This is a genomic window from Reinekea sp. (assembly GCF_046710285.1).
Taxonomy (GTDB): domain Bacteria; phylum Pseudomonadota; class Gammaproteobacteria; order Pseudomonadales; family Natronospirillaceae; genus Reinekea.
Genome location: NZ_JBKEGY010000006.1, coordinates 1 through 57671 on the forward strand (window position 1 = coordinate 1; position 57671 = coordinate 57671).

The window sequence follows — 57671 nt, forward strand, 5'->3', positions numbered from 1 at the left end:
AATCACGACCATGGAGCTTTGGTTAAAATCATAAGGAATGAATTTTGGCATAAACAAACTCCGTTTGAGTTACGCCATTTTAAACCAATTAATAAAGGTTTTGGAGGTTTTTATACAGCCTGAACGTTCGCATTTGCGGTTGACTTGGAGCGCAGCGGAAAACCAATCCGACAACATGCGCTTGTTAAGACTTACTTCGGCATTGCTGTAAATTTATCCCAATACCAAGTCTGCTAATTTTAGTGCCATTTCGTCTAATTTCGGTAGATTTATTGTTTCAACGTTGCTAAGAACAATGACTTTCAAATCGTCACTCGTAAAGTTTTGAATAATAGAAGAGAAATTTCCAATTCCACCTTTATGGCCAATAACTGGCCTATTTCTAAATAGCCCTATTTCTAGACCACTGCCATACTCAGAAAAAACCGACGTAGGCGTCATCATTTTTTGGAGGCTTGCATCAGAAACAACTTTTCCTGAAAAAAATGCTTTGCTCCAACAATGGAGATCTTCAACAGTGGAATATAGATTACCAGCTGCAAAAGCAAAACTCATGTCAAAGCCGTCCTCATTTTCAATACTGCCCGCAATGACTTCATATCCATAAGCTCGATGTGGCAATAGCCGACTACTGGGAAGAACGCCTGTATCATTTAGGGCCAACCTATCAAAAATGTTTTTTTGAAGAAATTCAGAATACGATACACCGGAAACTGCCTCGATAAGCATGCCTAACAACAGATAGCCTGTTCCACAGTAGCTGAACTTTGAGCCAGGACTAAAATCCAATGCTTTTTCGCTTACCAACCCTACTATTTCAAGTGGGCTATGTAGGTACTTTCCTGTGGAGCGCCAATCCACAAAGCCCACATAATCAGGTATACCTGAAGTATGCGATAACAGCTGATTGATTATTACCGGTCTCCAAGTTGCAGGCAAATTTGGAAGATAATCAGCTATTGTGTCATCTGATTTAAGATGCCCTTTTTCAATAAGTATATAAATCGCTGCCGCAGTAAATTGCTTTGAAATAGATGCTATACAGAATTTTGATTTAGGAGTATTTCTAACTAAATGCTCATAGTTTGCATAACCATAGCCGTTAACAGAAATAATTTCTCCACAAAGAGATATCAATGCTGCGCCACTAAAACCATTTTCTTGCTCTAACGTTCTTAAGTAGCTCTCTACCAATTTCATTTTAACGACCAAATCTAAGGCATATTTCTATACGGGATTAAGACTTAACGTCTTTCGGTTACGGTGAGGTCACGAGTCCGCAACCCGTGTTTGTTAGAATTCATGGAGGGGTGCATACAATTCACCATCAATGCGCTCAAGTAAAACTTCACCACCTTGCGTCAAAATTTTATTTGGTAAGTGTTGCGTGTGATCTCTATCCTTTATGTAACCCGGAGCCTCTTTAATAGTGTCGTCAAGCATCAAGCTAAATCTCTCAAAATCATCTTGAATTAACAGGATCAATTTACTAATATGTTCGCCATCACACTTACGATCGACTGGACTGATAAAGCTTAAGATAAAATCAGAAATATTATCTTGCGATTTATATTTTTCTAACTTTGAAAAAAAAGTGTCAATATCTTTATCCAATATGAAGTCTTTAAAAACTCTATAATCAGCTCTATATCTACAATTGGCTCTTTCATTGGAAAATATTCCTATATGCACTCCTTTCGGTACTTCTTTAATCCAAGACAGGTACTCGTTTTTTGAAGCGGAAACGCTATCATAGTATTGAAAGTAAGTTCGATCAGTGGTGCCACCGAGAAACCACCCCCATCCATCAAAGTCATGCACTATGATCCAATGTGCAAGAACGGGATCTAATTCAACTAATAAATCGCTAACTTGTTTTGCAACGTTCTCGTCGTCTAGGAATAGCTCAAATTTATAGAATGCAGAATTTCCGTTTTCATAAGCGGAAAGAGGTTGCAAAAACAATGAAGGTATTTTTCTATGATCTTGGAAAGCCTGATCTATTGGAAGAATGAATTCCTCTAATGATATACTTGCTTGAGACCACAAATTTTCTACTCTTCTCTGAACATCAACATCACTTATTTCAATTAGTAGTTCAGCCAAACAATCCAAAATTCAATTCTCCTATTCTAACGCAAAGCTAAGCGGCGTGCGTTAGCACGTCCTTGCTTGAGCGCCTTGTTAAATGGCTTTTTCAATCGTTTCACCACTCCTGTTTATATATTGGATGCCACTATAGGTTCTAGTGGTGCCCGACCATTTTGCTGTTGCTAGTACTGGAAGTTCTAAACCATTGCATTCAATAAACAATTTAAACCTATCAAGATCTTCTTGTGATGGCTCAGCTACACCGTACCAAAAAGAATACCATTCATCACCCGAAATTATGTTGAATGCTTCTGAACCGTCATAGAATCCGAATACAACTTTGCTATTTGAAAACTCAAACACTGACAGCTCTATTTCCACAATATGCTCTGAAAATTCAGGGTGATTATCAGGAATAATATATTCAAATGCATCGATACCCTCATCGTCGTTTTGGTAGAAACACCAACGATGAGCTTTTAAGTCATCGACACTAATATCTTCTATAGCCTTAGGTTTGCACATTTCCTTTGCCGTTTAACGCCGCCTTAAGCGGACAAAAATAGTTGGCTATACTTGTAAGCCAACTGTTTTTGTTCCGTTTAAAGGCCTTGTTATGTCTTCAATGCAGGTTACCTAGCCATCTATTTCAATACCAAACTTCTTGACTCGTCGTTTGTTAATATCACTTTCACTTGCGATTTTTTTTAAGGCCGAAACTGAATTAGTTAATAGAGAGCTGGGTTCTCCGTCTTTAGACGCATAATTCCCCAGTTTCAAACAGCTCTCCACATAGAGAGACAAATCAATCCCTTTAGTTTCTTTAAATATTTCATAAAAACCTTCAACTGACGTACTCGCTAGAATCGTTATATCCTTGTCATTCCAGCCATTTTGCTTCGAAACTCTAGCTAAAACAGATTTTGCAGATTCATCAATAACAATTTCTTTAAATTTATCAGCAAATTTTTCTTTAATTTCTGAATCAGTTACATCTCCAGCAAATGGATTACTCATAAAGTCATTGAGATTAAATAAATTTGGTGTTTCTTTTCTACTTTCAATGTATTTATCAATAGCATCGCTTGCTTTTTCATCTTCACCAAGCTCCCTAAAAAGGGTAACAGTACCATTTAAATTCATTGGTGAGATATGCTTAGCATTTACGATTAAGCTTTCATAGAGAGCTTTAACTACTTCATCCTGATTATTGTCGAAATTATGATGGTATAACTCCCAAGCCTTGGTAAATGAATTTTCAGATTTAGACGCCAAAACTTGCGAGTTTTTTATTTCAGCCTTTTCTCTAAGGTTGTTTTCTACTATGTAACCTGTTTCTACAGCCTTGGCTAAAACAAGATCTAATTCATCAGTAATTCCATATCCATATTCATGCAGCAGGACTTTCCACTTTTTGCTCTTCTCATCTTCATCCTTCTTGCCCCCGATACCGTATGAGCTATATGAAGTTCTTGTTACGAGGTCAAAACTCGGTATTTCATCGTTACCTTCGGAACAGTAATAAGCCCATGAAAATAGAACCAAAGTATGTATAACTTGGTGAGTCACCTCAACTTCGAGTCCGTTAAGAACAGGAGTAGCTAAAGATACTAGTCTTTCTATTTTTTTTAATACTCGAATATTCTTAATATTTAACTTTTCTGAAAAATCTCTTAAATGCTCAACTTCATAACTGTCTCCTTCAAAAGCAATCTCAGCACACTCTCGTGGTGAAGGAGAAAACTCAAGCTCTAAATCAATTACCTTTTCTCGGTATTTAAAATAATCATCTAAGCCATCTTCACCATCATTCAACAAAATGACAATTTTGCATCTTTTTTGTTCTTTAAGTAATGAGATTAAACCTAGTAAATCTTTAATATCTAATCCTTTGCCTTTTCTCTCTAGGTCATCGATGCATATTAGGGTTTCAGTAATAGATAAGAATGAAAGCGACTCAATTGTTGAGCTAAAGTTTTTAATGAAAGGGGCTTCTTTAAAGAAGTTAAATGATTTTCGAGTGAAGGAATCCGCTATTCCTGCAGTATTCTCCTTAAAGGTATCAATACTAGCTTCAGTGCCGACCAAGTCCCTTTTTACAGTGTTTTCAAAAATTGCATATTTAAATGAATCTAGAGAATTTATACCAAACAGAGAAACATACGAGTACTTAGGTAAAGCTATTACATTTTCAGATTTATACTCAGATAAATATTTTTTCCAACTATAAGTTTTGCCAACTCCCCATGCCCCTTTTATACCCATGACTTCAGGAGTTGGTGAACTAACAAAAAGTTTAATCTGATGTTGAACTATTTCTATAGACATACACTCATTCCATGAAGAAGACATAACATTTTATTAAACGTCTCAGCGACGTATATACCCGAAAGACGCTTTATACGAAGCCTCTTTCCTCAATTATTTCTAAAACCCAAACATACTGTAGCCTTCCGCTTACATTGTCAATTTAGTAACCCGACTAAAGCGCCGCTGCGACGCTATTTCCTTGGATATATATCTCGCTAAGTTATTGATTTTAAAAAGATGTATATATATTGACCGAACAGAAATAATTTGGATTTTTTGCAAAAGGGTCGCGGCGACCTAGTTACCCAGTAAATGCGTCGCGGCGACTTATAATCCATCAATATTCGGTGTTATACGTCTCAAGCTATTACTTTATTAATGCAAGCTTCCATCTATGTGAAGGCGATTATAATTCATTGGATCAATGATCTAATCACTGTAATTTGGAAAATTTATGTGTGGGTCGGTTAAGTCGCAATAGCCTTATGCCGTGGTAATGCGATAGACAGCAGTGCAGCTAAGGCCACAAAGCCGGTCGAAAACCACAAGCAAGCGGTTAAACCGTAATTTTGATATAACCAACCGGAAAGTACGGTACCAATAAGCCGGCCCATGGCGTTGGCCATGTAGTAAAAGCCAACATCTAATGAAACGCCATCTTCACCGGAATAGCTGACAATTAAAAAGCTGTGCAATGAGGAGTTTACGGCGAATATGCCGCCAAATATAAGCAGGCCGATAATAAGCGATGCTTTGTCGTGCCATTCAAACACTAACGACATGGCAATAAGCGCTGGTATTGCACTCAACAATAGCGCCCACATAAGCGCGTGTTTGCCATCGGGGGTTTGCCCTTGGGCAGTGCCTGTTATTTTCGGGGCAATGCCTTGTATAAAACCGTAGCCGATCACCCAAATGGCTAAGAAGCCACCTACGTAAAAGTGGCTCCAACCAAATGTGGCACTTAGGTAAACGGGTAAAGCAACTACAAACCAAACATCACGTGCGCCAAACAAAAATAACCGTGCGGCGGATAACACATTGATGGCTTTGCTCTTTGAGAATATCTCGATGAACTTAGGCTTAGCTTTCGATTTACCAATATCTTTTTTCAATTTAACCAAGCTTACTAGCCAAACCAAACTTAATAGAACGGCCATTATAAGTATGGCATTCCTAAAGCCGAATAAGGCTAACAGTGCGCCGCCCATAAAAAAGCCAATGCCTTTGAGTGCATTTTTAGAGCCGGTTAAAATGGCGATCCATTTATAAAGCTGGCTTTGGGCATCACCTGGCACCAACATTTTAATGGAGCTTTTAGCGCTCATTTTATTCAGATCTTTGGCTATACCCGATATGGCTTGCGCAGCCATCACCCAGGGCACAACGAGTAAGTCTGCCGGAACCAATAGCATGGCGAGCGAGGCTATTTGCAAAAACAAACCAATGTTCATGGTTTTGTTTAGCCCCAATCGCGCACCGAGCCAACCACCAACTAAGTTGGTGACCACACCAAAAATTTCGTAAAAAACGAACAGCATGGCAATATCAAACGGGCTGTAGCCTAGGCCGTAAAAATACAGCACCACCAGCATTCTTAACGCACCGTCTGTTAGGGTAAAGGCCCAATAGTTTCCGGTGATTAGTAAATATTGGCGCAGTTTCGGTGACAAATTCGCAAGCCAAGTCATTTGCTGTTAGTCCTTATCGGCTAAGCCAATTTTACGCATCAGTTCGGCAACGCGGTTTGAATAACCCCATTCATTATCGTACCAGGCATAAATTTTAACCTGAGTATCGTTGACCACCATGGTCGATAACGCATCAACAATGCTTGAACGTGGGTCGGTTTTATAATCGATAGACACTAAAGGCCGCTCTTCGTAACCCAAAATACCCTTCAACTCACCTTCTGCGGCGTCTTTTAATAATTGGTTTACTTCTTCTGCGGTGACGGCTCGGTTTACTTCAAATACGCAATCGGTTAACGAGGCATTGGTAAGTGGCACTCGAACCGCATGGCCATTTAATTTACCTTTTAACTCTGGGAATATATGCGTAATTGCAGTGGCTGAACCTGTGGTAGTGGGTATTAAACTGGTGCCACAAGAACGCGCTCGGCGTAAATCTTTATGGGGTGCATCTATAATAGTTTGCGTGTTAGTTATGTTGTGGATCGTGGTCATTGAACCGTGCTTTATGCCAATTTTTTCTTGAATCACTTTAACCACGGGCGCTAAGCAGTTGGTGGTACAAGAGGCGGCGGTCACAATGCAGTGTTGAGTTTTATCGTACAAATCATCATTCACACCCATGACCACATTCAGCACACCCTCTTCTTTTACCGGCGCGGTCACTAAGACGCGCTTTACACCTTGGTCTAGGTAGGCTTGTAGCAGCGCTTTGGTTTTCATTTTGCCGCTGGCGTCAATGACCACATCGCAGCCTGACCAATCTGTTTCGTCGATGGTTTTATTTTGGCTACAGCGAATTTGGCTTCCATTGATAAGCATCGAGTCACCTTGTGCCACCGCGTCGTGGTGCCAACGACCATGTACAGAATCGAAGGTTAATAAGTGCGCCAAGGTTTCGGCATTGGCGGCGGGGTCATTCACCTGAATAAATTCAACATCATCCCAATCCATGGCCGCTCGTAGTGCCAATCGACCCATACGACCGAACCCGTTTATCCCTACTTTTATCGTCATATCAACCTCAAAGTTTGTAATGTGTTTTTAAATATTCAACATGTGGCGTTAAGGTCAATGCTTTAGGGCGAACGCTCTGAATACTGGCCTTAACATCGGGCCACGTCTGGTTTCTTTCTAACAACAATATAGCGGCCATTAAACCTGTCCGCCCTGTGCCGCCGCGGCAATGAATCGCCAGAGTCTCACCTGCGTCCATGTGTGCCATTAAAGCCTTTTTATGGTGATCAAATGCTTCAAAAAATGCTGTTTCCGGTGCGCAATCATCTTCAACGGGCAGTTGATACCAGCTTAAATTCAAAGCCTTACAGGCTTCGCCAAAACTTGGCACCTGTAAAAACTCAAGCTCTTCATCCGATAGCATCGAAACAACACCAACGGCACCGGCGGCTTTAATTTGCGCCAAGGAGTCCGATAAAGGTTCACCTTTGGTGCCCGGGCAAGGCATAAAAATAAAGTCACTCGGTCCAGGCATGGGCGCTAAGTCAAATGGATGTGCCATAACTATGCTAACCACTCTTTAATTTGTGAGCTGGTCGGCATAGAGCCGGAATGCACGAGCTTGCCATCTAAAACTATCGCCGGTGTACTCATAACCCCGTAAGACATAATAACTTCTGGGTTGGTTTCTTTTGAAACTTCGGCGTCTGCCCCTTGCGCCTTGGATAATTTTTCAATGAGCTCTGCGGTTTTCACGCATTTACTACAACCACTGCCTAAAACAATAAAATTTTTCATAATAAGCCTCACAAATAAATGGAAAAGAAATTAAACAACCAACCAACCGTGGTAAAAGAGACCAAAAGTAACCCGAATAGGGTTGCCAGTAATCGCCACTGCATTACCTGTTTTAATAAAATAAATTCTGGGAAACTTGCCGCAACGGTACTCATGCAAAAAGCTAAGGTGGTTCCTAAGGGTAAGCCATTAACAATCAAGCTCTCCATCACCGGTATCACACCCGTCGCGTTGGAATATAATGGAATACCTAATAACACGGCTGCCGGTACGCTCCACCATTGTCCATCACCTAAGTGTTGCTCTATCCAACCATCGGGCACAAAACCATGTAATGCCGCGCCTAAACCAACACCAATAATGACCCATTTCCAAACCCGTGCGAATATTTCAAAAGACTCCGTTTTGGCAAATTGATGCCGTTCCGATAAAGCCATACCAGCAGAGGCGCCAGCCCCGGCGGTCGTTGGTGTTTTTTGTTTACCTTGCTCAAGCGCCTTGGCAGCGAACGATTGCAACCAGCGCTCAGCTTTGATGGCATCTAAGAAAAAACCACCTAAAATACCAACCGCCATACCGATAACAACGTACAGCACAGTGAATTTCCAACCCAACAAGCTCATCAACAATAAAACGGCAACTTCGTTAATCAGCGGAGAGGTCAGTAAGAAAGACATGGTGATGCCTACTGGAATACCCGCTGAGGTAAACCCCAAAAACACCGGAATACTGGAACAAGAACAAAATGGCGTTATGGCACCAAAACCAGAACCTAATACATAACCAATGCCTCGGTTTTTTCCGGCTAAGTAATCTCGAACTTGCTCTACGTTTAATGAAGCACGTAATAAGGCAATGACATAAATCATCACAATTAATAAGGCGTAAATTTTAGTGACGTCTTCAATAAAAAAATGGACGGCATCACCTAACTTTGTTGCCGGTGACAAACCTAAGATTGTATAGGTTAGCCAATCAGCAAATTGTGTAAATATGGCAAACATAGTGCCTCCTTAGAACCAATGGCGCGTTCTATTAACAAACCAAACCAAGCTCAACATCACAGGCACTTCTACCAACACGCCAACCACTGTCGCCAGCGCGGCACCAGAGTGCAAACCAAACAAAGAAATAGCGACCGCTACCGCTAACTCGAAAAAATTAGAGGTTCCAATCATGCTCGCGGGGGCAGCCACGTTATGGGGGAGTTTCATCGTTTTAGCGATCATGTAAGTAATGGCAAAAATACTGTAGGTTTGAATCAATAAAGGAATAGCAATGAGAACGATAGCCAGTGGGTTAGCTAAAATGGTCGTGGCTTGAAAACCAAACAATAAAACCACTGTGGCTAATAAGCCAATAACAGACCATGGTTTAAATCGATTTAGAAAAGCATTTACCGCTTGCTCACCCTGTCGGTTCTGTAAATAGAGTCGAGTTAGTACACCTGCAATCAGCGGCAACAAAACGTATAAACCTACGGATATAATCAACGTTTGCCAAGGAATCACGACATCACTCACACCCAGCAATAACGCGGTTAAAGGTGCAAAGGCAAAGATCATAACCACATCATTAACTGAGACCTGGACCAAGGTGTATGCGGGATCACCCTTCGTCATTTGACTCCAAACAAAAACCATGGCGGTACAGGGTGCAACACCGAGTAAAATCATTCCGGCGATATACTCGCTTGCAGTCTCAACAGGAACCCATGGTGCAAAAACAACACGAAAGAATAACCAGCCTAAAGCTGCCATGGTGAAAGGCTTAATAAGCCAATTGATAACCAGCGTTAACATTAATCCTTTAGGGTTATCTGCTATTTTTTTTATTGAACTGAAATCAACCTGGACCATCATTGGGAAAATCATCACCCAAATTAAAATAGCCACAAATAGATTCACGTGTGCAAATTCAACACTGGCGAGTAACTGGATGAACTCGGGAAATAGCAAACCAACAATAACGCCAATAACAATGGCCGATGCAACCCAAACCGATAGAAATCGCTCGAATAGTCCCACTGAATACACTCCTACTATAAGGTTTTAAAAGTATTCAAATACAAAACAAAAAAACCCTTTAACGCTTACACTAAACACACTAGGCGCAGCAAAGATTGGCTCGTGTGGGTCGGTCTCCCATGTTTAAAATACGCTCTCGATAGGGCGAAAGGTTTATCACACTGCGACGTTTTGCTTCTTTTATGATGGTGTAAGCCCAATCGGGTAAGGTTGGATCTATTTGGTAAAAGACCCACTGCCCTTGCCGACGGTCAGCCAACACACCAAACTCTCTTAACTGGGCCAAATGACGGGATATTTTAGGCTGAGACAATTCTAAGGCAGCCGTTAACTCACAAACGCAAAGCTCACCCTCATCAAGTATCAATAACAAGCTCAGTAAGCGTGTTTCTTCGGCTAAACATTTGAATAACTGTAAGGGATTGATGGGTTCTCTGGATTTTTCTTTGCTAAGCACCAGGTTAAACATTTTGAAGCGTTCGTTTATTTCGCTCAGTGTTAGCTCAAAAGGTTTCAGAGATTTTCGTGCTTTAGGATCGGGAAAGTCCCACGCCATGTGTCGCCCACCAAAATTTCGTGCTTGGCACTCATTTTGCGCTTTATCACATAGGGTAATTGTATAATCAAAATGCTGGCCCTCAAACTCAGAAACAGGCTTTGAACGCAATGCCGTGCCATCTAGGCCAAATTGCTCTATCGCCTGTAACGCCCGTTCATCAACTTGAGAAGGCTCTGTTCCGGCAGAAACAGCCAAGTATTGATCACTGTAGAGTGAATTAACCAAGGCCTCAGCCATTTGCGAGCGAGCTGAGTTTTCAGAACATAAGAATAGGATTCGCTTCAACATATCAACACCTTTCAAAACATACGAAATATCATATATATGTTTTTCCAGATATTAAAGTGATATTTTGAATATGCCCCAAATAAATTGCCATTGGCTACACTGGGCTATTTATTATGTGAGTATGTTTCGTGGGTTTCGCAAGAATGTGCCATTTGCCCGAGTCACAACTCAGAGCTGTACTTAGGAATTGGCACTATGTTCTTTGGCGAGGGCTATTTTTTGTTTTTCTTTAACATCGGACCACTTTTGACCGGATTCAATACCGGAGATTCTTTCTTCATATTTACGACAAGCTCTCGCTAAAACGGCTTTGGTATCAACACCCACTTCTTTTTCTAACGCAGTTAAAATATTCAGGTAATCCCAAAGGATGTCTCCTAATTCATCTTCCAAATAACATGGCCGAGATTTAGGTATTTCTTCAATAACTTCGTCGACTTCATTTTTAATTTCAGCAAGATACGTTTCAGAACCGTTTGACCAAGAGCCACCCTGGTCAAAGTTCGCTTTACGTTGTGCTATTGCCAATAATGCATCGAACTCTTTCATGATCCAAACAATCCATTTTATATATGAGTAATTGCCTTGAATATTGCAACAAATCGGCCATTTAGCAACCATATAATCGAAGTTTAACGACCATACGGCGAGCAGCTATACTTCTGTTCTGTTAAGTCTAAGCTAAGAAATAATTATCATTTGATAAATCACTCCATTCTGGCAGTATTGACTTGAAGGTAACTATCGAGAAAAGAGCTGGCAACAGAATCTACTTAATATAAGCCCCCGTTACTCCGCTCTTCAGCTAAAACACTAATCATGGAAACCAAATCAATGAAGCTTGAGTCAATTGCACTGCATGAAGGATATAAATCCGAAGACACCACTAAAGCCGCGGCTGTTCCTATTTATCAAACAACCTCTTATACATTTGATGACACGCAACACGGCGCTGATTTATTTGACCTTAAAGTGCCAGGAAACATCTATACCCGCATCATGAACCCAACCACCGATGTATTGGAGCAACGCGTTGCTGCAATGGAAGGCGGTATCGCGGCTGTTTGTGTCTCTTCAGGTATGGCGGCTATTACTTACGCGATTCAATGCATTTGTGAGGCGGGTGACAATATTTTAAGCACTAGCCAACTTTATGGCGGCACGTATAATTTATTTGCTCATGCCTTTCCTAGGCAAGGCATTGAAACACGCATGCTTTCCCATGATGACTTCGAAGGTTTTGAAAAAGCTATTGATGAAAAAACAAAAGCTATTTTTTGTGAGTCTATCGGTAACCCTGCTGGGAACATTGTTGATATTGTCCGCTTGGCAGAAATTGCTAAAAAGCACGGCATCCCTCTAATTGTAGATAACACGGTTGCAACACCTTATTTGTGTCGCCCTTTTGAGCTAGGCGCTGATATTGTTGTGCACTCGTTAACTAAGTACATTGGTGGCCACGGTACCTCTATTGGCGGTGCCATTGTAGACTCGGGCAAATTTGACTGGGCCAAACACAAAGCACGTTTCCCTGTTTTAAACGAGCCAGACCCTGCTTACCACGGAGTTGTTTATACTGAAGCCTTAGGCGCCGCTGCTTATATTGGCCGCTGCCGTGTTGGCCCACTGCGTAACACTGGCGCGGCTATTTCTCCAATGAACTCATTCCAAATTCTACAAGGCTTAGAAACCCTTGGTTTACGAATGGATCGTCATTGTGAAAACGCAGAGAAACTGGCTGACTACCTACAAAAACATAAAAAAGTTGAGTGGGTAAATTACGCAGCCTTACCAGATAGCCCATACAATGCCGCTTGCCAAAAAATCACCTCAGGTAAAGCCTCAGGCGTTTTAAGCTTTGGTATTAAAGGTGGTATTGAAGCCGGTACTAAGTTCATTGATGCTTTACAGATGATCTTACGCCTAGTGAACATTGGTGATGCTAAATCATTAGCCTGCCACCCTGCTTCGACCACCCACCGACAGTTAAACGAAGAAGAACTTGCCGCTGCGGGTGTAAGTTCAGACTTAATCCGTATCTCTGTAGGCATAGAGCACATAGATGACATCATTGCAGATGTCAGCCAAGCGTTAGAGAAAGCTTAAATATTTACACCCTGGTGTGTTAAGTTAGCGTTTCTATAAATAGTTAAACTGAGTAATATCGGTTTAGCTATTTTTTTGAATAAAAAATACTTATAGAACCTGCAAGAACACTAAGGAGAGTGCGTGATATTCCCCACCCCACTAATGCCTGGCGACACCATTGGCTTCTTTACGCCGTCTTCACCGGCAACCGTATTTGCACCTAATCGTTTTCAAAGAGCTAAGAACTACTTAACCAACAAGGGGTTTAAGCTAGTTGAAGGGAGCTTAACGGGCAAGTCTGACTTCTATCGCTCTGGTTCAATTCAAGAGCGGGCCGAAGAGCTTAACAAACTAATTCGTGATCCTGATGTGCGTTGTATTATGTCAACAATCGGTGGCAGTAACAGCAATAGTACAGGGCAAACATGAACTCTTCGATGATACAGGTTCAAACCGCACACCTATCGATGTGCTTTTAGAGGTACTCAACGGGCAAATGATCCCCATTTTAGATGGCTTTGACAGCTGTCATACTCACCCAATGTTAGTGACACCGTTAGGCGTGCAATGCACGATAGATTTTGATGAAGGCAATATTAAATTAGTGAGCCCTTGGCTTACCCCATAGACATAAAGCTTTTAACTTTTAAGCAGTACTGACAATTAACACCCGGATTGGTTTTCTTTCTTTTTATTAAAGAAAAATAGTTGCTATATTTCTATCACATTATTGTTAACCGCATTGAGTTAAAATTGAACCCTAACCTAGAGAACATCTGTAAAGGTTAATTCTAATCAGTTAGAATTAACCTTTATCAATTTGAGCTACCCTAAATGAAATATTTAATCTTAACAATTACGCTACTCACTGCTTTCCATGCTCTGGGTTCAACCACTGATAATTACATAAATGTTTGTAACAGAGGCGTAATTGGTAAAGAAATTACTTATGAGACTCAATCTGAAAGTTGTGAAAAGGTCCTTAAGTATAGGCTTGCAAAAATCACTACTATTTGGGCCTCGAATGTAAACTTAAGTCAGTTAGATTACGATACCTGGCAAGGCTTAACTGGCTTAAAAAATTTGACTCTTGCAAACCCTAAGTCAGAATTTTCAAGCAATTTAGATTCGGGTATCAGGAGAGGCAGTAACTCTACTACCGCTACATCGCCAATGCGCCCAACAGAAGCATTCGTTGGTTTAGAAAATCTTGAGTCTCTAGAAATAAGCGATGCAAGCTTTACTCGCTTAGAGGGCGGTGTTTTTGAGCCATTGAAGAGCTTAAAAAGATTATCAATTGGAAATGAACGAATAGAGTCACTACCTATCGATTTATTTGACTATCAACAGCAACTAACAGAACTATCACTTGAACTTAGGTCATTAGATAATTTGCCTATTGGGCTATTTAGGCCACTTGAAAGCCTAACGACTTTAGAAATGTTTCGTTTAAAGATAGAGAAATTTCCAACCGGCCTATTTTTAGGACTCAATAGCTTGGAGTATCTTTCACTTGAAAATGGAAGTTTAACATCCATAGCACCTCATGCATTTGAAGGGGCGGAAACATTGCTGAGCTTGAATTTGGAAGGAAACCAGCTTAATTTCAGTTCCAGTTCACCAAAAGATATTTTTTCTGGGCTAGTTAAACTAAAAGAACTAAATTTAAATCAAAATAATATCACAGGCGTTCCATATGGATTGTTTGATGATCTCTCAGAATTGAAGGTTATCGGCCTTGAATACAATAGTATTTCAGACCTACCAACTGACATATTTGTCCATAATTCTAAACTTGAAGAAGTTCATTTCCAAGGTAATAACTTATCGGAAACCTCGTATCAATTGCTAGGCATGAACGAATCAAGCAGAATTTCATCAGTAAATAATAGTGATATAGTCGTTAAATATATTGATATGTGTACAAGAGGCTATGCGGGCCACGTGTTAACCAGCCTTTTGTGGGCAAACGACTGCTCTCATGTAAGCGATCAATACCTAAAGGACACCATTGAGTTAGATATGGGTGACACCTATATAAATTCATTTCCTAATACGACATTTGGCGGTTTTGTAAACCTAAAAACTCTAGTACTAAATGTTTCAGACAGTACAGAATTCTCTGATCAAAGGTTGATCGGCCTTGAGAATGTAGAGAGTTTAACGTTAACAGGTGGCAGCTTAACTCATTTGAATAGACAATTAATTAGTAGCTTAGATAACCTTGTGTCCTTGGACCTCTCCGACAATGAGTTTACGACACTAGATATCGACACGATGAAACTACTTCCAAAACTAGAGATTTTAGTGCTCAGTGAAAACAATATAGAAAGCTTAAACAGCCGTATACTAAACCAACTACCGAGCTTGAAAATACTCGATCTTTCAAACAACAAAATTTCGTCATTGGATAGTGGTTTTTTGTATAGCAATAGTCTAAAAGAACTCAATTTATCTGATAATGATATTTTACGCTTAACTCCTAAAGTGTTTTCCACGTTACCCAACCTAACTACTCTTAATTTGGAATCGGTTGGTATACAACAAATCGCGAAAGATAGTTTTGTTGGTATAGAAAAACTTGAACATCTAAATTTAAGGCACAACCCGTCAGATTCAACAAAGTTGTTAAAATCTATTGCGCACCTGAAAAAGTTAATTACATTAGATTTAAGCCAAGGCTCTGGACTTAAGTTAGCTAGTGAAGACCTAGCATTTGGTAACCTGACCCACCTAAATATATCTCAAAGTAGTATAAGATCTCTAAATGGTGCTCTATTTGTTAATACTCCTAATTTAATTGAACTGGATCTAAGTGGCAGCATTTTAGCTAACATTGGCAAAGGCAGTTTTTCAAATCTAACTTTCTTAACTAGGCTTAACTTAAGAAATAGTTATGTAACCTCAATAAACAACGAAGCCTTTACTGGTTTAATTAACTTAAAGCACCTTCAATTAGGTAATAACAAAATCGAAACGATTGAGCCTGAAACCTTTGCGGGTCTCAACTCTTTAGAAAGCATAGAGTTAGTAGGCAATCCAGTGAAAACACTCTCAGCGGAGCAGATAGGTTTGAACACCAGACACTTTTCGGTATCGGGCGTTGATCTTAAGTATTGAAAACATAATGCTATAACGAAAATGGCGTTCTTATTCGAAATGGGACTGAATAAAAGTCAACGTTTCGAACGTGGTGCAATGATGGATACTGGTAATACCCATACTTTGAGCGGTCACCACATTCGCCAAAGTATCATCTATATAGATGGTATTATCGACAGGCTGATGAATGATGCTCAAGGTTTTCTTAAAAAATCCTGAATTTGGCTTAGTTTCTTTTATATCAGACGAATTGATTACATAATCGAAAGCACTTTTAAGCTTTGCCTTTACCAAGTCAAAAGGAAGGCGACTGGTCGCATTGGTTACGAGTACTAAGCTAGCTTCTGGCGCTCTGGATTTAATTTCACCCAAAAAGTCATGATCAATTTTAAATTTCAAAGAGCGCCAACACGTTATTAACTGCTCGGCAATTTCAGGATTATGCATCACCGTTAACTTTGCAGCTACGTTAGTAAGCCATTGTTCATGACTTATCTTTCCTGTGATAGCAGGGACCAAATAGTCACGTTTAAACGCGACTGAATACAAGGTTCCTGCGTCCAATCCTAGGTTCGACTCAACGGATTCAAGCTCGTCATTAGACCAATGACGAATCACGCCGTCAAAATCAATCAAAATAGTATTTTTCGCCATTACGATTGATACCTAAACTTATAGCCATCGTCGCCAAAGTCTTGCTTTAATTGATGCAAAACTTCGTCTTGCAAATGTATACGATAATTTGGACCCAATTTAATGAGACCATTTGCGGTTTCATTTTGGTAGTTAACCCAAACTGCGCAGCCTTGATCTTCTGCTAAGTCACTCTTCACTAACGTTTTAATTTTCTTCATAAATTCGCTAGCATTTTGTGTATCGGTTTTAAACTCAACACCTTTGATTAAAGCTTGCCGAGCATCAACTAATGTATAAACGCGCTGCGCTCGAATACGGGGTCTGTCATTATAATCGTCCCAGCCGAGCTCAGCTTCTACCACCACCACTGTGTCGGGTACTAGCACGTCTTTAAATTGCGCATAAAGCTCACCGAATAGAGTCATTTCGACTCGACCGGTGCGATCATCTAAAGTGACAATACCCATGGTATCGCCCTTTTGTGTTTGCCTTGTACGCACCCCCATCACTAACCCTGCAATGGTTTTGATGTTACCGCGCCTTGCTCGCTTTAAATCTTCCGCCGAGCCATCTAGTTCACCTAAACGCAGCGATACAACTTGACGTACTTCATTTTCAAACTCATCAATGGGGTGGCCAGTTAAGTACAAGCCGAGTGTTTCTTTCTCGCCTGCTAGTCTTACTTTTAAGGGTGCATCATGAACACCTAAGTAGGGTTCATAAACATCTTTTTCAACTTCGGTTTCTATTTCACCAAATAAATCCATCATACCGGCTTCGGCATTGGCGGCGGATTGATCGGCAGTTTTCATGGCGTCATTCATCGCTGCAAGCATGACTGAACGGTTAGGGCCAATATTGTCTAATGCACCTGCTTTGATCAGCGCCTCGATGGAACGCTTGTTAACTTTTTTACTGTCGATACGCTGGCAGAAATCAAATATATCTGTAAAGGCAGCACCACTGTTGCGTGCCTTAACAATGGCCTCAACTGGACCTTCGCCGACACCTTTAATGGCACCTAAGCCATAGATTATTTGATCGTTTTCATTAACGGTAAAGTAATAAGCACCTGCGTTGACATCTGGCGGTAACACATCAATATTCATGCCTCGGCAATCTTCAATGAAGATCACTACTTTTTCGGTGTTTTGCAATTCCGATGACATAGTGGCCGCTAAAAAAGCAGCGGGGTAATGCGTTTTCAGCCAAAGCGTTTGGTACGCCACTAATGCATAGGCGGCTGAGTGAGATTTGTTAAAACCGTAACCGGCAAACTTTTCCACCAAGTCGAAAATTTTCATTGCTAGATCACCGTCGACTCCGGTGTTAATAGCACCCTGCTTGAAAATTTCGCGCTGTTTTTCCATCTCTTCGGGTTTTTTCTTACCCATCGCACGGCGCAGCATGTCAGCGCCACCGAGTGTATAACCGGCAAGTACCTGAGCAATCTGCATCACCTGTTCCTGATACAAAATAATACCGTAGGTGGGTGTCAAAATTTCTTTCAATGAATCATGTTGGTATTGCGCATCTGGGTAAGAGACTTCTTCACGACCGTGCTTTCGATTAATAAAGTTATCAACCATGCCCGATTGAAGTGGACCTGGTCGGAATAAGGCCACTAAGGCGATCATGTCTTCTAAGCAATCTGGCTGTAACCGTGCGATAAGATCTTTCATACCGCGTGATTCCAACTGGAAGACTGCGGTGGTCTTAACATCCATTAATAACTTAAAGGAAGCCTCATCCGTTAACGGTATTTTGGCTATATCAATGGCTTCTTTACCGGCAGCTTCTAAACGCGGGTTTATAATTTTTAAAGCCCAATCGATAATGGTTAGGGTTCGCAGACCCAAAAAGTCAAACTTAACCAACCCTGCTGATTCAACATCGTTTTTATCGAATTGGGTGACTAAGCCACTGCCGTCTTCATCACATAACAAAGGTGAAAAATCGGTTAACTTTGTTGGCGCAATAACAACACCGCCGGCGTGCTTACCTGTTTGCCGAGTAATACCTTCGAGTTTAAGTGCCATTTCCCAAATCTCACTGGCTTCTTCATCATCGGCGATAAACTCTTTCAGTTCGCTTACTTCACCAATCGCTTTGGCTAGCGTCATACCCGGGTCTGGTGGAATTAGCTTTGATAATCTATCGGCTAAGCCATAAGATTTGCCCTGTACACGCGCAACGTCTCGTACTACGGCTTTTGCTGCCAAGGTACCAAAGGTGACAATTTGCGATACGGCTTGGCGTCCATAGGTTTCAGCCACGTATTGAATTACACGATCACGCCCATCCATACAGAAGTCGACGTCGAAATCGGGCATGGAGACACGTTCTGGGTTAAGGAATCGCTCAAAGAGCAAATCATATTCCAGCGGGTCTAGGTCTGTAATATCCAGTACATAAGCCACCAAAGAACCGGCACCCGAACCACGGCCAGGGCCGACAGGTACACCGTTTTCTTTACCCCAGCGAATAAAGTCCATTACGATTAGGAAGTAACCTGGGAAGCCCATTTGAATAATGATATCGAGTTCGAACTCTAAGCGATCAATATAAACTTGGTATTGAGCTTTGTAATCTTCGGCTGTTTTATCGAGAATATGTTCGAGACGACGATCTAGCCCTTCAAAGCTCACCTTACGAAAGTAATCATCCATAGTGGTGCCTTCAGGCACTGGAAAGTCAGGTAAGAAATATTCTCCTAAACTAATAGTTGCGTTACAGCGGGTTGCAATGTGTAAACTATTTTTTATGGCTTCAGGAATATCGGCGAATAGTTCATTCATCTCTTCAGTAGTTTTCAAATACTGTTCTTCAGAGTAGCGTCGAGTTCGCTTAGGGTCGTCAATGACAACACCTTCGTTAATACAGACTCGTGCTTCATGTGCGTCGAAGTCATCTTTGGTTAAAAACATAACATCGTTAGTCGCTACTACAGGAATGGCCAGCTTTTTAGCCAAAATGACGCTAGCTTTTACCACTAATTCATCTTGATCACGGTTGGTTCGTTGCAACTCTAAATAGTAACGATCACCAAATACACTTTGCCATTTTTTAGCTAGCTCTTCCGCTAGCTCTGGGTTGCCTCGACGAAATGCTTGGCCTACATCACCTGAACGCGCACCCGATAAAACAATGAGACCTTCGTTTTTTTCCATCAGCCATTCTGGCTTAACAACCGCTTTATCATGATGTTGATTCTGTTGGTAAGCCGCGGAAATAATTTCGGTTAGGTGGCGATAACCTTTATCGTTAGAAGCTAAGATCGGCATTAAAAACGGTTGTTTAGGGTCAGTCGGGTTCTCTATCCATAAGTCAGCACCCAGTATTGGCTTAACTCCTGACCCAATGGCCGCGTTATAAAACTTAACTAACCCAAAAAAGTTGGTGATATCGGTCATGGCGATAGCAGGCATTTCTGTTTTTGCCACTTCGCCAATCAATGGTTTTACTCTGACAATGCCATCAACTAAAGAATATTCTGTGTGAACGCGTAAATGCACAAATTGATTCATAGTAGTTTACTTTTAACTCGTTAAATTTAGTTGGTTTCGGACCGGAGCAAAACTTCTTCTGTGCTCATCGATCACGCCATATTTTTTAATGGCCGCTAGATGTTTCGCGGTGCCATAGCCTTTGTGCTGGTTGAAGCCATAATTTGGGTGACGCTCATGCAGCTCGATCATTTCCTGATCGCGTGCAACTTTTGCAATAATAGAAGCGGCTGATATTTCTGCTATTTTTCCATCACCTTTAACAATTGCTTCCGCGGGGCAAGGCAAGCCTTTGGGTATTTTATTGCCGTCTATTTGGCAAAAATTTGGCTGTACGCTCAACCCTTGCACAGCGCGTGTCATTGCTAACAGAGTGGCTTGCAATATATTGAGCGTATCGATCTCTTCAACACTTGCGCGTGCAATAAAAAAGCACAGTGCTTTTTCTTTTATTTCTTCTGCTAGGGCGGCCCTGTTTTTTGCAGATAACTTTTTAGAATCATTCAGCCCAATTATTGGCTTGTTTGAATCTAAGATGACTGCGGCTGTTACGACATCACCCGCGAGTGGACCCCGCCCTACTTCATCTACCCCGGCAATAATGCGGGCAGCGCTGGCAAAATCTAATCCTGCCTGGTTCATAGTTCAATTAGACTCAACACTGCCTTGGCGGCTTGCTCATCTGCATTTAACGCTAGCTGCTCGTGCCAATAACAGGCTTTGGTTAAGAACTCCGTCATTTTATGTTCATCAGTTAAGGCTGCGAGCACATCAACTTTTAACTGCGCCACCGTTGCATCATCTTGTAATCGTTCAGGTATCCAATCGGCTTGCTCTAAAATATTAGGCAAAGAGACCCATTTTGTTTTTGCTAAACGAGAGATAATGGCAAAGCTCATCGCACTCATTTTGTAGGCAACGACCATAGGTTTTTTTAGTAGCATAGTTTGGAGGGTTGCAGTACCGGATGCGACTAAAACCGCATCGGATCGTGTTAGCGCTTCGTCACTGCCCTTTTCTAATATCTCGACGTTTAGCTTATAATCATGGGTATTCAGCATGGCTTGAACTTGTTCTGTCCGCGCTCGATTCGGGGTTGGAATGACAACATTTAACTCGCCTAACTGAGCTTTAACTTCAGCGGCGACTTGTAAGAACAGCGCGCCTAGTTTTTCAACTTCACTGCTGCGCGATCCGGGCAACAAGGCCAATGTTTTGGTTTTATTAGTTTTTGCGTCTTGCTCTACAAGCAGCTCTGTCAATGATTTTTGTGGCAGTTTGTCTGCCAAGGTATGACCTATAAACGAAACAGGTACCTGATGCTGTCGGTAAAACTCAGCTTCGAACGGTAAAAAAGTCAGCATGTGATTCACCGCATTCTTAATTTTCTTAATTCGACCTTGACGCCATGCCCAAACCGAAGGCGAGACATAATGCACTGTGGTAATTCCGGCCTGTTTCAATGCCAGCTCTAAATCTAAATTGAAATCGGGTGCATCAATGCCAATAAAGACATCGGGCTGCCAATCGATAACCCAATTCCGAAGAGTTTTGCGAATTTTAAGCAGTTCAAATAACCGGCCTATAACTTCAGAAAAGCCCATCACCGAAAGCCGTTCCATTGGGTAACGAGATTGAAAGCCTTGAGCGATCATATTCTCTCCGCCAATACCGGCAAACTCGATATTGGGGTATTGATCTTTTAACGCAATCATTAACCCAGCACCCAAATTGTCGCCACTGACTTCACCCGCAACGATGGCGATGCGTAACTTGCGTGTCATTATCTGGCAATGCCTCGCTTGGAATTACGTACTGAATCTAAGAATACTTCAACCTCTGGCAGTACTGGATCCATTGCTTCAAGCTCTGCCATAGCTTCTTTAAGGGTGTTACCTTCACGATAAACCACTTTATAGGCATGACGCAGTGCCTTCATGGCTTCGCGGGAGAAGCCGCGGCGTTTCAAGCCTTCCATGTTCATGCCATGTGGGCTTGCTGGGAAACCTTGAACCGTGACATAAGCGGGTATATCTTTTAATACGGTTGAACCGGTGCCTACAAATGCATGAGCGCCGATTTGACAAAACTGATGGATACCGGAATTACCACCCAAAATTGCGTAGTTACCAATAACGCAATGACCTGCGACCTGTGTACCGTTGGCAAGAATACAGTGATCGCCAACGATGCAATCGTGAGCCACATGGGTATAAGCCATAAATAAATTATGGTTGCCAATGCGTGTTTCTTCCGAATCTTGAATGGTGCCGCGATGCAAGGTGGTGAATTCACGAATGGTGTTGTCGTCACCAATAATTAACTTCGTTTTCTCACCTTTGTACTTTAAATCTTGGCACTCTTCGCCAACACTGGCGAACTGAAAAATGCGGTTACGTTTACCAATAATTGTCGGACCATTGATAACAACATGCGGGCTAATATGACAATCATCACCAATTTCAACCCCGGCACCAATAATGGTATAGGGACCAATAGTAACGTTCGCGCCTATTTTCGCACTGGGATCAATTATGGCAGTGGCATGTATCATGAATTAAACCTTACGTTCAGCACATAGAATGTCGGCACTGGCGACAACGTTACCATCAACAGTTGCTTTGCCTGTTACCTTAACCATTCCTCGACGTGCAGATACAAATGTAATTTCCATTTCAAGCTTATCGCCCGGCGTTACCGGTCGCTTAAATTTCACATTATCTAACCCGGCAAATAAATATAAATAACCGTCGGCGGGTCTATTCCCTGAAGATAAAAAACCGTATACAGCCGTCAGCTGAGCCATCGCTTCACAAATTAAAACGCCTGGGAAAATTGCATTTTCTGGGAAATGCCCCTGAAATAGTTGCTCATTTGCCGAGACATTCTTATAGCCTTTAATGCTTTCACCTTCGACATATTCGGTGACACGATCCAACAATAAAAATGGATAACGATGTGGTAGCAACTCTTTAATTGCTTCAATATTTAACGGTAGCTCTATGCTCATAACAGGTTCCTATTTATTTTGCTTTTCGAGTGCATCGACTCGTTCAAACAAGGCGTCTAGTTTGCGAATTCTAGCAACCATTTTGCGCCAGATGCCGCTCGGTTGGGCAGGTAGTCCCGATGAGTATAGTCCAGCTTCTGTTGTGCCTTTCGTCACCATCGCCTGACCCGTGAAATGGCTGTTGTCTGCAATGGTGATGTGCCCTGTAAAACCGCTTTGACCACCCGCACTGCAATTAGCACCGATGGTTGTGCTGCCCGCAATACCGATTTGCCCAGCTAAAGCACTCGCCCGCCCGATAACCACGTTATGGGCTAGGTGGACTAAGTTATCAATAATAACTTGGTCATTAATTATGGTGTCTTCGATGGCACCACGGTCAATTGTACAATTAGCACCAATTTCAACATGATCACCGATTACAACTCGACCATTTTGGGCGATAGGCTGCCAGCCTGCTCCATTTGATAAAGGAGCATAACCAAAGCCGTTCGAACCTATTACAGTTCCACTTTGAATTAAACAGTGCGCGCCAACAACAACCCGATGCAAAAGGCTCACATTAGGCTGTAAGCGAGTGTGCGCGCCTATAACAACGGCTTCACCCACCACACAATGTGCACCAATATGGGCATCCTTTGCTATGACGGCACCAGCTTCAATAACGGCGTATGCATCGATACTAACGTTCTCTGCAATTGTCGCCGTAGGGTGAACTACCGCGGTTGGGTGTATGTTTTGGCTGCCTTTTGGAGCTTTATCAAACTGGTGCGATAAATAGGCGTAGGCCAAATACGGGTCATCAACAACAATAGCGACTACCCCGTTGGGACAGTTTTCAAGCTCTTTTTCAGTGAGTAAAACGGCACTGGCTTGGCAGTTTTCGAGTTGACGTCGATACTTAGCAGATGCCAAAAAGCTAATACTGCCAACTGTTGCTTGATCAAGCGGGGCAAAAGCTTCAATTTCTATGGTTTCCGCACCCTCTGGCAACGATACCGACGTGGGTAACGCTTGCAATACTTGCTCTAAATGCACAGTTTGCCCCTTTACTTTATTCTAATTTTTTAACCCAATTCGTTTATGGTTCAATAACAGTACGGGTTTCGTTGTATTGGTTATCGAATGCGACTAAAACGTCATCGGTAATATTAGCCATTCCGTCCATATAAACAACTGTTGAAAGATCTATGACAAGGTTAAATCCGCGCGCTTTAGATAAAGTAGCAACCACTTCTTGAACCTGTTCTTGATAAGCCGCAACAAACTCATTTCTAGAATTGTTCTGCTTTTGCTGACCAAACTGAATTGTCTTGGCTCGTTCGTTCACTAATTGCTGTATTTCATTTTGCTTTGCAAGTAAATCAGCTTCTGTCAGAGTTTCTGCGTCTATCTCTAGTGCATTCTGCAAGGCATTGATACGTGTTTCAATTTCGCCAATTCGCTGTTTAACCGCTGAAATTTCAGGCTGCAATGCTTGGGTTGCATCTTGCGCAGCTACAGATTGAAACAATACTCGCTGAAAGTCGATCACGGCAATCTCTGTCTCTGCACTTACAAAGGCTGCGCTTAAGGTGAAAATACTGCCTATAACTAACTGCTTAAAATTCATGCTAACTCCTTACTAAGATTAATATGAAATACCGATATTAAAGTTGAAATTGGTGATGTAATCGTCCGGTTGGTTATTCAACGGCCAAGCATAACTAAAGCTTAACGGTGCTATTGGCGTTATCCAAGTAAAGTCGATGCCTGCAGAATAACGTATTTCGTTCAAATCGATGCCAGATTCACAACGTGTATTCGCCTCAAAACATTGATCAGTAAAGACGTTACCGGCATCAATAAATACAGATGTTCGATAGGCATCTTGATTGGTTACAAATGGCGTTGGCACGATAAAATCGACACCATACTCTAGCTTAATATTGCCACCAATTGGGCTTGCTGTGGTAAGTTCTGTGCCCAAACCATCGGTTTGTGGCGTCCCTACAGGCCCTAAGCCGCCTTGCTGATAACCTCTTACAGAGCGAGAGCCACCGGAATAAAAGTTTTTATAAAAAGGTAAGACACCATTTTCACCAAAGCCTCCGCCATAGCCCATGTCAGTATGGAAACGCAGAGCTAGGTTTTGGTCAAAGTTTACAAATTGTTGGGCGTTGAGTGTTGATCGGAAATATTTCAGATCGCCTGGTGGGGCGGCTACTTCGATATTTGCCGAAGCAAAACGGCCTTTATCGGCTTTAATGGAACCGTTCAAGGTATTGTATGACCAACCGAATTTTGCCGTAACGTTACTGTAATTACTGCCGTAAGCATCTCTAAACTGAAGCATTTCTTGGGTGGCAAGCGTATCACTTAAAAACAACTCTTCATTCGCCAAGCCTAAGCCATAAGACACTCGTTGGTTCTCAGATAAAGGATAACCCAAGGTAACTCGACCCCCAGCGGCGTTAGTCGCGTAGGTACCGAAGGTAGTTTTACTGTAATCAGACTTTCGGTAGTACAGATCGGCTCCTAAGCTAACGCCATCAAGCGTAAAGTAAGGGTTGTCGACCGATAAAGAATAATTTTGTGTCGTTTTATTGGCATTTAAGGTCGCAGAAAAGTCGACGCCTCGGCCCATAAAGTTAGTTTGTTTCAATGAAAACTCACCATAAAAACCAGAGCCGCCAGCGTAACCACCGGCAATGTTAACTTGTGAATCTTTCGCTTCCGCAACGCGCACAACAATATCGACTAAGTCACTGCGCCCGCCTATTCTTTGTGTTTGAATGGAAACATTAGTGAAATAACCCAGTCGCTCTAAACGAGCTCTAGACGCACGAATGTTATCATTAATAACTAAGGCACCTTCTAACTGACGCAATTCACGTCGAATGACTTCATCGTTTGTCGATTTGTTGCCTTGAATAATAATGCGGTTCACATAGACTAAATCGTTCGGGGCTACGTTTATAGATACCTTAACGGTATTATCGGTTTCGTCTAGTTCAAAGCCATCTCTCACACTGGCGAACGCATAGCCTTGCTCACTTAACATTTCGGTAACATCACGAACCACAAGTGAAACTTCTTTACGGGAATACACAACACCTGTTTTTAATGAAACGGCATCGTTTATTTGTTCTTCTAAATGCAGTAAATCACCTACCAGCTCGATATCTGAAATAGTATAAACAGGCCCTTCAGTAATATTATAGGCCAGTGCAATATCGGCCTTATTTACCGATATTGACACTTGGTTTGAATCAAGCTGATAACTTAAATGACCACGGTCAAAATAAAAGTCTTCTAGGCGCTGCTTATCACCTGAAAGTGATGCACTTGAATACTGATTCCGCTTATTCACAAAATGCCAAAAATTGGTGCCACTGCGTTGCAATCTCAGGGCATTACCTAACTCTTCGTCGCTGTATTTTTCATTGCCTAAGAAATGGATATATTCAATTTTAGCAACAGGGCCTTCTTCGATGTTGAGATCTATTTTTACGCGGTTTCGTGTTAAAGGCGTAATTTCTGATTCAACCAATGCATTGTATCGGCCTTGAACGCCATACTGTTTTTCAAGTTCAAGTTGAATGTTTTCAAGCAATGCAGGGTTGAAAATTTCACCTTCAGTTAAACCAACATCAGTAAGTACCGCTTCAAAGTTAACTTTTGGAATACTCTTAAGGCCATCAAAGGACACGCTTTCTATGGCAGGACGTTCGGTCACCTCGAATATTAGGCTATCACCTTCTCGGTTAAGCTCGACATTAAAAAAGTAGCCTGTTTTATATACTTCACGTAACCAACGGTTCGCATCGGCATCGTCAACTAGGTCTCCTTCTCGGACCGAGAGCGCTGACAACACAGAGCCTAAGGAAACACGCTGCAAGCCGGCAATTTCGATACCATCAACCACAAAGGTCGCTGCGGCAACTACAGACTGGACTGACACCAATAACGCTACTGCACAAATTCGCTTAACACTGAAAACCAACTTAACCACCCTATTTATAAACTATCGTGATGCCAAAATTCTGAACGCGCTATTTTTACTCGAAACTGCGCGTTGAAACAGACTTTTTACATTAAACGTCCAATATCATTGAAAAAAGCTAACGCCATTAGAGAAATTAAAAACATTAGACCTATTTGCACACTGATCATTTGCGCTCGTTCTGAAAGCTCTTTTTTACGCACAGCTTCCAGCGCATGCATAACCACGTGACCGCCATCTAAAATAGGCACCGGTAATAAGTTCATAATGCCTAAACTAATGCTGATTAACGCCAAAAAGGCAATAAAAGCCTCAAAACCAGACTCTACAGAAGCTCCGGCCATTTGCGCGATAGAAATAGGACCGCCGACTTGCTTCAAGGATATTTGTCCGCTGACCATTTTCCACAACATGTTATAGCTTAAAACCACCATCTGCTTGGTTTCAACGGTGCCCTTCCATAAGGCTGTCCAAGGCATATAGCGCTTAACGATGAGCTGATCATCGGGCCAAGAAACGGGTGCTGCTGCAGCCCCAATATAGCCTTGCTTGGTACCTTCCACATCTCGCGCTTTTGGCGTTAGATTCAGGCTTTGGGTTTGGCCGTTTCGTCTAATAATTAAATTAAGTAGCTGCTCAGGATGAGTTTGAATCAAGCTGACCCACTGCCCCCAATCGGTCACTTTAATACCATCGACGCTGATAACTTCGTCACCAACCTGAAGCCCGTCTCGCAAGGCAGCACCGTCATCTAGAATGCCGCCTATAATTGCAGGCTGAGTCGGATACAAAGGGGTAACTCCTAAGCTAGAAGCCATTCGCGGAGATTGATTATTGGCTAACCAATCGGTGATGGGCAATGCTAAGCTAAGCTCTCGCCCAGAACGATCGACTGTTAACTTAATATCACCGGTTTCACCGACACGTGAAGCCAGTGCCAAGCTAAGCTCTGAGAAACCATTAACTTTACGGCCATCTACAGCAATAATTTTATCTTTAGCAACCAGCCCGGCTGTTTCAGCCACTGAGTCTTTTATAGGTGCGCCCACTAGTGTGGCTATATCCCTAACACCAATCATAAACATCAGTGAGAAGGCGGCTATTGCAAAAAGGAAGTTTGCAACTGGTCCTGCCATGGCAATAGCAATTTTTTGACTCGGGCGTTTTGAGTTAAATGACTGCGATTTCAACTCTTCAGGGACATCACCTTCACGCTCATCGAGCATTTTGACGTAACCACCTAAAGGAATCCAAGCAACCACAAACTCAGTACCGTGCTTATCTACCTTGCGCCAAATAGGTTTACCAAACCCAACTGAAAAGCGCAGCACCTTCACACCGTTTCGACGGGCAACCCAAAAATGACCGTATTCGTGAATAGTCACCAAGATACCCAAAGCAATGATGAGTCCAAATACCGAATTAAACATTAAAGTTGTCTCGCTTTTACTGCGATAAAGTCTCTAGCGACCACTCGCGCACGTTGATCTATTTCAATTAATTGTTCTAACGACTCTACAGGCTCAGCCGCAAAGGCATTAAAAACACGTTCGTTTATTTCTGCTATGTCCATAAAGCTAAGGTGTCGGTCTAAAAATGCTGCCACGGTAATTTCATTGGCTGCATTGAGCACTGCAGGCTGAATACCACCAATATCCATGGCTTCTTCGGCTAAACGTAGGCATGGGAAGCGCTTGCGATCTGGCTGATCAAAACTAAGATTCAACTGGCTGCTAAACTCCAACCGTGGCGAGCCGCTGTCTATGCGCTCTGGGTAGGCTAACCCATAGGCAATCGGGGTACGCATATCGGGTGCACCCATTTGTGAAATCACCGAACCATCGACATAACGTACCATGCTGTGAATAACACTTTGAGGATGAATAACGACTTCAATTTGATCGGGATGTACATTAAACAACCAGCAGGCTTCGATGAGCTCAAGCCCTTTATTCATTAAGGAAGCTGAATCTACCGATATTTTTTGTCCCATCGACCAATTTGGGTGTGCAACGGCCTGTTCTGGCGTTACCACTGCAAGCTGCTCTAGGCTGAAATCTCGAAACGGTCCCCCCGAAGCGGTGAGTAATATCGACTCTACCCCACTGTCACCGTCGTGCGGCATACACTGGAAAATTGCATTATGTTCACTGTCTATCGGTAATAACAAAGCTTGATTGTCTCGTACCGCGTCCATTAACAACGCACCGGCTACAACCAAGCTCTCTTTGTTTGCCAACAACAACTTTTTACCGGCTTTCGCGGCCGCCAATGAAGACTCTAAACCCGCTGAACCTACAATAGCCGCCATCACTGCATCTACTTCCGGTGCTTGCGCTATCTCAATCAATGCCTGAGTACCGACCAAAACGTCAGTCGAGCTCGCAGAAATTAAACTGAGCAATGACTTGCGTGTTTTTTGATCGGGAACGACCGCATATTTCGGCTGAAACTCGGAAATTTGCTGAGCGAGTAAGGTGGTATTTTGAAAACCACTTAACGCAAAAACCCTGAACTTGTCAGGGTGTCTCTTTATGACATCGAGGGTACTGCACCCTATAGACCCTGTTGCGCCCAATAAGGTGATATTCAAAGGTTTTTCGTTCATCTAAACTCCGGCGACGACTAGCCAAAGTAGCACAAACATCGGCGCGGCGGCGCACATGCTATCTATACGATCGAGAATACCACCATGCCCTGGCAATAACGCTGAACTGTCTTTAATGCCGCTATTTCGCTTCAATAAACTCTCCAGTAAATCACCCAAGACTGAAATGGCGATTACCGCGATAGACAAAGCAATCAGCAATAGCCAATTTATAGCACTTAATGGGGCTAAGAACCGAATCGCTATCACAACCGAAATAATGACAGACGTGACCATACCGCCATAAACTCCAGCCCACGTTTTACCTGGGCTAACGTTGGGTGCCAGTTTACGATTACCAAAGAATCGGCCAGAGAAATAGGCTCCGATATCGGCACCCCACACTAATAACATAAACCAAGTAAGCAACAACACCGAGTTATCTTGTAATTTGAGCCAAACGAGCCCCATCCATAAGCCTGCAAGAACCGGTACGCCGGCCAATAACTTAGCGACCTTTGAGTTTAACCAGCCTTTATGCTTTGGATAACGAATCACAGCAACAAAGGCAAACGCCCACCAAATTAAGGTCGCTAACACGATATACGCCCAACTTTGATGGGTAGCAGACAAAGCAAGATGTAACCCTAACAAAACCACCCCAAGGCCAAATGCAAGGAGTACTCTCGAACGCATTGCAGAAAAACCAGACAAATGTGCCCATTCCCACGCGCCCAACATAACAATAACGCCAATAAAGCCGCGAAACCAAAGATCAGGTAACCAAAAAATACCGGCTAACATCAACGGCGCTAAAACCAGCGCAGTTAGGACACGTTGCAACAACATAATTAAGGGTTCTCTTTCTGTAATTGTTCGTCGGTCCGCCCAAAACGGCGAATGCGACCGGAAAACGAGTCAAACGCTTTAAACAGAGACTCTTTATTAAAATCTGGCCAAAACTCAGGTGTAAAATAAAACTCAGTGTAAGCCATTTGCCACAATAAAAAATTAGAAATACGCTGTTCGCCTGCAGTGCGAATACATAAATCTGGTGGCGGTAAATCACCCAGCATGACTTCGTTGGTAATATCGGTGTCGGTTATATCTTCTGGCAACAACTCACCTAACTTAACTTTCTCGGCAACTTTGCGCATGGCTTGGGTGATGTCCCAGTGTCCGCCATAGTTTGCAGCAATAGCCAACGTCATACCCGTGTTATGTTTCGTTAACGCTTCAGCGTCAACAATGGACGCTTGAATCGCAGAATTAAACGCGGTGGTATCACCTATAATTCGGAGCCGAATATTATTTTTAGCAAGCTTTTTTACTTCTCGCTTTAATGCTATTAAAAAGAGATCCATGAGTGCATTCACTTCTTCTTTGGGCCTTGCCCAATTTTCCGAGCTAAACGCATACAATGTGAGCACTTGCACACCGGCACGAGCGCATTCTTCAACGGTAGTACGAACGGCTTTTACGCCAGCTTTGTGCCCGGCAACACCCCCTAACAAGCGCTTTTTGGCCCAGCGATTGTTGCCGTCCATTATAATAGCAACGTGCCTTGGAATTGCTTTTAGGGTGCTAGTCTCACTCATTTTTATCTCTTTTTTGCCAAACATCCTTGAAACTTAATCCTTTTGAAAGCTACTTTTAGAAGCAGCTAAATAGAACAAAGGCAACATGCTTCCATGCTGCCTTCTAATGTAGTTAAAGTCACAACTAGACTTTCATTAACTCAGCTTCTTTTTCTTGCAAGTTCTTTTCTACATCGGCAATGCTGGCGTCAGTGAGTTTTTGAATTTCTTCTTCTGCACGCTTACCATCATCTTCTGAAAGTTCTTTTTCTTTGACAAGATCTTTAATACTACTGTTTGCATCACGACGACCATTACGGACTGAAACACGTGCTTTTTCAGCTTCAGCACGAGCCACTTTAATCATGTCTTTGCGAGTCTCTTCAGTCAACATAGGCATCGCAATGCGAATGTTATTGCCTGCCGTTGCTGGGTTTAGCCCTAAATCACTCTTCATGATCGCTTTTTCAATTGCTGGCACCAAGTTTTGTTCCCAAGGTACAACTGACAACGTACGGTTATCTTCAATACCAACGTTAGCAACCTGCTTAATTGGCGTTGGTGTGCCATAATAATCAACCATAACGTTATCTAAAATAGCAGGGTTTGCACGGCCAGTACGGATCTTATTGAACGCGTCATCTAGTGCAGAAAGCGCCTTTTGATTATGTGTAATGGTTTCCTGTTTAATTTCTTCGATCATGATTTAACATCCTTAACTGGGTTATACCACGCTGGAAATAGCCAGCAATGTTGAAAATTTGGGGCATTATACACACAATTTTTGAATTATTCCGCTACTCTACTGCGCTTCTTTGACCGGTTTCACGCATTTTTCTTCAGGCATAAAAAAAGGTGGCCAATGCCACCTTTTCTTTAGTTATCAGTAACTTAGCTACCTTTAACTGCCGCTGCCACTTCTGCTGCGAAGTCAACTTCTTCTTTCTCAATGCCTTCACCCACTTCAAAACGAGTGAAACTAATAACTTCTGCGCCTGCATTTTTCGCTAAAACACCCACTTTAACATCAGGGTCTTTAATGAAAGGCTGCTCAGTTAACGAGATTTCAGCTTCAAACTTCTTGATACGACCCACCATCATTTTTTCGATGATTTCTGCCGGCTTACCAGAGTCTTCAGACTGAGCACGAACCACTTCTTTTTCACGTTCTAAAACTTCTGGAGAAATCTCAGAAGGCTTAACAAACTGTGGGTTACTCGCTGCAACGTGCATAGCGATATCTTTCGCTAGCTCTGCCGTGCCGCCTTGTAATTCAACAGCTGCCGCAATACGACCACCGTGAACATAAGCTTCAACAGTTTTTCCTTCGCCACCCACAAAAGTGATACGACGAACAGAGATATTCTCGCCAATTTTTTGAACCAGTGCTTCACGAACGCTTTCTAACTCACCCGCCATTAGCTTCGCAACATCATCTTCTTTTGCAGCAAAAGCAGCGTCAGCAACTTTATTTGCAAAACCTAAGAAGTTATCGTCACGAGCAACAAAATCTGTTTCGCTGTTGATTTCAAGCAACATTACCACTGAGTTATCATCAGAGGTTCGAGTAACAATAATACCTTCAGCTGCAGTGCGGCCAGATTTTTTAGCTGCTTTTAGGCCTGACGACTTACGTAAATTGTCAATTGCCGCTTCGATATCACCATCGGTTTCGACCAATGCCTTTTTACATTCCATCATGCCTAAGCCAGTACGCTCACGCAGCTCTTTAACTAAACTTGCAGAAATCGCCATGATATTTTCCCTCAATTCGATTAATTATTAAGCATTCAAAAACTGAAAAAGGGGTCAAAACCCCTTTTCGAACGAATAAGGTCAAGCCTTACTCTGCAGCTTTTTCTTCTTTAGCTTCTTTCGCTTCAACAAACTCACCAGCAGTTTCAGCTGCTGCTGCTTTTGCTTCAACAACCGCATCAGCGATTGTGCGCGCATAGATTTCGATCGCACGGATTGCATCGTCGTTACCAGGAATGACAATATCTACGCCATCTGGGTTTGAGTTTGAGTCAACAATACCGATAACTGGAATACCCAATTTATTGGCTTCTTGAATAGCGATACGCTCGTGATCAACGTCGATAACGAACAACACATCAGGCAAACCGCCCATGTCTTTAATACCACCGATCGTTTTTTCTAACTTGATGATCTCGCGAGAAGACATCAAACGCTCTTTCTTCGTTAACTGCTCGAAAGTGCCGTCAGCTTCTTGGTTTTGAAGATCACGTAGACGCTTGATTGATTGACGAATCGTCTTGTAGTTAGTCAACATACCACCTAACCAGCGATGCGCTACATAAGGCATGCCAGAACGGGTTGCTTCTTCACGAACGATGTTACTAGCAGAACGCTTAGTACCAACAAACAGTACTTTGTTCTTCTTGCCAGCTAACTTAGATACCAATGCAATAGCTTCATGCATGGCAGGCACTGTGTGCTCTAAGTTAATAATATGAATCTTGTTACGCGAACCAAAGATGTATTTACCCATCTTAGGGTTCCAGTAACGAGTTTGGTGACCAAAGTGAACACCTGCTTTAAGCAGCTCACGCATTGAAACTTGTACCATAATATCCTCTCAATTTGGGTTAGGCCTCCACACATCCCATAGTCCAACCCGAAGGCACCCAGAACCACGTGACGATGCATGTGAGATTTTAAGTTACGGTCATGATAGACCGACTCCTACTAGTTAAGGTGTAAGAGCGGCGCGCTTTATACCAAATGTGGAGCCCCGAAGCAAGAGAAAATGGTGGGGCGGTTTTGGGCTGCGGGCTGCGGGCTGCATGTACAAGCCTTGATACTGCGCCGCTACTGTCTAGCTTAGAGGCTATTTCGCGAAGCACTGATGGCCCATAAATAAAGGCGCCGTGAACCCATCCATGGGGCTTATCTGATACATCCATGTATCAGATACCTTTATTTATGATCCATCAGCACTTCGCTACCTTCCGTGGCGGCTCATATAGCCTCCAATCCTATAACTTATCAATCGGTAACAAACTTAGCCTAGGTGCCCGTTTTCACTTTACTCGGAAATCCGAGCCATGGATGGCGAGGCTTAGCGCGCAAGGATGCGCTCGCAGCGACCGAGTATAGTGAAAACGGGCGTCTAGGCGTAACTCAGCCACCTCTAGCAAAGGGTTGATGCACTAGAACAATCACGCCCCTATGGCTACTTTTTAGCAAAACCATTAGAATCGGGTGATATTAATCCAAAATTTGAAATGGAAGGTCCATGGCTGTCACCATTAAAACACCTGATGAAATTGAAAAAATGCGCGTCGCTGGCCGTTTAGCCGCCGAAGTGCTTGAAATGATTGAAGAGCATGTAATACCGGGCGTTACGACGGGCGAGCTTGATCGCTTGTGTCATGATTATATCGTTAACATACAAGACTCTATTCCTGCGCCATTAAACTATGGGCACCCACCGTTTCCTAAATCTATTTGTACATCGGTGAACCATGTTATTTGTCATGGTATTCCGAGCGATGAGAAGAAGCTTAAGAAAGGTGATGTGATCAACATTGATGTAACGGTGATAAAAGATGGTTATCACGGTGATACCAGCAAGATGTTCTATGTTGGCGAAGTACCAGCGCACATTGATCGATTGTGTAAAATCACCCAAGAATGCTTATATAAAGCCATTGCTATTGTAAAGCCAGGCACCACTCTTGGCGATATTGGCCATATTATCCAGCAGCATGCTGAATCTAACCATTACTCTGTTGTACGTGAGTTCTGCGGTCATGGTATTGGCGCAGGCTTCCATGAAGAGCCACAGATTGTACACTACGGCAAACCGGGTACAGGTATGGCTATAAAGGAAGGCATGACATTTACCATTGAGCCGATGATTAACCAGGGTAAGGCCGCGTGTAAAATTTTGGGCGATCAGTGGACGGTTATTACCAAAGACCGCAAGGCCTCTGCTCAATGGGAGCATACTTTATTAGTAACGGCGACCGGTGTTGAAGTACTAACCAAACGCAAAGAAGAGAACTTCTAATAACATTGTCAGGCAGCATTTCTTTTAAAACGTAAATGAGCTGATTTAAGGACCCACTTTGGATCTTTCGCGATATTCTGACGACCTTCTGTTAAATAAAGCAGAGCTTGTCGAAAAGCTAAAAACGGAACCAGCGATTCCGACCTTGAAAGTAGCGCTGACTCATCTAAGCAAAGAATTAGATCAGCGCTTTATCAAAGGAACACCGATTCGCAGCCTCGTTTGCGGACGGGCTTGGGCAATGGATATGCTGATACAGAGCATATGGGCTCGTTTTACTTGGAAAAACCCCGATACAGTGGCACTGATTGCTGTGGGTGGTTATGGCCGAGGCGAGTTACTACCCAAATCTGATATTGATTTATTGTTTCTTTTTGAAACCGAGAAAGATATAGACGACAACGTAGAGTCGTTGCAGTCTTTTATCACCCTTCTCTGGGACATTAAATTAGAAGTTGGCCACAGCGTCCGCACCATTAACGCGTGCATCGCTGAAGCCGTTGCCGATGTCACCGTAACCACCAATTTAATGGAATCGCGCACCTTAGTCGGTAATGATGACCTCCGCGAATCCATTACAGAAGCCGCATCGCCTTTGAATATTTGGCCAAGTCAAGATTTTTATAAAGCCAAGATGAACGAACAAGCCATGCGGCATCGCAAATACAATGAAACCGAATATAACTTAGAACCCAACGTCAAAACCGGCCCTGGTGCCCTGCGCGACATTCAAAATATAGGCTGGGTAGCCAAACGACATTTTGGTGATGATTCGTTACAAGATTTAGTTGAACGTAATTTTTTAACCGATGCTGAATACCATGAGCTCATTGAAGGCCAAGACTTTCTATGGCGCGTACGTTACGCGCTACACATGAATACCGGCCGCGAAGAAGACCGCCTACTTTTTAATTTACAAGAACAGGTTGCGGACTTATTTGGCTACGTCGAACGTGAAGGCCAATTAGCGGTTGAGCACTTAATGCAGGACTACTTTCGCCAAGTCTTTAAATTGCGCGCTTTAAACATCATGTTGCTACAGCATTTCGATGAAGAAATTTTGGGTGATAAAACTAAAGAACAAGCTGTCATTCAATTAAACTCTCGATTTATCGTCATTGATGGTTATATTCAAGTTACTGAGGATAATGTTTTCCAACGCACGCCATCAGCGCTGTTAGAAATATTTGTACTTTGTGCTCAAACCCCAGAAGTTAAAGACATCAAAGCTTCAACGCTGCGACTCATTTTAGCAAGTCACCGCTTAATTGATGGTCACTTTAGACAAGACTTACGCAACATCACCTTCTTTATGGAATTGTTGCGCAGCCCAATGGGGGTTTCGACTAACCTGAGGCGGATGAACCAATACGGCGTTTTAGGCTTATATTTACCAGAGTTTGGTAAAGTTGTCGGACAAATGCAATTCGATTTATTTCATGCTTACACCGTTGATGCTCACACCCTATTAACCATTCGAAACCTCCGCAAATTCCGTCATAAAAGCAACACCAAACGTTTCCCAATTGCCACCAAGGTTGTTCAACAGCTACCCAAAGTAGAACTGATTTATATCGCGGCTTTATATCACGACATTGGTAAGGGCCGAGATTCTGATCACAGCATCGAAGGCGCTATTGACGCCAAGCACTTTTGTGTTCGTCACCGCTTATCGGATTGGGATACCGAACTCGTCACCTGGTTAGTTCGCAACCATCTCTTGATGTCGATGACGTCACAACGTAAAGATATTTCAGATCCCGAGGTCATCAACCAGTTTGCACAACTTGTTGGGGATTCTCAGCGGCTAGACTATTTATATGTACTGACCGTGGCTGACATCTACGCAACCAACCCAAATTTATGGAATAGTTGGCGAGCGTCGTTATTAAAGCAACTTTATGAATCAACTAAAACGGCATTGCGGCGTGGACTTAGTAATCCAGTTGAAAAAGATGAGTGGATATCGCAAACCAAAGCAAAAGCACTAGCGCTACTTATTGAAGAAGGCTTCACAAAGGAAGATTTTTTTGCCTTGTGGGATAACCCAGGCGATGATTATTTTCTACGTGAAACTCCTGAAAACATTGCTTGGCATTCACGCGCCATTGCTAGTCATGGTAAAAACGTACCTTTGGTTTTATTAAAAGAAACTAACACCGCTGCCTCCTACGCTGGCGGTACCCAGGTGTTTGTGTATGCGCCCGACCGCCCCTATTTATTTACCGACATTGTGACCACCTTGAGTAACTTGAACCTTGCGATTCAAGATGCCCGAATTATGACGTCATCTACCTCGCATTTCAGTTTAGACACCTTTATTGTTCTTGAAGAAGATGGCACCAGCATCGGTGACAACTCTGAACGATTGCTAGAAATTCAACGCCAACTATTGTTAGCGATACAAGACCCCGATTCTATTTCAATAACTCATCGTCGCATTTCAAGGCAATTGAAACACTTCCAAGTGCCCACTGAAATTACCATCAGTAACGACAGCATTAATCCAAAAACCATCGTTGAGGTAGTTGCCGCAGACAGGCCTGGCTTACTTGCCGATATTGGCCGCTGCTTTAAAGAACAAAACCTTATCTTACAAAACGCACGCATCTCAACCTTAGCCGAGCATGTTGAAGACGTCTTTTTCGTCGTAAATCAAAATGGCGAGCCACTACACAGCACTGAAGAAGTTGAGAATTTACAAAAAGCGTTAACAAAAACTATTTCTGAGGCACTAGAACGTTGAATCCACGTCTGAATGCATTGCACCCCTATCCATTTGAAAAACTAAAAGCGTTACTGGCAGATGTCACCCCGGCACAAGAGTCACCTATTGCATGGTCCGTTGGGGAGCCAAAGCACGCTGCGCCAAGTTTCTTGCAAAAAGTTATTGTCGATAATTTGTCGAGCTATGAAAACTACCCAGCAACTCCTGGCACCCTTGAACTAAGAGAAGCCATCGCAACTTGGTGTGTTCGACGCTTTAAGTTAACCGCACAAGACCAATTTAGTGCGCAAAACAACGTCTTACCGGTCACTGGAACTCGAGAGGCTTTATTCTCTGTGGTTCAGGCTTTATTCGACACTCAAGCTAATGCCGATGAAGTTTGGATGCCAAACCCGTTTTATCAAATTTATGAAGGTGCGGCACTTTTAGCTGGCGCAAAGACACGCTATTTAGATTGCACCAGCGTCAATGATTACCAACCTGACTATTTATCTATAACCGACGAACAATGGCAAAACTGCCAGATGCTTTTTGTATGCACCCCAGGTAATCCAAGTGGCACAACACTTTCAATAGAAACTCTAAGTTACTTGATTCGCAAGTCTATTCAACATAACTTTATTATCTTTAGTGATGAATGCTACAGCGAACTGTACCGAGATGAAGCCAACCCACCAGCCGGTTTATTAGAAGCCGCTTCTGCTATGGGTCACAATGATTTTAAAAACTGTTTGGTCTTTCATAGCTTAAGCAAGCGCAGTAACTTACCCGGGTTACGCAGTGGCTTTACCGCAGGTGATGCAGACCTTATTGCTACTTTTTTACGCTATAGAACCTATCACGGCTGCGCAATGCCCATACCTCATCAAAAAGTCTCTATCGCAGCGTGGCAAGATGAAACTCACGTTATTAATAATCGCAAAAGATATAATGAAAAATACGAAGCCGTTGTCAATGAGTTATCGGGCGTACTGCCGCTGACGGTCCCCGATGCTAGCTTCTATTTGTGGCCAGACTTACAACGTGATGATCTCCAAGTAACCAAAGACTGGTTAAGTAAAGCCAATATTCGCGTACTACCAGGCCAGTATTTATCAAGAACCGTTGATGGCATTAACCCTGGTTACGGACACGTACGCATTGCACTCGTCGCGTCACTCAACGATTGTATACTCGCTGCAAAACGCTTGCGTAATATTCTTTAATAGAGGTCCTTGATGATTAAAATATTTGGTATAAAAAACTGCGATACCATGAAAAAAACTTTCAAATGGTTTGACGCACATAATGTCGACTACCAATTTGTTGATTATAAAAAAGAAGCGCCTACACAAGCGCTCGCTGAACAGTTTCTCGGTGCTCACCCTTGGGAAACCATTATTAATAAACGCGGTACCACTTGGCGCAAGCTCGATGAGGCGACTAAAGATTCTATGGATAATACCAACGCTATAGAAATAATGATGACGCAACCTTCGATCATAAAACGCCCTATTGTTGTATCGGACAAAACGATTCTTGTCGGCTTCGATGAAGCTGCATTTAAAAAACTTATTTAACGGAGAGAAGCATGTCTTATTTTGCGATTGGTTTAGGCACCGCGACACGAAACAACGAAGAAAAGATCATTGAAGCCTGGTACCCACAACCCCAGCTAAACCCAAGTGACGCGCTTATTAAAGCCATTAATACAACAGTAAAACATGATTCAGGTAACGCCGTACATGTATTAGAAAAAGCACAATACGCCGCGCTTGCCGCTTCTTTTGATGCTGAAGGTCTGTCACTCAACGCAAGTTTGCTTAATAGCGCTGCGAACAGTGATCAGACGATTATTTTAACTATTTTAGAAACCGATACGGCACCAGCCAATGTGGCTGAAGGCTTCCTAAAACTACACTTATTATCCCATCGCTTAGTTAAGCCACATGGCACTAATCTTGATGGAATTTTTGGCATCCTACATAACGTTGCTTGGACCAGTGAAGGCCCTATCGACTTACCCGAACTCCCACAGCGCCAAATTGAAGCTCGCTTGGCGGGTCGTGTTATCGAAGTCAATTGCATTGATAAATTCCCGAAAATGGCCGACTACATCGTACCATCAGGCATACGTATAGGAGACACTGCTCGTGTTCGTTTAGGCGCTCACTTAGGTGAAGGCACGACCGTTATGCACGAAGGCTTTGTTAACTTCAATGCAGGTACCGTTGGAGTTTCTATGGTTGAAGGCCGAATCAGTGCCGGCGTTATGGTTGGTAACGGCTCTGATGTTGGTGGCGGCAGCTCTATTATGGGTACCCTATCTGGTGGCGGCAAAGTTGTCGTCTCTATGGGCGAGAATTGCTTATTAGGTGCCAACGCCGGTGCCGGTATTCCACTGGGTGATCGCTGTACAATTGAAGCGGGTCTGTACATTACCGCAGGAACAAAGGTCACCATGCTCGATGAAAACAAAGAGGCGGTACAGGTTGTTAAAGCCCGCGATCTAGCTGGAAAGTCAGACCTTTTATTTTGGCGTAATGCTCAAACTGGGCGCATTGAATGCTTGACCAACAAGTCTGCGGTTGAGCTGAATAGCGAACTACATACACACAACTAATGTGTCGATGTGTCAAACTTAGCGTTTGTTAAGTTTGACACTCAATTCGAGAAAAGACATGCAAACCCTTTCAACAAACATACCCGAGCTTACATTGCATGTGGTCGATGTTGGTTTTGCTAGCGACTTAGCAAAACTCATAGACAACAACCGCTCCTACCTGCGTGAATGGCTTCCCTGGCTTGATTTCAGCACCCGTGTGGCCGATTCAATAAACTTCCTGCAAGGCTGCCTTGACGCGTACTTAGAGCGCACTCAATGCCAAATGGCAATTTTCTTAAAAGATGAACTCATTGGCATGGCGGGCTTCAACTTCATCAATGCGGCCAATCACAGTGCTGATATTGGCTATTGGTTATCGCAAGAACACAGTGGTCATGGTTATATGACTGAAGCGGTTAAAGCAATCATCCATCTAGGTTTTGATGAATACCGGCTCAACCGAATTGTGATAAAGGCCGCCACTAACAACCTACCCAGTAAGGCGGTCGCCTTACGTCTTGGTTTCCAGCATGAAGGCACATTACGGCAGGCCGAACGGCTCTATAGCCGCTATCACGACCTCGAACAATACTCTCTTTTGCAGACTGACTGGGAATAGCTATATCAATATTTTTTGATATAGCTTGAAATTTGCGCGGTTTTGCGCTTTCATTGCACCTATAAATTATCACCAGCTAATTAAAAGAGATTCTCATGTCCACCAGTCAAGATCGCATCAACGCACTATACGTCGCTATTAAAGACCGTATCCTAATTTTAGATGGGGCTATGGGCTCTCTTATTCAAAGTTATCAACTTGAAGAGCAAGATTACCGAGGTGAGCGTTTTTCTGACTGGCCGAGTGATATCCGAGGAAACAATGATCTATTATCAATCACTCGCCCCGATATTATCAAAGCAATCTATACCGCTTACCTCAATGCGGGTGCAGATATAATAGAAACCAACACCTTTAACAGTACAGGTGTTTCCCAAGCCGACTATGGCATGCAAGACTATGCTTATGAGCTCAATAAAGAAGGCGCGGCACTTGCACGATCCGTCTGCGATGCAAAAACGGCAGAAACACCAGAAAAACCGCGTTGGGTAGCAGGGGTTTTAGGGCCAACCAGTAAAACCTTGTCTTTATCGCCCGATGTTAATAATCCTGGCTTTCGTGCGGTCACCTTTGAAAAGTTGGTTGGCGATTATAAAAATGCCACTCGCGGTCTTATTGACGGCGGCGCTGACATTATTTTGATCGAAACCATTTTTGATACCTTGAATGCCAAAGCGGCTATTTTTGCTATTCAGGCTGTCTTTGATGAATACGGCTATAAGCTGCCCATTATGATTTCGGGCACCATCACCGATGCCTCGGGCCGAACATTATCAGGCCAAACTACCGAAGCGTTTTTCTATTCGGTACGCCACGCTCAACCATTAAGTGTTGGTTTGAATTGCGCTTTAGGTGCTGCTGAGTTACGCCCTTACCTAGAAACATTATCTAACATCGCAGATTGCCATGTTTCGGTTCACCCTAACGCTGGTTTACCTAACGAGTTTGGTGAATACGAAGAAACACCAGAAGAAATGACAGCGGTTGTAGATGAATTCGCCCAAAGTGGCTTTGTTAACATTATTGGCGGTTGCTGCGGCACCACTCCAAAGCATATTGCAATGATAAATGAAGCTATGGCTAAGCACGCACCACGCCCGATTAAGACGATAACACCCCAAATGAAGCTATCGGGCTTAGAACCATTTGTCGTCAGTGATTCACTTAATTTCATTAACGTGGGCGAGCGAACTAACGTAACTGGATCAGCCAAATTCAAACGCCTGATTAAAGAAGAGCTTTATGATGAAGCGCTAGATGTTGCGCGTGAGCAAGTAGAAAACGGCGCGCAAATTATTGATATCAACATGGATGAGGGCATGCTCGACTCCAAAGAAGCCATGGTTTTATTTTTAAACTTAATAGCTTCCGAGCCTGACATTTCCCGAGTGCCGATCATGGTTGACTCATCTAAATGGGAAATCATTGAAGCGGGCTTACAGTGCATCCAAGGCAAGAGCATTGTTAACTCTATTTCTATGAAAGAAGGCGTTGAGAACTTTTTGGCACAAGCCGAACTTTGTCGGCGCTATGGTGCTGCTGTTGTGGTCATGGCTTTTGATGAGGAAGGCCAAGCCGACACCAAAGAACGTAAAATCGAAATTTGCCAGCGCAGTTATCAATTACTGGTAGAGAATGGTTTCCCGCCAGAAGACATTATATTTGACCCGAATATTTTTGCCGTTGCTACCGGTATCGAAGAACACAACAACTATGCCGTTGACTTCATAGAAGCCACAAAGTTCATACGTGAAACTTTACCGTTTGCCAATGTTAGTGGCGGTGTATCAAACGTTTCGTTCTCGTTCCGAGGCAATAACGCCGTGCGTGAAGCAATTCACTCGGTATTTTTGTACCACGCCTGTCGCGTCGGCATGAACATGGGTATTGTTAACGCGGGACAGCTGGTTATTTATGATGATATTCCCAGTGAACTACGTGAAATAGTTGAAGACGTTATTCTAAATAGACGCAGTGACTCAACCGACCGTTTACTTGAAATTGCGGATAACTACCGCAGTGACGGTCAAGTGGCTGCTAAAGAAGAGCTTGAGTGGCGCTCTTTTGAGGTCAATAAACGTATAGAACATGCACTAGTTAAAGGCATTACAAGTCACATTATTGAAGATACCGAGTTGTCGCGCTTAGAAGCTAAGCAACCCATTGATGTGATCGAAGGTCCTTTAATGGACGGCATGAATGTCGTCGGCGATTTGTTCGGCGCGGGCAAAATGTTTTTACCTCAGGTGGTTAAATCGGCCCGAGTGATGAAGCAAGCGGTCGCACATTTGATTCCTTTTATCGAAGCAGAAAAAACCGAAGGTCGGCAAACCAACGGCAAGGTTCTATTGGCTACCGTCAAAGGGGATGTACACGATATTGGTAAAAATATTGTCGGCGTAGTACTGGCCTGCAATAACTTTGAAGTTATCGACTTAGGTGTCATGGTTCCTGCTGATAAAATCATTAACACGGCACTTGAAGAGAAAGTCGATATCATCGGTCTTTCAGGCCTTATCACGCCTTCACTCGATGAAATGGTGCATTTTGCACGTGAAATGCAGCGCCGTGATATCAAGCTACCTTTGTTAATTGGTGGCGCTACAACGTCTAAAGCCCACACAGCCGTTAAAATTGAACCGCAATTCAAAAACGACGCGACTATTTATGTAACGGATGCTTCTCGTGCGGTTTCTGTTGTCCAATCTCTAATCTCTGTTGATCAAAAAGCAAATTACATTGCAAAGATTCACGCCGAGTATGATGTGGTACGTGAGCGTAATAAAAACCGTAAATCGAAAGCGCTACATACCTATGTTGCTGCAACAGAAAACACCTCCGACTTAGATTGGAGTACTTATTTACCACCAGCACCTACATTTACTGGTGCTAGAGTCATTGATGATATTAACTTAGAAGACTTAATAGATTTCATTGACTGGACGCCATTTTTCATAACCTGGGAGCTACACGGTAAATACCCAAAAATTTTGTCAGATGCCAACGTTGGTGAAGCGGCAACGACTCTATTTAACGACGCTCAAGCCATGTTACAGAAAATCATTAGCGAAAAATGGATTGAGCCTAAAGTAGTTATTGGCTTTTGGCCTGCGCACGCGAGTGGTCCGGATACCATTACACTCGACGTCGACGGCACAGAAGTAAAGCTTGAGCACTTACGTCAACAAACCATGAAGCCAGAAGGTCAGCCTAACTATTCATTAGCAGACTTTGTCGCGCCTAAGGGGGCCTGTGCAGGCCAAGATTATATCGGTGGCTTTGCTGTTACGACTGGCCATGGTGTCGACGAGCGAGCTAAAATTTTTGCAGCAGATTTTGATGACTACAACAGTATTTTATTGAAGTCATTAGCCGATCGCCTTGCTGAGGCGTTAGCAGAGTTTATGCATAAGCAAGTTCGTACTGAACTCTGGGGCTATTCACCTAATGAAACCTTATCGAACGATGAACTCATTAAAGAGCGCTACAAGGGTATTCGACCAGCACCGGGCTATCCTGCCTGTCCTGATCATACCGAAAAGCGAAAGTTGTTTGACTTGCTGCAAGCAGAGTTAAACACAGGCATTGAATTAACCGATAGCTTTGCAATGACCCCCGCTTCTGCCGTTTCTGGTTGGTATTTCAGCCATCCTGATGCGAAATACTTCGGCGTTGGTAAAATAACCAAAGACCAAGTTGAAGACTATGCACAGCGTAAGTCTATGACTCTTGATGTCGCTGAGCGTTGGCTTTCACCGTTATTGGCATACGAACCAAGCTGATCTGAGCTAGGGTGTACTTTTTACCACCTTGTATTAATGACACCCTAACTAATCTACTAATGTTGAATATATTTGAACATAGTTCAGCACCAAGCTAAAAATGCTGTGCTATATTGAAATACTCAATCTTGCACGCGCGAACGTATGTCAAAATTTTACCGCCAAATTAAGAAAGTACCTGTGGTTCTAGCAATCACCGGTATTGTTATTATTTTGTCTGGCTTTGCTGTTAAATGGTCGAGCTATAACGACTTGTTGTCGCGAGAAAAACCTGAGTTTATAAATCTCAACTATGAATTTGCGCGCACAACAGAAAATCTTTCTAGCCAAGAATTATTGAATCTAAAATTTAAACAGCTAACTCTAAACACGGCGAAACCCAAGTATGGCAATCATGTTGATTGGCATAAAATCACCCTAACCAACACCGATTCAAATGCGACAAGTTTAACTATTAAATTTGACAATCCGATGATAGATCAACTTAAAGTTTATGCCTATCGCGCGAACATCAATAGCTATCAACTAGTCAAATCCCTGGGTGATCAAGTAGATAACGTTAATATAGAAGATCGAGTCTCACCTAAATATTCTATATCTCTTCGTTCTCTAGAAAGCCAATCAATAGTTGTCGCCAGCGCAACGCATGGCTCACCAAAACTACCAATTATAATATTGACAGAAAACGAGCATCAAAAATACCGCCAGCTGGAGCTGCTTATTTGGGGCACCTTTATAGGTGTTTCCCTTCTCATGGCCGCTTATAACTTAGTACTTTACCAAGGCGTCCGTGATCTAACCTATTTAGCATACATTGGCTATGTGATGACAATTTTAGTCAATCTCGGCGTCGTACATGGCTACGGGTTTTACCTGTTTTTAGAACCAGTGCAACGTTACTTCCATGATAATATAATCCCCCTCAACGCATTATTGGCACTGATGACGATTCTTTTTGCGATTAACTTTCTACGCTTTAATAGATCACACCTTCTTATACATCGCCAATACACAATCTTAAGCTACTCCTTGCTTGGATTTTTTGTTATTGCACTTTTCTTACCAGAATATCTCACCGTTCCAGTATTTGGCTTGCTCCAACTTGCTCTCTATATCGTGGCCTATAAAATGGTTACCTATAATATTAAAGAACGATTTAGCTGGAGCAAATACTACGTCATTTCTTGGTTACCGCTTTTTGTCGGAGCGGGTGTTGGTTTTTTACTTTATACAGGCTATATGGCTTATAATTTTTGGACTCGGTATGCATTTTTATTTTCGGCAATCTTCGAGATGACTCTTATATCAATGGCCCTAGCCGAACGCCTGGGCAATACAGAGAGCCAACGTTTATATCAAGCAACACATGAGAGTAAGTTTGGTTTTGCTAATGATGGTTTACTGCATAAAACCATTAAGAACTTACAAACAGATAGAAGAAAATCTCCGTTAAGCTTAATCACCGTTGAAATCACAAACTACAATACTATTGCTCCATATTTAACTGAACAACAACTATCAACCATGATATTTGGTTTAGCGAATTACATTGTGAATCAGTTGAATAAAACCTTGCCCGTCATTGAAATTGACCCGGGTAACTTAAATAACAACTCCATAGCACTTTCAAGAGGTGATTTACTGTCGATTTTAATCACGACTGAAAATAGAGACTTAATAGGCGATGCCTTAGAGCGTTTAAGTGACCTGGAAAACTTCAATCCAGTCCAAGGTTCAATCCCCTATCGAATTCATTGTATTTTTGGCGCTGCGATTCTTAATCCAGACGAAACCAATTTATTAGATTTAATCAATCAAGCAAAACAAGCGATCACTCAGGCAAAAGAGAAAGATGTTTCATTTTTTATTTACAGCCCTGAATCCAATTTAATCAGCGAACGCCGAGTTAAACTTGCTTTAGATTTAGCCAATGCTATCAGAAACGATGAACTGGAGCTCTATCACCAACCGCAATTATTTTCGCAATCAACTCATATTACCCCGAGTGAATTGCTCATACGCTGGAATCATCCATTGTATGGGTTCATAAGCCCTGATGAGTTTGTCACCGTTGCAGAAGAAACGGGTTTAATTAACCACTTAACAAGCTGGGTGATTAATCGCGCTGCCAAACATGCAAAAGCATTGATCACCTTTGGCATGTACGATTTCCATTTCGCGATAAATATATCTGCACATGATCTATCTAAAGAAGGGTTCTGTCAGGATATTAACGATATATTTCGGCAGCACAATTTATTGGCAAATCAGTTTACATTAGAGCTTACCGAAACTACACATTCTATTGATATTGAAACCTTCAATAAAAATTTATTTGATCTAAATGAGCTAGGTTTTAATCTTGCTATTGATGATTTTGGAACAGGGTACTCTTCATTAACTTACGTCAGCGAGCACCCGTTCAAGGAAATTAAAATAGATAAGCAGTTTATTCATGATTTTTTGGACTCAGATAAACACCAAGCGATTGTCAAAGCAACCATTACGATGGCAAAGAACCTAGACTTAAATGTGACCGCCGAAGGGATAGAAGATACTGCAACATTAAGTATATTAAGAGATTTAGGCTGTGATAAGCTACAGGGCTACATTATCGCCAAACCGATGCCTTTTAAAGACTACTTAAAATGGCGTTCACCTAATTTCACAAATGATGCAAAAGTAGGTGAAAACCTAACACTAAACTTTGAAGCTAATGCAAAGTAGGCTTAGTCTGCGTTGATGACGCCACGCCGAATTTGATCTTCCTCAATAGATTCAAAAAGAGCTTTGAAGTTACCTTCACCAAAGCCCTCATTGCCTTTTCGCTGAATAATTTCAAAAAACACCGGCCCAATGACCGTATTAGTGAAAATTTGCAATAAGATACCTGAGTCTTCCGGCGCGCCATCTATTAAAATACTCAGTTCTTTCAAATCTTCTAATGACTCACTATGGCCTTGGACTCTATCGTTCACTTTTTCATAATATGTATCTGGGGTAGACATAAAATCTACACCCCTTTCGCGTAGTTTCCTGACTGTTTCATAAATATCTCGCGTCGACAAAGCAATGTGTTGAATGCCTTCGCCTTTATATTCGCGCAAGTATTCTTCTATTTGTGATTTGTCATCAGAAGATTCGTTAATAGGAATACGTATTTTGCCACACGGAGATGTCATGGCTTTAGAGGTTAACCCTGTTAGCTTGCCTTCAATGTCAAAATAACGTATTTCACGAAAGTTACCAATACGCTCATAGAAGTCTGCCCAATGGTCCATTTTGCCACGCATTACGTTGTGAGTTAGGTGATCTAATACTTCTAAACCCACATTGTTTTTTTCAACTGCTTGCTGCCAACCATCATAGTATTCAAAATCAATATCATAAATAGTTTGATCACCATAGCGATCAACAAAGTACAAAGTAGACTCACCAATGCCAAATACACCAGGAATATTTAGTTCCATGGGCCCTATTTGCCCGTGAAACGGCTTTGCCCCGACTTTAATTGCATGAGCCATAGCTGAAGCAGCATCTTTTACTCGAAAAGCCATGCCGTTAACGCTAGGGCCATGATCAAAAGCAAAGCTTTCTGCCTGTGAGTTAGGTTCACCGTTTACGATAAAATTAATATCGCCTTGCTTATAAAGCCAAGCTTCTTTGTTACGGTGTTTGGCAATTTCTGCAAAACCGAGTGCATTAAACAATGCTTTTAAATCACTCAAACCTTTTACAGTAGGTGCGGTATATTCTACAAATTCAAAGCCATCGGTTTGCAGTGGATTTTTCAGTCCACTTAGATTTAAATCAGCCATTATTCTCTCCAGTTTTTATCATTATTTTTGCAGCCTAAACAGGCAGATGACTAAAGTTAAATTTGAACTGGAATGACCAAAAAAGCCAGTTTAAAGCAGTAGAATTATTGCAGCTCTGTAAAGTAAAGTTGTCATCAATGCGTAACAATTCACTTACAGCCTACGCCACCCGTGGCGGGCGGCGGTGAAGTTTTTTAAAGTGAAGTCAGGTTTCGCTTATGAGGCGTGCTTGCCAATACGGTATTCGCGTAATTTATTGGCAATAGCCGTATGCGAAACGCCTAATTTTTTACCTAATTGGCGACTGCTCGGATAAGCCGGGTATAACCGTTTGAGCAATTCCGATTCAAACCGCTTCATAGCCTCATCTAAACTGCCCTCAAAGTTTTCATCGACATAGCCCCAGCCATTAGTAAAGCTAGGCAGTTGCAAGTGTTCTGGCTCTAACGTATCGCCTTCGGCTAATGAAACAGCGCGTAACAATGCATTTTCCATTTGTCGAACATTACCAGGCCAAGGGTATTGCGTAATAGCGTTCTGGCAAGCTTGTGACATTTTAATACGTTGCCGTTGTGGTTCAGCAAAGCGGGCAATAAAACGCTCAGCCATAGGCATGATGTCAGATTTTCGCTCACGTAGTGCTGGGATATGGAGTGATAATACGTTTAATCGATAAAAAAGGTCTTCTCGAAACTTACCAGCTTGGCAGAGATCGAGTAAGTTCGCTTGAGTGGCGCATATAATGCGAACATCGGCAGAAAACTCAGCCTCATCACCTACTCTGCGGTATGAGCCATCTTGCAATAACCGTAGGAATTTAGATTGCAGTAAATCGGACATGTCTCCAATTTCATCTAAAAATACCGTGCCGCCTTCGGCTAATTCAACGATACCTTTCTTCTCGGTTGTCGCACCTTCAAATGCACCGGCTGCATAGCCAAATAACTCACTTTCAGCGACGTTATCTGGTAATGCAGCGCAATTGAGCACTAAAAACGGTTTGTCTTTACGTAAACTGTGCTGATGGCAAGCTTTGGCCAACAGCTCTTTACCGGTGCCCGTCTCGCCTGTGATGAGTAGTGGCGCATCAAGCCCTGACATACGTTTTGCTTGTCGAATGACTCGCTTCATGCCCTGGCTTTCAGCTATAAGCATTTCAAACTGACCTGTTTGCTTATGGTAAGCGGTCATTTGACGGCCCAAACGCTCGGGAGACTTAAATGTGATAACGCCACCAGCAAATAGAGGGTCATTATCTACTTGATCAATATAAACCGGATAAACATCCGCTAAAAATGTACGGCCTTTAAGTTGTAAGTGCACCGCTTCAGGCGAAGCTTCTGGGTGGTTCAGCCACTTATTAAAGTTAAACCCTTTTACCCAAGTTTTTAGTAACTTGTGACGAACTTCATCACTGGGCAAGTTAATGATGTCTAATGCGGCATCATTGGCAACAACCACATAGCCTTTTGCGTCAATAGATATGACCGGCTCTGGCAGCGTTTCTAGCAAGGTTTGCATTTCTTTTTGTTCGCGTTCAAGCGGCATGTAAGGGACAAGTGACACATCATGTACACCTGGAATCATCCGCATTTCGGGCATCAGGTGTTGAAACTCGTCAAATTCGAGATTGGGGAAGTTTAAGTAGATTTCGCCACTTGGATCAATCTCGATACCCCGTAAATCTATTTCGTGGTTCACCAAAATATCGAGTATTTCGGCACAAATCCCTAGGCGTGAATTACACTTTATATATAAACGCATCTCAGCTCTCTCAGACAGCAACCCTGGTTGGATCTGGTGTAAACACCACCCCACCCTTTGTAATTATTTATGTGCAGGTAAGCAAATTGCCTGAAAGAGCTTTTTTTGTCAATTAAGATTTACATATTAATCCGGCGAAATAAGCTGATCTGTCTTCGCTGCGCAAATAAAGTCGTTTTTATGTAAACCATTAATGGCGTGAGTCCACCAACGTACGGTTACTTTACCCCATTCAGTGACTATTTCAGGATGGTGACCTTCATTTTCAGCCAACTCTCCGACTAAGTTAGTAAAGGCTAACGCTTGGCGAAAGTTGCGAAATTTGTATTGCCGCTCTAATTGCATTACACCGTCGATCACTGCTGGCACCCAATCCGGTATTTCGTGCATCAGTGTTGCTAATTCTTCATCACTGACTTTAGGTGCATCGGCTTGGCATGCTTCACATTGTTGAATTGAAAGTGTCATGGTGACTCCTTAGTTAATAGCAGATTTAGGTTCAAAACGTGCAGGTAATAAACTCATGGTTTTCGCTTCTTGAATCGCGCCCATGATATCGGTTTTTGCAATATCAAAGAGTTGGTCAATTGATTCCAGATAAAAGTAGATTGGCTGTAAAATATCAATACGATACGGCGTTCGTAAAACCGTCATTAAATCAAATGATTCACGAACGGCGCTCGTATCTGAGAATGCATATTCAGTCTCTTTTGGTGAGGACAAGATGCCACCACCATAAATTGAACGTTCACCTTGACTGTTTTGCAGCAAACCAAATTCGACGGTAAACCAATAAAGCCGTGCCAAATATACCCGATCTTCTTTGCTCGCCGCTAAGCCGAGCTTACCGTAAGTTTCAGTGAATTGAGCAAATGCAGGGTTGGTCAATAACGGACAATGACCAAAGACTTCATGAAAAATATCAGGCTCTTGCAAATAATCAAACTCTTCTGGTGAGCGAATAAAAGTAGCAACCGGAAATTGCTTATTGGCCAATAATTCAAAAAAACGCGAAAAGTTAATCAGTGCAGGAACTGCGGCAGTTTGCCAGCCCGTTTCTTTACGTAGAACACGATCAATATCGGCTAATTGCGGCACACGATCATGTTTCAAACCCAAGGCTTCGTAACCTGCGAGGTATTCACGACAGGCCTTCCCTTGCAGCGACGGAAGCTGCCTATGTGATAATGCCTGCCAAGTGTCATTCTCGGCACTCGACCACTCAATAAACCCGAGAGGATCAGGATCATGCGCAACATACTGAGACGATTTAGACATACAAAAGCTCTCTATTTCTTATAATTATTTGTACGTCTATTTCGAACGGAAGCGGTGCGAAAGTACAGTAAAAGACAATTTTAAATACTCTTAAAATCGTCAATTTAGCTGAACAGGTCGCGCGAACCCCGCTACTACAGGCACTTTATCGATACGAAAGGTGCGTTTTGGCTTATGCAACTCGAACCGGAGTTACATTGTTATCCTCAATGAGATCCGATTGAACGACGACGTCTGCCCAGGATTTTTCAACCAAATCACTAAATGGTTTATCTGGGTATTCCAGTATCCATTGAGCAATAAGCCGAGATACATTGGGATAGCTGACTTGAGTGCTTTTGGCTGTTGTGAGAAAAAGGCAAATGGACTTTGCATCGATCTCTTGGGTCACATAACCATACTGGAGCTGCTCGATTGCCAGCGCATTTGAAGTCTGTTCAATTTGCCCTTTCAAAGGCTTTATTAATAGCTTTTTACCTAAACTTAAACATTCTGATGCAAGTTCAAAACCAGCGTTACAAATAACCGAGTCACACAGACTTAGACTTTCATGGAAACCCGTAACTGAAAAACCTTTTACTTGTACATTGTTATAGGTTCCTGGTGCAAAATCTTTACTATGCAAAATAAAATCAAATGGTAAAGAATTTAAAGTTTCGATAACGTCCTGGGTATCTTCAAATGGTAAGTAAACCAGTGCCTTTTTACTGGTCGCCTGTTTTGGTGATAGATTTTGTTCAATTATCGGTGGCAGTATTTGTTGACCAAAGTTGTGCCAATGTAATCCAATCGCAAAATTTACGGGTGCAAACCATTTCATAATGGCATAACTTGCGAGCGCATTTTTTACCTTTGGAATATCATGGAAAAATGCATATTGGTGCCCAAGACCTATACAGGGTACTTTTTTGACCTTGGCCGCCCAAGCGACAACAGGTTCAAAGTCGCTTATGATTAAATCATACCCTCTCAAATCAAGCGTACCTACATCCTTCAACAGCAATTTAAAGGAAGCTTCGGTTACTGTTTTAATTGGGTCTATCTGCCCTGCGTTTATCGAAAAGCTTAAACCCTTAAAGCAACGAAAATCACCGAACGTTTCCATATCAAAATAAGATTCACGAGGACGTCCTGAAAAGACCCAATCCACAGAAACCCCAGCCTCTTTGAATGCTTTCTGCATTGCTCTAGCGCGCGTTAAGTGTCCATTCCCAGTACCCTGAACTCCGTATAAAATTTTCATAGAATGACTCCTTGTGTAACAACCAACAGTGCAATAGAACTACCAAGTACCGCTCCCACCACAGTATCAAAAGGGAAATGTACGCCCAGCAGTACTCGAGATAATGCAACCAGGCTGGCCCACACAAATAACCATGGTTGTAACGTTGGAAAAGTCTGACCAACCATGACCGCAAATAAAAAAGCCGCTGAGGTATGGCCTGAAGGAAAACTAAATTGATCATTTGGAGTAATGTTACTTTCAAAACCACTTATCGAATCGGCGGGACGGTTTCGTTTGAAACTATTCTTAAGAAGAAAATAGAGACTGCGCTCAATGCAAAAGGCAATCAATATTGTTTTAATAAATAGAAAGCCATCTTGCTTATGCAGTAAGCCAAAAACAGCCATGAACAACAGATAAAGCTGCCCATCAGCAGTTTTGGATACAATCCGGCTGAGTTTGATGGGGAAGGAAGTTGGTCGTCGTGCACCGAACCGGTGAAATAACCATAGATCTGTTAAATGTATATAGTTTAACCAATTCATAAAAAAGCCCTCTTCTTTGAGGGCCTATTTAGTCAATTACTTATGTCAGTTATCTTACAAAATGATAAAAGTTTTATGACAAACTCATCGACTGGGTATGAAAGTTGAAGACTCGAAGCTGGCAATGATACTGTCTATTCGCTGTGAGAGTTCATTGGGCTTATAAGCTTTAGGTGGCACCGCCCCCCAAACTGGGTTCGGCCAAGCGGCGTCTGACTTTTTACGAACAATGTGATGAATATGTAACTGTGGAACAACATTACCTAATGCACCAATATTCATTTTCTCACCATGAAAGCATTTCATCACACGCTCAGAGACAAATGAGCTTTCCCAGATAAACTGCTCTTGATCATCACCATCAAGCTCAAACAATTCAGTTACATGTTCTCGTTGAGGGACTAGTATTAACCATGGATAATTGGCATCTTTCATTAACAATATTTTGCAAAGCGATAAAACGCCTATTTCCACGCAATCATTTTGAAGGCGATGATCTAATTCAAACATACTATTTCCAGTAGAAATCGATTTCGAAGACGAACTATACTCAACTTCTCGATAGAAATTCAACAATTGACTACTTAAAGCGATGATAATGTCTTTAAAGCATCATAATCAATGGCCGGAAGCCACGCTCCCCGCCAAGGCCACTAAAAACAACCCATTTGCATCGAACGCATTTTTACGAGCATGCGAACAATCGGGCAGCTGTACTGCAGAATCAGGTTGGCAGCCATATCATGTCGAATATAGTGAAAATAATCATCAAGTTTTGGCGCCCTGCTATATTAAAAGTCATTCATGGGGCGAATATATTTTTGATTGGGCATGGGCGCAGGCATATGAGCAACACGGTCTTGAATACTACCCTAAATTATTGGTGGCAATTCCGTACACCCCCTCACAAGGCCCACGGTTACTGGGTGTAAGCAGCCTTGAAGATATGACTGTCATCATTGAGCATTTAAAGCAGCAATGCCAAACCCATGCCTTTAGTGGCTTTCATATTCTTTACCCAAGTGCACAAGAACAGGCTTGGCTTAGTCAATTAAATTTACTCGAACGACATGACGTTCAGTTCCATTGGCATAATAATGACTTTAAAAGTTTCGATGACTTTTTAGATTGCTTTACATCTCGCAAGCGCAAGAACATTCGCAAAGAAAGGGCCTCCATTGAAGCTCAAAATATTAAGCTCAAAACGATAGAAACCGACAACCTAAGCAAGGCAGATATGGATGCGTTTTACTACTTTTACCACGCAACCTATTTAAAGCGAGGTCGACACGGCTACTTAAATAGAGCTTTCTTTGAAGCACTTCGGCTCGATATGCCCGAAAATCTAGTGCTTTTTATGGCCTACCAAGACGACAACCCTATTGCGGGCGCACTGTGCTTTAGAGATGACGAATCTCTTTACGGCCGCTACTGGGGGTGTATAGAAGAGTTTAATAACTTACATTTTGAAACCTGTTATTACCAAGGCATTGACTACTGCATCAAGCATAAGCTGCAACGCTTTGACCCAGGTACCCAAGGTGAACACAAACTAGCGCGTGGCTTTGAGCCAACTATCACCAAGTCTTATCATTGGCTTGCACACGAAGGCTTTATGGAGGCTGCGGATCGTTTTTGCCACGATGATAGAGCTCATACCAACTTGTATTTCCAACAAGCAACGCAATCATTACCTTTTAAACAACCCAATAAGGACAGTTTATGAAATTTCTACACTCTATGGTTCGAGTAAGCGATTTAGATGCCTCGATTCACTTTTACTGCGATTTACTTGGCTTAAAAGAAATCAAACGAACTGATTACCCGAACGGCAAGTTCACTCTCGTTTACCTAGCCACAACACCCGGTGAGCCCGAAGTAGAGCTAACCTACAATTGGGATAGTGAAGAAGTGTACGCTGGCGATCGCAACTTTGGTCACCTTGCCTTCGAAGTTGACGACATTTACCAGCTTTGCCAGCACTTAATGGATAATGGCGTGACCATTAACCGCCCACCACGCGATGGCCACATGGCCTTTGTTCGTAGTCCAGATGGTATCTCAATTGAGTTACTGCAAAAAGGCGACAACCTACCAGCACAAGCGCCTTGGAGCGATATGCCCAATGTGGGTGAGTGGTAACTCACCTTAACGACCTGAAGGCTTCTAACTTCAGGTCGTTGCCTATACAATTGCGCCCTCGTTAGTCATTTGTATAAAAAGGAACGCTCAATGCGCGCAAGTCGATATCTTTCTGCGACGGTTAAAGAATCCCCTGCTGATGCAGTCATCATCAGCCACCAATTGATGTTACGTGCTGGCTTAGTTCGTAAGCTCGCCTCTGGGCTCTACACTTGGTTGCCCACCGGCGTTAAAGTACTGCACAAAGTCGAAAACATCATTCGTGAAGAATTAGCTCGTGCCGGTGCGCTTGAAGTCCTTATGCCTACAATTCAGCCCGCTGAGTTATGGCATGAAACAGGTCGTTTTGATGCCATGGGCGGTCAGATGCTTAAAATGAAAGATCGCCACGATCGCGATTTTGTTTACGGGCCAACCCACGAAGAAGTTATTACGGATTTAGCGCGCAATGAACTGTCTAGTTACAAGCAATTGCCAATGAACTTTTTCCAAATTCAAAACAAATTCCGTGATGAATTTCGGCCACGCTTTGGTGTTATGCGCTCACGTGAATTCATCATGAAAGACGGCTACTCCTTTCACGTTGACCAAGACTGCTTGAATAAAGAATATGACAACATGTACCAAGCTTACTGCCGTATTTTTGATCGATTAGGGCTAGATTACCGTCCTGTACTAGCCGATTCAGGCGACATGGGTGGCGATGCCTCTCACGAATTCCAAGTCTTAGCTGACTCTGGCGAAGATTATATTGCTTACTCAGACAGCAGCGACTTTGCCGCTAACGTTGAGCGCGCAGAAGCCTTGATGCCAAAAGGTGAACGCGCAGCTCCAAGTGCTGACATGGTCTTAACAGATACGCCAAATACCAAAACGATTAACGATTTAGTCGAACAGTTCAACCTGCCTATTGAAAAGACAATCAAAACGCTGATTGTTGAAGCCTGTGAAGAGTCCGAACATACGCTAATTGCCTTGATCGTTCGTGGTGACCATGAATTGAACGAAGTAAAAGCTGAAAAACTCGAACATGTTAAGTCCCCTTTGACGATGGCAACCGAAGAACAAATTCGTGATGTAATTGGCGCCAGCCCTGGTTCGTTAGGTCCAGTCGACGCTAAGATTCCGTTTATTGTTGACCGTGCGGTTACCCTGTTATCAGATTTTAGCGCCGGCGCTAATATCGATGGCAAACATTACTTCAACATAAACTGGGAGCGCGACGTCAGCTATTCAACCGTCGAAGATATTCGAAATATTGTTGAAGGCGACCCAAGTCCTTGTGGTAAAGGAACGTTGAAAATATTAAAGGGTGTTGAAGTTGGCCATATTTTCCAGTTGGGTGATAAATACACCAAAGCCCTAAAAGCCGACGTACTTGATCAAAATGGCAAGGCAAAAACTATGCTGATGGGTTGTTATGGTATTGGTGTTACTCGTATCGTCGCGGCCGCTATTGAGCAAAACCATGATGAAAACGGAATTATCTGGCCCGATGCTATTGCACCTTTCCAGGTTGGCATTGTGCCGCTGAATGCACATAAATCACCAGAAGTGATGGAAGTTGCCGAAAAACTTTACGCAGACTTACAAGCATTAGGCTATGAAGTTTTAATAGATGATCGTGACAAAAAAACCAGCCCGGGTGTGAAATTTGCCGATATGGAGTTAATTGGTATTCCTCATCGCATTGTTGTGAGTGATCGCGGTCTTGCCGATGGCAATGTTGAATATAAAGGCCGAAGAGATGCAGACAAGTCTGAAATGAAACTGGATCAAGTTATTTCATTTATTCATGAGCAAACCAAGTAAAAACAGTTAGGCACTGCCCTTAGCTGAGTCTTTCTATGAAAATATGTTGAAAGACTCAGTTTATTCCACGGAAAACCGCATTATAGAGCCCGCCTAAGTCAAAAGTCTGTTTTACACGGCTTCAAA

Annotated in this window: 50 protein-coding genes and 1 pseudogene; 15 read left to right on the plus strand and 36 right to left on the minus strand. The window is 42.5% G+C overall.

Features of this window, described 5'->3' with window-relative positions; translation table 11 throughout:
• Positions 1-213: 213 nt before the first annotated feature.
• The 13 genes and pseudogenes from ACI882_RS05870 to ACI882_RS05930 all read right to left on the minus strand — a co-directional run bounded on the left by ACI882_RS05870 (position 214) and on the right by ACI882_RS05930 (position 11270).
• On the minus strand, positions 214-1200 hold the full coding sequence (locus tag ACI882_RS05870) for a serine hydrolase domain-containing protein (RefSeq protein WP_411746357.1): 987 nt from the start codon (positions 1198-1200) through the stop codon (positions 214-216).
• 93 nt (positions 1201-1293) lie between these two features.
• Positions 1294-2106: a hypothetical protein gene (locus ACI882_RS05875; RefSeq protein WP_411746356.1), complete on the minus strand. Its 813-nt coding sequence runs from the start codon at positions 2104-2106 to the stop codon at positions 1294-1296.
• A 78-nt stretch (positions 2107-2184) separates the two neighbouring features.
• Positions 2185-2616, minus strand: coding sequence for a hypothetical protein (locus ACI882_RS05880; RefSeq protein WP_411746355.1), 432 nt, complete (start codon positions 2614-2616; stop codon positions 2185-2187).
• A 111-nt stretch (positions 2617-2727) separates the two neighbouring features.
• Positions 2728-4419, minus strand: coding sequence for a P-loop NTPase fold protein (locus tag ACI882_RS05885; protein WP_411746354.1), 1692 nt, complete (start codon positions 4417-4419; stop codon positions 2728-2730).
• Between the two features lie 449 nt (positions 4420-4868).
• Positions 4869-6092, minus strand: a complete 1224-nt coding sequence (gene arsJ / locus ACI882_RS05890) for an organoarsenical effux MFS transporter ArsJ (protein ID WP_411746353.1) — start codon at positions 6090-6092, stop codon at positions 4869-4871.
• Positions 6093-6098: 6 nt separating this feature from the next.
• Positions 6099-7109: an ArsJ-associated glyceraldehyde-3-phosphate dehydrogenase gene (locus tag ACI882_RS05895; RefSeq protein WP_411746352.1), complete on the minus strand. Its 1011-nt coding sequence runs from the start codon at positions 7107-7109 to the stop codon at positions 6099-6101.
• Between the two features lie 7 nt (positions 7110-7116).
• On the minus strand, positions 7117-7611 hold the full coding sequence (locus tag ACI882_RS05900) for a protein phosphatase (protein WP_411746351.1): 495 nt from the start codon (positions 7609-7611) through the stop codon (positions 7117-7119).
• A gap of 2 nt (positions 7612-7613) precedes the next feature.
• Positions 7614-7847 carry a thioredoxin family protein gene (locus ACI882_RS05905; protein WP_411746350.1) on the minus strand — a complete coding sequence of 78 codons (234 nt, stop codon included), beginning with the start codon at positions 7845-7847 and terminating at the stop codon, positions 7614-7616.
• 8 nt (positions 7848-7855) lie between these two features.
• Positions 7856-8851, minus strand: coding sequence for a permease (locus ACI882_RS05910; RefSeq protein ID WP_411746349.1), 996 nt, complete (start codon positions 8849-8851; stop codon positions 7856-7858).
• Between the two features lie 9 nt (positions 8852-8860).
• A complete protein-coding gene (gene arsB / locus ACI882_RS05915) occupies positions 8861-9874 on the minus strand; it encodes an ACR3 family arsenite efflux transporter (RefSeq protein WP_411746348.1) in 1014 nt (337 codons plus the stop codon).
• A gap of 79 nt (positions 9875-9953) precedes the next feature.
• Positions 9954-10343, minus strand: a complete 390-nt coding sequence (locus ACI882_RS05920) for a metalloregulator ArsR/SmtB family transcription factor (protein ID WP_411746358.1) — start codon at positions 10341-10343, stop codon at positions 9954-9956.
• 9 nt (positions 10344-10352) lie between these two features.
• Positions 10353-10721, minus strand: a pseudogene (locus ACI882_RS05925) (arsenate reductase ArsC); the annotation flags it as partial.
• Between the two features lie 180 nt (positions 10722-10901).
• Positions 10902-11270: a MazG nucleotide pyrophosphohydrolase domain-containing protein gene (locus ACI882_RS05930; protein WP_411746347.1), complete on the minus strand. Its 369-nt coding sequence runs from the start codon at positions 11268-11270 to the stop codon at positions 10902-10904.
• Positions 11271-11555: 285 nt separating this feature from the next.
• On the opposite strand from ACI882_RS05930, the gene ACI882_RS05935 reads away from it, so the two are divergent.
• From ACI882_RS05935 to ACI882_RS05950, 4 genes are all read left to right on the plus strand, one after another.
• Positions 11556-12827 carry an O-acetylhomoserine aminocarboxypropyltransferase/cysteine synthase family protein gene (locus ACI882_RS05935; RefSeq protein WP_411746346.1) on the plus strand — a complete coding sequence of 424 codons (1272 nt, stop codon included), beginning with the start codon at positions 11556-11558 and terminating at the stop codon, positions 12825-12827.
• Between the two features lie 123 nt (positions 12828-12950).
• Positions 12951-13238 (plus strand): LD-carboxypeptidase, encoded by a 288-nt coding sequence (locus tag ACI882_RS05940; protein ID WP_411746345.1) that lies wholly within the window; start codon positions 12951-12953, stop codon positions 13236-13238.
• Positions 13204-13437 (plus strand): hypothetical protein, encoded by a 234-nt coding sequence (locus tag ACI882_RS05945; RefSeq protein ID WP_411746344.1) that lies wholly within the window; start codon positions 13204-13206, stop codon positions 13435-13437. Before ACI882_RS05940 ends, ACI882_RS05945 begins: the two co-directional genes overlap by 35 nt.
• Before the next feature lie 206 nt (positions 13438-13643).
• The gene (locus ACI882_RS05950) at positions 13644-15929 is read left to right on the plus strand and encodes a leucine-rich repeat domain-containing protein (RefSeq protein ID WP_411746343.1); all 2286 of its coding nucleotides are present in this window, start codon (positions 13644-13646) and stop codon (positions 15927-15929) included.
• A 30-nt stretch (positions 15930-15959) separates the two neighbouring features.
• On the opposite strand, the gene ACI882_RS05955 is transcribed toward ACI882_RS05950, so the two are convergent.
• The 16 genes from ACI882_RS05955 to rpsB form a co-directional block, all read right to left on the minus strand.
• Positions 15960-16565, minus strand: coding sequence for an HAD family hydrolase (locus ACI882_RS05955; RefSeq protein WP_411745829.1), 606 nt, complete (start codon positions 16563-16565; stop codon positions 15960-15962).
• Positions 16565-20074, minus strand: coding sequence for a DNA polymerase III subunit alpha (gene dnaE / locus ACI882_RS05960; protein WP_411746342.1), 3510 nt, complete (start codon positions 20072-20074; stop codon positions 16565-16567). Before dnaE ends, ACI882_RS05955 begins: the two co-directional genes overlap by 1 nt.
• A gap of 12 nt (positions 20075-20086) precedes the next feature.
• Positions 20087-20695, minus strand: coding sequence for a ribonuclease HII (rnhB, locus tag ACI882_RS05965; RefSeq protein WP_411745485.1), 609 nt, complete (start codon positions 20693-20695; stop codon positions 20087-20089).
• Positions 20692-21837 carry a lipid-A-disaccharide synthase gene (gene lpxB, locus ACI882_RS05970; protein ID WP_411745486.1) on the minus strand — a complete coding sequence of 382 codons (1146 nt, stop codon included), beginning with the start codon at positions 21835-21837 and terminating at the stop codon, positions 20692-20694. The genes rnhB and lpxB overlap by 4 nt, the downstream gene beginning before the upstream one ends.
• Positions 21837-22607 carry an acyl-ACP--UDP-N-acetylglucosamine O-acyltransferase gene (lpxA, locus tag ACI882_RS05975; protein WP_411745487.1) on the minus strand — a complete coding sequence of 257 codons (771 nt, stop codon included), beginning with the start codon at positions 22605-22607 and terminating at the stop codon, positions 21837-21839. The genes lpxB and lpxA overlap by 1 nt, the downstream gene beginning before the upstream one ends.
• A gap of 3 nt (positions 22608-22610) precedes the next feature.
• Positions 22611-23063, minus strand: a complete 453-nt coding sequence (gene fabZ / locus ACI882_RS05980) for a 3-hydroxyacyl-ACP dehydratase FabZ (RefSeq protein ID WP_411745488.1) — start codon at positions 23061-23063, stop codon at positions 22611-22613.
• Positions 23064-23072: 9 nt separating this feature from the next.
• Positions 23073-24101, minus strand: a complete 1029-nt coding sequence (gene lpxD / locus ACI882_RS05985; RefSeq protein WP_411745489.1) for a UDP-3-O-(3-hydroxymyristoyl)glucosamine N-acyltransferase — start codon at positions 24099-24101, stop codon at positions 23073-23075.
• A 43-nt stretch (positions 24102-24144) separates the two neighbouring features.
• On the minus strand, positions 24145-24675 hold the full coding sequence (locus ACI882_RS05990; protein ID WP_411745490.1) for an OmpH family outer membrane protein: 531 nt from the start codon (positions 24673-24675) through the stop codon (positions 24145-24147).
• A gap of 18 nt (positions 24676-24693) precedes the next feature.
• Positions 24694-27048 carry an outer membrane protein assembly factor BamA gene (gene bamA / locus ACI882_RS05995; protein WP_411746341.1) on the minus strand — a complete coding sequence of 785 codons (2355 nt, stop codon included), beginning with the start codon at positions 27046-27048 and terminating at the stop codon, positions 24694-24696.
• 86 nt (positions 27049-27134) lie between these two features.
• The gene (gene rseP, locus ACI882_RS06000) at positions 27135-28478 is read right to left on the minus strand and encodes an RIP metalloprotease RseP (RefSeq protein WP_411746340.1); all 1344 of its coding nucleotides are present in this window, start codon (positions 28476-28478) and stop codon (positions 27135-27137) included.
• A complete protein-coding gene (ispC, locus tag ACI882_RS06005; protein WP_411746339.1) occupies positions 28478-29656 on the minus strand; it encodes a 1-deoxy-D-xylulose-5-phosphate reductoisomerase in 1179 nt (392 codons plus the stop codon). Before ispC ends, rseP begins: the two co-directional genes overlap by 1 nt.
• Complete coding sequence (locus ACI882_RS06010) at positions 29657-30484, minus strand: phosphatidate cytidylyltransferase (RefSeq protein ID WP_411746338.1); 828 nt, start codon at positions 30482-30484, stop codon at positions 29657-29659.
• 2 nt (positions 30485-30486) lie between these two features.
• Positions 30487-31239, minus strand: coding sequence for an isoprenyl transferase (locus tag ACI882_RS06015; protein ID WP_411745310.1), 753 nt, complete (start codon positions 31237-31239; stop codon positions 30487-30489).
• A gap of 118 nt (positions 31240-31357) precedes the next feature.
• Positions 31358-31915 (minus strand): ribosome recycling factor, encoded by a 558-nt coding sequence (gene frr / locus ACI882_RS06020; protein WP_411745303.1) that lies wholly within the window; start codon positions 31913-31915, stop codon positions 31358-31360.
• A 188-nt stretch (positions 31916-32103) separates the two neighbouring features.
• Positions 32104-32970 (minus strand): translation elongation factor Ts, encoded by an 867-nt coding sequence (tsf, locus tag ACI882_RS06025; protein WP_411745311.1) that lies wholly within the window; start codon positions 32968-32970, stop codon positions 32104-32106.
• Positions 32971-33055: 85 nt separating this feature from the next.
• Entirely contained in the window at positions 33056-33802 is a 747-nt protein-coding gene (gene rpsB, locus ACI882_RS06030; RefSeq protein ID WP_411745304.1) for a 30S ribosomal protein S2, read from the minus strand.
• A 669-nt stretch (positions 33803-34471) separates the two neighbouring features.
• Between rpsB and map the strand changes: the two genes are divergently transcribed.
• The 8 genes from map (at position 34472) to ACI882_RS06070 (ending at position 47688) form a co-directional block, all read left to right on the plus strand.
• Positions 34472-35248 carry a type I methionyl aminopeptidase gene (gene map / locus ACI882_RS06035; RefSeq protein WP_411745305.1) on the plus strand — a complete coding sequence of 259 codons (777 nt, stop codon included), beginning with the start codon at positions 34472-34474 and terminating at the stop codon, positions 35246-35248.
• A 58-nt stretch (positions 35249-35306) separates the two neighbouring features.
• Positions 35307-37994 (plus strand): [protein-PII] uridylyltransferase, encoded by a 2688-nt coding sequence (glnD, locus tag ACI882_RS06040; RefSeq protein ID WP_411746337.1) that lies wholly within the window; start codon positions 35307-35309, stop codon positions 37992-37994.
• Positions 37991-39181, plus strand: coding sequence for a succinyldiaminopimelate transaminase (gene dapC, locus ACI882_RS06045; protein ID WP_411745308.1), 1191 nt, complete (start codon positions 37991-37993; stop codon positions 39179-39181). The genes glnD and dapC overlap by 4 nt, the downstream gene beginning before the upstream one ends.
• 12 nt (positions 39182-39193) lie before the next feature.
• Positions 39194-39535: an arsenate reductase gene (locus ACI882_RS06050; protein WP_411746336.1), complete on the plus strand. Its 342-nt coding sequence runs from the start codon at positions 39194-39196 to the stop codon at positions 39533-39535.
• An 11-nt stretch (positions 39536-39546) separates the two neighbouring features.
• A complete protein-coding gene (gene dapD / locus ACI882_RS06055; RefSeq protein WP_411745530.1) occupies positions 39547-40578 on the plus strand; it encodes a 2,3,4,5-tetrahydropyridine-2,6-dicarboxylate N-succinyltransferase in 1032 nt (343 codons plus the stop codon).
• Positions 40579-40636: 58 nt separating this feature from the next.
• The gene (locus ACI882_RS06060) at positions 40637-41179 is read left to right on the plus strand and encodes a GNAT family N-acetyltransferase (RefSeq protein ID WP_411745531.1); all 543 of its coding nucleotides are present in this window, start codon (positions 40637-40639) and stop codon (positions 41177-41179) included.
• A gap of 95 nt (positions 41180-41274) precedes the next feature.
• The gene (metH, locus tag ACI882_RS06065; protein WP_411745532.1) at positions 41275-44961 is read left to right on the plus strand and encodes a methionine synthase; all 3687 of its coding nucleotides are present in this window, start codon (positions 41275-41277) and stop codon (positions 44959-44961) included.
• A 144-nt stretch (positions 44962-45105) separates the two neighbouring features.
• Positions 45106-47688 carry an EAL domain-containing protein gene (locus ACI882_RS06070; RefSeq protein ID WP_411746335.1) on the plus strand — a complete coding sequence of 861 codons (2583 nt, stop codon included), beginning with the start codon at positions 45106-45108 and terminating at the stop codon, positions 47686-47688.
• A gap of 2 nt (positions 47689-47690) precedes the next feature.
• Here ACI882_RS06070 and hppD read toward each other — a convergent pair whose 3' ends face one another.
• From hppD to ACI882_RS06105, 7 genes are all read right to left on the minus strand, one after another.
• Entirely contained in the window at positions 47691-48779 is a 1089-nt protein-coding gene (gene hppD / locus ACI882_RS06075; protein WP_411745897.1) for a 4-hydroxyphenylpyruvate dioxygenase, read from the minus strand.
• Between the two features lie 216 nt (positions 48780-48995).
• Positions 48996-50543 (minus strand): transcriptional regulator TyrR, encoded by a 1548-nt coding sequence (tyrR, locus tag ACI882_RS06080; RefSeq protein WP_411745896.1) that lies wholly within the window; start codon positions 50541-50543, stop codon positions 48996-48998.
• 126 nt (positions 50544-50669) lie between these two features.
• Complete coding sequence (locus tag ACI882_RS06085; protein ID WP_411745895.1) at positions 50670-51011, minus strand: 4a-hydroxytetrahydrobiopterin dehydratase; 342 nt, start codon at positions 51009-51011, stop codon at positions 50670-50672.
• Positions 51012-51020: 9 nt separating this feature from the next.
• Positions 51021-51821 (minus strand): phenylalanine 4-monooxygenase, encoded by an 801-nt coding sequence (phhA, locus tag ACI882_RS06090; RefSeq protein WP_411745894.1) that lies wholly within the window; start codon positions 51819-51821, stop codon positions 51021-51023.
• Positions 51822-51993: 172 nt separating this feature from the next.
• Positions 51994-53064, minus strand: a complete 1071-nt coding sequence (locus ACI882_RS06095; protein ID WP_411748450.1) for an MJ1255/VC2487 family glycosyltransferase — start codon at positions 53062-53064, stop codon at positions 51994-51996.
• Positions 53061-53591: a phosphatase PAP2 family protein gene (locus ACI882_RS06100; RefSeq protein WP_411743922.1), complete on the minus strand. Its 531-nt coding sequence runs from the start codon at positions 53589-53591 to the stop codon at positions 53061-53063. The genes ACI882_RS06095 and ACI882_RS06100 overlap by 4 nt, the downstream gene beginning before the upstream one ends.
• 84 nt (positions 53592-53675) lie before the next feature.
• Positions 53676-54101 carry an HIT domain-containing protein gene (locus ACI882_RS06105; RefSeq protein WP_411743923.1) on the minus strand — a complete coding sequence of 142 codons (426 nt, stop codon included), beginning with the start codon at positions 54099-54101 and terminating at the stop codon, positions 53676-53678.
• 88 nt (positions 54102-54189) lie between these two features.
• Here ACI882_RS06105 and ACI882_RS06110 point away from each other — a divergent pair, with 88 nt between their 5' ends.
• The 3 genes from ACI882_RS06110 to ACI882_RS06120 all read left to right on the plus strand — a co-directional run bounded on the left by ACI882_RS06110 (position 54190) and on the right by ACI882_RS06120 (position 57545).
• Positions 54190-55317 (plus strand): GNAT family N-acetyltransferase, encoded by a 1128-nt coding sequence (locus ACI882_RS06110; protein WP_411743924.1) that lies wholly within the window; start codon positions 54190-54192, stop codon positions 55315-55317.
• Positions 55314-55733 (plus strand): VOC family protein, encoded by a 420-nt coding sequence (locus ACI882_RS06115; protein ID WP_411743925.1) that lies wholly within the window; start codon positions 55314-55316, stop codon positions 55731-55733. The genes ACI882_RS06110 and ACI882_RS06115 overlap by 4 nt, the downstream gene beginning before the upstream one ends.
• Positions 55734-55823: 90 nt before the next feature.
• The gene (locus tag ACI882_RS06120) at positions 55824-57545 is read left to right on the plus strand and encodes a proline--tRNA ligase (protein ID WP_411743926.1); all 1722 of its coding nucleotides are present in this window, start codon (positions 55824-55826) and stop codon (positions 57543-57545) included.
• Positions 57546-57671: the final 126 nt, after the last annotated feature.

Bases quoted from the DNA above. Each gene is read 5' to 3' on its own strand.
- ACI882_RS05955 (WP_411745829.1), bottom strand. From the start codon at position 16,565: ATGGCGAAAAATACTATTTTGATTGATTTTGACGGCGTGATTCGTCAT.
- phhA (WP_411745894.1), bottom strand. From the start codon at position 51,821: ATGTCTAAATCGTCTCAGTATGTTGCGCATGATCCTGATCCTCTCGGG.
- lpxB (WP_411745486.1), bottom strand. From the start codon at position 21,837: ATGACACGCAAGTTACGCATCGCCATCGTTGCGGGTGAAGTCAGTGGC.
- ACI882_RS05910 (WP_411746349.1), bottom strand. From the start codon at position 8,851: ATGTTTGCCATATTTACACAATTTGCTGATTGGCTAACCTATACAATC.
- ACI882_RS05950 (WP_411746343.1), top strand. From the start codon at position 13,644: ATGAAATATTTAATCTTAACAATTACGCTACTCACTGCTTTCCATGCT.
- tyrR (WP_411745896.1), bottom strand. From the start codon at position 50,543: ATGCGTTTATATATAAAGTGTAATTCACGCCTAGGGATTTGTGCCGAA.
- arsJ (WP_411746353.1), bottom strand. From the start codon at position 6,092: ATGACTTGGCTTGCGAATTTGTCACCGAAACTGCGCCAATATTTACTA.
- ACI882_RS06115 (WP_411743925.1), top strand. From the start codon at position 55,314: ATGAAATTTCTACACTCTATGGTTCGAGTAAGCGATTTAGATGCCTCG.
- dapD (WP_411745530.1), top strand. From the start codon at position 39,547: ATGTCTTATTTTGCGATTGGTTTAGGCACCGCGACACGAAACAACGAA.
- ACI882_RS05930 (WP_411746347.1), bottom strand. From the start codon at position 11,270: ATGAAAGAGTTCGATGCATTATTGGCAATAGCACAACGTAAAGCGAAC.
- ACI882_RS06085 (WP_411745895.1), bottom strand. From the start codon at position 51,011: ATGACACTTTCAATTCAACAATGTGAAGCATGCCAAGCCGATGCACCT.
- rseP (WP_411746340.1), bottom strand. From the start codon at position 28,478: ATGTTTAATTCGGTATTTGGACTCATCATTGCTTTGGGTATCTTGGTG.
- ACI882_RS05905 (WP_411746350.1), bottom strand. From the start codon at position 7,847: ATGAAAAATTTTATTGTTTTAGGCAGTGGTTGTAGTAAATGCGTGAAA.
- hppD (WP_411745897.1), bottom strand. From the start codon at position 48,779: ATGGCTGATTTAAATCTAAGTGGACTGAAAAATCCACTGCAAACCGAT.
- ACI882_RS06010 (WP_411746338.1), bottom strand. From the start codon at position 30,484: ATGTTGTTGCAACGTGTCCTAACTGCGCTGGTTTTAGCGCCGTTGATG.
- ACI882_RS06120 (WP_411743926.1), top strand. From the start codon at position 55,824: ATGCGCGCAAGTCGATATCTTTCTGCGACGGTTAAAGAATCCCCTGCT.
- dnaE (WP_411746342.1), bottom strand. From the start codon at position 20,074: ATGAATCAATTTGTGCATTTACGCGTTCACACAGAATATTCTTTAGTT.
- ACI882_RS05885 (WP_411746354.1), bottom strand. From the start codon at position 4,419: ATGTCTATAGAAATAGTTCAACATCAGATTAAACTTTTTGTTAGTTCA.
- ACI882_RS06105 (WP_411743923.1), bottom strand. From the start codon at position 54,101: ATGTTTGAATTAGATCATCGCCTTCAAAATGATTGCGTGGAAATAGGC.
- ACI882_RS05870 (WP_411746357.1), bottom strand. From the start codon at position 1,200: ATGAAATTGGTAGAGAGCTACTTAAGAACGTTAGAGCAAGAAAATGGT.
- ACI882_RS06050 (WP_411746336.1), top strand. From the start codon at position 39,194: ATGATTAAAATATTTGGTATAAAAAACTGCGATACCATGAAAAAAACT.
- map (WP_411745305.1), top strand. From the start codon at position 34,472: ATGGCTGTCACCATTAAAACACCTGATGAAATTGAAAAAATGCGCGTC.
- ACI882_RS05935 (WP_411746346.1), top strand. From the start codon at position 11,556: ATGAAGCTTGAGTCAATTGCACTGCATGAAGGATATAAATCCGAAGAC.
- fabZ (WP_411745488.1), bottom strand. From the start codon at position 23,063: ATGAGCATAGAGCTACCGTTAAATATTGAAGCAATTAAAGAGTTGCTA.
- ispC (WP_411746339.1), bottom strand. From the start codon at position 29,656: ATGAACGAAAAACCTTTGAATATCACCTTATTGGGCGCAACAGGGTCT.
- ACI882_RS06100 (WP_411743922.1), bottom strand. From the start codon at position 53,591: ATGAATTGGTTAAACTATATACATTTAACAGATCTATGGTTATTTCAC.
- ACI882_RS06070 (WP_411746335.1), top strand. From the start codon at position 45,106: ATGTCAAAATTTTACCGCCAAATTAAGAAAGTACCTGTGGTTCTAGCA.
- frr (WP_411745303.1), bottom strand. From the start codon at position 31,915: ATGATCGAAGAAATTAAACAGGAAACCATTACACATAATCAAAAGGCG.
- lpxA (WP_411745487.1), bottom strand. From the start codon at position 22,607: ATGATACATGCCACTGCCATAATTGATCCCAGTGCGAAAATAGGCGCG.
- ACI882_RS05895 (WP_411746352.1), bottom strand. From the start codon at position 7,109: ATGACGATAAAAGTAGGGATAAACGGGTTCGGTCGTATGGGTCGATTG.
- metH (WP_411745532.1), top strand. From the start codon at position 41,275: ATGTCCACCAGTCAAGATCGCATCAACGCACTATACGTCGCTATTAAA.
- ACI882_RS05990 (WP_411745490.1), bottom strand. From the start codon at position 24,675: ATGAATTTTAAGCAGTTAGTTATAGGCAGTATTTTCACCTTAAGCGCA.
- ACI882_RS05900 (WP_411746351.1), bottom strand. From the start codon at position 7,611: ATGGCACATCCATTTGACTTAGCGCCCATGCCTGGACCGAGTGACTTT.
- ACI882_RS05880 (WP_411746355.1), bottom strand. From the start codon at position 2,616: ATGTGCAAACCTAAGGCTATAGAAGATATTAGTGTCGATGACTTAAAA.
- rnhB (WP_411745485.1), bottom strand. From the start codon at position 20,695: ATGAACCAGGCAGGATTAGATTTTGCCAGCGCTGCCCGCATTATTGCC.
- ACI882_RS06060 (WP_411745531.1), top strand. From the start codon at position 40,637: ATGCAAACCCTTTCAACAAACATACCCGAGCTTACATTGCATGTGGTC.
- ACI882_RS05920 (WP_411746358.1), bottom strand. From the start codon at position 10,343: ATGTTTAACCTGGTGCTTAGCAAAGAAAAATCCAGAGAACCCATCAAT.
- ACI882_RS06095 (WP_411748450.1), bottom strand. From the start codon at position 53,064: ATGAAAATTTTATACGGAGTTCAGGGTACTGGGAATGGACACTTAACG.
- rpsB (WP_411745304.1), bottom strand. From the start codon at position 33,802: ATGGTACAAGTTTCAATGCGTGAGCTGCTTAAAGCAGGTGTTCACTTT.
- ACI882_RS06110 (WP_411743924.1), top strand. From the start codon at position 54,190: ATGTCTTTAAAGCATCATAATCAATGGCCGGAAGCCACGCTCCCCGCC.